At 59.8% G+C, this 57,671-nt stretch carries 53 protein-coding genes and 1 tRNA gene (1 of these 54 running past the window's edge); 26 read left to right on the top strand and 28 right to left on the bottom strand.

From position 1 onward, the window contains the following. Positions 1-255 carry the 3' portion of a DUF1638 domain-containing protein gene (locus tag DMZ65_RS08500; protein ID WP_116598486.1) on the top strand. The gene continues 396 nt to the left of window position 1, outside the view, so the window shows 255 of its 651 coding nt (coding positions 397-651); its start codon lies off the left edge, out of view; the stop codon is at positions 253-255. A 91-nt stretch (positions 256-346) separates the two neighbouring features. Here the strand turns inward: DMZ65_RS08500 and DMZ65_RS08495 are convergent, their stop codons facing one another. The 16 genes from DMZ65_RS08495 to DMZ65_RS08420 form a co-directional block, all read right to left on the bottom strand. Beyond that, positions 347-1,492 carry a lytic murein transglycosylase gene (locus DMZ65_RS08495; protein ID WP_116598591.1) on the bottom strand — a complete coding sequence of 382 codons (1,146 nt, stop codon included), beginning with the start codon at positions 1,490-1,492 and terminating at the stop codon, positions 347-349. A gap of 140 nt (positions 1,493-1,632) precedes the next feature. Then, complete coding sequence (rnd, locus tag DMZ65_RS08490) at positions 1,633-2,790, bottom strand: ribonuclease D (RefSeq protein WP_116598485.1); 1,158 nt, start codon at positions 2,788-2,790, stop codon at positions 1,633-1,635. Positions 2,791-2,875: 85 nt separating this feature from the next. Beyond that, entirely contained in the window at positions 2,876-3,466 is a 591-nt protein-coding gene (purN, locus tag DMZ65_RS08485; RefSeq protein ID WP_116598484.1) for a phosphoribosylglycinamide formyltransferase, read from the bottom strand. Beyond that, positions 3,463-4,509, bottom strand: a complete 1,047-nt coding sequence (purM, locus tag DMZ65_RS08480; RefSeq protein WP_116598483.1) for a phosphoribosylformylglycinamidine cyclo-ligase — start codon at positions 4,507-4,509, stop codon at positions 3,463-3,465. Before purM ends, purN begins: the two co-directional genes overlap by 4 nt. A gap of 145 nt (positions 4,510-4,654) precedes the next feature. Then, entirely contained in the window at positions 4,655-5,236 is a 582-nt protein-coding gene (locus tag DMZ65_RS08475; protein WP_116598482.1) for a DUF1190 domain-containing protein, read from the bottom strand. A 48-nt stretch (positions 5,237-5,284) separates the two neighbouring features. After that, entirely contained in the window at positions 5,285-6,511 is a 1,227-nt protein-coding gene (locus tag DMZ65_RS08470) for a glutathionylspermidine synthase family protein (protein ID WP_116598481.1), read from the bottom strand. 141 nt (positions 6,512-6,652) lie between these two features. After that, entirely contained in the window at positions 6,653-7,738 is a 1,086-nt protein-coding gene (locus DMZ65_RS08465) for an ABC transporter ATP-binding protein (RefSeq protein ID WP_116598480.1), read from the bottom strand. After that, complete coding sequence (locus DMZ65_RS08460) at positions 7,735-8,526, bottom strand: ABC transporter permease (protein ID WP_116598479.1); 792 nt, start codon at positions 8,524-8,526, stop codon at positions 7,735-7,737. Before DMZ65_RS08460 ends, DMZ65_RS08465 begins: the two co-directional genes overlap by 4 nt. Next, positions 8,523-9,509 carry an ABC transporter permease gene (locus tag DMZ65_RS08455; RefSeq protein ID WP_116598478.1) on the bottom strand — a complete coding sequence of 329 codons (987 nt, stop codon included), beginning with the start codon at positions 9,507-9,509 and terminating at the stop codon, positions 8,523-8,525. Before DMZ65_RS08455 ends, DMZ65_RS08460 begins: the two co-directional genes overlap by 4 nt. 93 nt (positions 9,510-9,602) lie before the next feature. Continuing rightward, positions 9,603-10,709, bottom strand: coding sequence for an ABC transporter substrate-binding protein (locus DMZ65_RS08450; RefSeq protein ID WP_116598477.1), 1,107 nt, complete (start codon positions 10,707-10,709; stop codon positions 9,603-9,605). Between the two features lie 48 nt (positions 10,710-10,757). Beyond that, a complete protein-coding gene (locus DMZ65_RS08445; protein WP_232824939.1) occupies positions 10,758-11,894 on the bottom strand; it encodes an NAD/NADP octopine/nopaline dehydrogenase family protein in 1,137 nt (378 codons plus the stop codon). 79 nt (positions 11,895-11,973) lie between these two features. Next, the gene (locus tag DMZ65_RS08440) at positions 11,974-12,561 is read right to left on the bottom strand and encodes a peroxidase-related enzyme (RefSeq protein WP_116598476.1); all 588 of its coding nucleotides are present in this window, start codon (positions 12,559-12,561) and stop codon (positions 11,974-11,976) included. Then, on the bottom strand, positions 12,558-13,040 hold the full coding sequence (locus DMZ65_RS08435; RefSeq protein ID WP_116598475.1) for a hypothetical protein: 483 nt from the start codon (positions 13,038-13,040) through the stop codon (positions 12,558-12,560). Before DMZ65_RS08435 ends, DMZ65_RS08440 begins: the two co-directional genes overlap by 4 nt. Continuing rightward, positions 13,037-14,509 (bottom strand): NAD(P)-binding domain-containing protein, encoded by a 1,473-nt coding sequence (locus DMZ65_RS08430; RefSeq protein ID WP_116598589.1) that lies wholly within the window; start codon positions 14,507-14,509, stop codon positions 13,037-13,039. Before DMZ65_RS08430 ends, DMZ65_RS08435 begins: the two co-directional genes overlap by 4 nt. Positions 14,510-14,548: 39 nt before the next feature. After that, positions 14,549-15,886, bottom strand: a complete 1,338-nt coding sequence (locus DMZ65_RS08425) for an MFS transporter (RefSeq protein WP_116598474.1) — start codon at positions 15,884-15,886, stop codon at positions 14,549-14,551. Continuing rightward, positions 15,883-17,343 (bottom strand): aminotransferase class V-fold PLP-dependent enzyme, encoded by a 1,461-nt coding sequence (locus tag DMZ65_RS08420; protein ID WP_116598473.1) that lies wholly within the window; start codon positions 17,341-17,343, stop codon positions 15,883-15,885. Before DMZ65_RS08420 ends, DMZ65_RS08425 begins: the two co-directional genes overlap by 4 nt. Positions 17,344-17,453: 110 nt before the next feature. Between DMZ65_RS08420 and DMZ65_RS08415 the strand changes: the two genes are divergently transcribed. After that, positions 17,454-17,918: an Lrp/AsnC family transcriptional regulator gene (locus tag DMZ65_RS08415; RefSeq protein WP_116598472.1), complete on the top strand. Its 465-nt coding sequence runs from the start codon at positions 17,454-17,456 to the stop codon at positions 17,916-17,918. Between the two features lie 48 nt (positions 17,919-17,966). Here DMZ65_RS08415 and DMZ65_RS08410 read toward each other — a convergent pair whose 3' ends face one another. Together DMZ65_RS08410 and DMZ65_RS08405 are read right to left on the bottom strand one after the other, a co-directional pair. After that, positions 17,967-18,959 carry a hypothetical protein gene (locus tag DMZ65_RS08410; RefSeq protein WP_116598471.1) on the bottom strand — a complete coding sequence of 331 codons (993 nt, stop codon included), beginning with the start codon at positions 18,957-18,959 and terminating at the stop codon, positions 17,967-17,969. 10 nt (positions 18,960-18,969) lie between these two features. Beyond that, positions 18,970-19,737 (bottom strand): hypothetical protein, encoded by a 768-nt coding sequence (locus DMZ65_RS08405; RefSeq protein ID WP_116598470.1) that lies wholly within the window; start codon positions 19,735-19,737, stop codon positions 18,970-18,972. A gap of 80 nt (positions 19,738-19,817) precedes the next feature. Between DMZ65_RS08405 and DMZ65_RS08400 the strand changes: the two genes are divergently transcribed. Next, complete coding sequence (locus DMZ65_RS08400; protein WP_157960585.1) at positions 19,818-20,879, top strand: hypothetical protein; 1,062 nt, start codon at positions 19,818-19,820, stop codon at positions 20,877-20,879. Here DMZ65_RS08400 and DMZ65_RS08395 read toward each other — a convergent pair whose 3' ends face one another. Further along, entirely contained in the window at positions 20,880-21,581 is a 702-nt protein-coding gene (locus DMZ65_RS08395; RefSeq protein ID WP_157960584.1) for a HEAT repeat domain-containing protein, read from the bottom strand. Positions 21,582-21,910: 329 nt separating this feature from the next. Between DMZ65_RS08395 and DMZ65_RS08390 the strand changes: the two genes are divergently transcribed. From DMZ65_RS08390 to DMZ65_RS08340, 11 genes are all read left to right on the top strand, one after another. Continuing rightward, the gene (locus tag DMZ65_RS08390) at positions 21,911-22,768 is read left to right on the top strand and encodes a hypothetical protein (protein WP_157960583.1); all 858 of its coding nucleotides are present in this window, start codon (positions 21,911-21,913) and stop codon (positions 22,766-22,768) included. Between the two features lie 47 nt (positions 22,769-22,815). Then, the gene (locus DMZ65_RS08385) at positions 22,816-24,444 is read left to right on the top strand and encodes a peptidoglycan-binding domain-containing protein (protein ID WP_116598466.1); all 1,629 of its coding nucleotides are present in this window, start codon (positions 22,816-22,818) and stop codon (positions 24,442-24,444) included. 417 nt (positions 24,445-24,861) lie between these two features. Then, on the top strand, positions 24,862-25,887 hold the full coding sequence (locus DMZ65_RS08380; RefSeq protein ID WP_198662652.1) for a LacI family DNA-binding transcriptional regulator: 1,026 nt from the start codon (positions 24,862-24,864) through the stop codon (positions 25,885-25,887). Between the two features lie 111 nt (positions 25,888-25,998). After that, the gene (locus tag DMZ65_RS08375) at positions 25,999-27,300 is read left to right on the top strand and encodes an ABC transporter substrate-binding protein (RefSeq protein ID WP_116598465.1); all 1,302 of its coding nucleotides are present in this window, start codon (positions 25,999-26,001) and stop codon (positions 27,298-27,300) included. Between the two features lie 113 nt (positions 27,301-27,413). After that, the gene (locus tag DMZ65_RS08370) at positions 27,414-28,277 is read left to right on the top strand and encodes a carbohydrate ABC transporter permease (RefSeq protein ID WP_084350237.1); all 864 of its coding nucleotides are present in this window, start codon (positions 27,414-27,416) and stop codon (positions 28,275-28,277) included. 14 nt (positions 28,278-28,291) lie between these two features. After that, on the top strand, positions 28,292-29,122 hold the full coding sequence (locus tag DMZ65_RS08365) for a carbohydrate ABC transporter permease (protein WP_084350238.1): 831 nt from the start codon (positions 28,292-28,294) through the stop codon (positions 29,120-29,122). A gap of 10 nt (positions 29,123-29,132) precedes the next feature. Further along, the gene (locus DMZ65_RS08360) at positions 29,133-30,137 is read left to right on the top strand and encodes an ABC transporter ATP-binding protein (RefSeq protein ID WP_116598464.1); all 1,005 of its coding nucleotides are present in this window, start codon (positions 29,133-29,135) and stop codon (positions 30,135-30,137) included. Further along, positions 30,134-30,907 carry an L-iditol 2-dehydrogenase gene (locus DMZ65_RS08355; protein ID WP_116598463.1) on the top strand — a complete coding sequence of 258 codons (774 nt, stop codon included), beginning with the start codon at positions 30,134-30,136 and terminating at the stop codon, positions 30,905-30,907. The genes DMZ65_RS08360 and DMZ65_RS08355 overlap by 4 nt, the downstream gene beginning before the upstream one ends. A 1-nt stretch (position 30,908) precedes the next feature. Beyond that, positions 30,909-32,375: a mannitol dehydrogenase family protein gene (locus DMZ65_RS08350; RefSeq protein ID WP_116598462.1), complete on the top strand. Its 1,467-nt coding sequence runs from the start codon at positions 30,909-30,911 to the stop codon at positions 32,373-32,375. A 154-nt stretch (positions 32,376-32,529) separates the two neighbouring features. Then, positions 32,530-34,641 (top strand): 4Fe-4S binding protein, encoded by a 2,112-nt coding sequence (locus DMZ65_RS08345; RefSeq protein ID WP_116598461.1) that lies wholly within the window; start codon positions 32,530-32,532, stop codon positions 34,639-34,641. Further along, positions 34,638-35,507, top strand: coding sequence for an FAD:protein FMN transferase (locus DMZ65_RS08340; protein WP_116598460.1), 870 nt, complete (start codon positions 34,638-34,640; stop codon positions 35,505-35,507). The genes DMZ65_RS08345 and DMZ65_RS08340 overlap by 4 nt, the downstream gene beginning before the upstream one ends. 127 nt (positions 35,508-35,634) lie before the next feature. On the opposite strand, the gene DMZ65_RS08335 is transcribed toward DMZ65_RS08340, so the two are convergent. From DMZ65_RS08335 to pedF, 6 genes are all read right to left on the bottom strand, one after another. Then, positions 35,635-36,423 carry an FAD binding domain-containing protein gene (locus DMZ65_RS08335; RefSeq protein ID WP_116598459.1) on the bottom strand — a complete coding sequence of 263 codons (789 nt, stop codon included), beginning with the start codon at positions 36,421-36,423 and terminating at the stop codon, positions 35,635-35,637. 123 nt (positions 36,424-36,546) lie between these two features. Further along, complete coding sequence (locus DMZ65_RS08330; protein ID WP_116598458.1) at positions 36,547-38,910, bottom strand: xanthine dehydrogenase family protein molybdopterin-binding subunit; 2,364 nt, start codon at positions 38,908-38,910, stop codon at positions 36,547-36,549. A gap of 87 nt (positions 38,911-38,997) precedes the next feature. Next, positions 38,998-39,483 carry a (2Fe-2S)-binding protein gene (locus tag DMZ65_RS08325; protein ID WP_116598457.1) on the bottom strand — a complete coding sequence of 162 codons (486 nt, stop codon included), beginning with the start codon at positions 39,481-39,483 and terminating at the stop codon, positions 38,998-39,000. A 45-nt stretch (positions 39,484-39,528) separates the two neighbouring features. After that, positions 39,529-40,059, bottom strand: coding sequence for an SRPBCC family protein (locus DMZ65_RS08320; protein WP_116598456.1), 531 nt, complete (start codon positions 40,057-40,059; stop codon positions 39,529-39,531). Positions 40,060-40,134: 75 nt separating this feature from the next. Further along, positions 40,135-41,061 carry a substrate-binding periplasmic protein gene (locus DMZ65_RS08315; RefSeq protein ID WP_232824938.1) on the bottom strand — a complete coding sequence of 309 codons (927 nt, stop codon included), beginning with the start codon at positions 41,059-41,061 and terminating at the stop codon, positions 40,135-40,137. Between the two features lie 104 nt (positions 41,062-41,165). Then, positions 41,166-41,864 (bottom strand): cytochrome c-550 PedF, encoded by a 699-nt coding sequence (gene pedF / locus DMZ65_RS08310; protein ID WP_116598455.1) that lies wholly within the window; start codon positions 41,862-41,864, stop codon positions 41,166-41,168. Positions 41,865-42,054: 190 nt separating this feature from the next. Between pedF and DMZ65_RS08305 the strand changes: the two genes are divergently transcribed. From DMZ65_RS08305 to DMZ65_RS08285, 5 genes are all read left to right on the top strand, one after another. Beyond that, positions 42,055-43,215 (top strand): ABC transporter substrate-binding protein, encoded by a 1,161-nt coding sequence (locus DMZ65_RS08305; protein WP_116598454.1) that lies wholly within the window; start codon positions 42,055-42,057, stop codon positions 43,213-43,215. 59 nt (positions 43,216-43,274) lie between these two features. Next, complete coding sequence (locus DMZ65_RS08300; protein WP_116598453.1) at positions 43,275-44,237, top strand: YVTN family beta-propeller repeat protein; 963 nt, start codon at positions 43,275-43,277, stop codon at positions 44,235-44,237. Between the two features lie 162 nt (positions 44,238-44,399). Beyond that, positions 44,400-45,122: an ABC transporter ATP-binding protein gene (locus tag DMZ65_RS08295; protein WP_116598452.1), complete on the top strand. Its 723-nt coding sequence runs from the start codon at positions 44,400-44,402 to the stop codon at positions 45,120-45,122. A gap of 88 nt (positions 45,123-45,210) precedes the next feature. Continuing rightward, positions 45,211-46,002: an ABC transporter permease gene (locus tag DMZ65_RS08290; protein ID WP_116598586.1), complete on the top strand. Its 792-nt coding sequence runs from the start codon at positions 45,211-45,213 to the stop codon at positions 46,000-46,002. A 75-nt stretch (positions 46,003-46,077) separates the two neighbouring features. Further along, positions 46,078-46,632, top strand: coding sequence for an SEL1-like repeat protein (locus DMZ65_RS08285; RefSeq protein ID WP_232824937.1), 555 nt, complete (start codon positions 46,078-46,080; stop codon positions 46,630-46,632). A 163-nt stretch (positions 46,633-46,795) separates the two neighbouring features. Here DMZ65_RS08285 and DMZ65_RS08280 read toward each other — a convergent pair whose 3' ends face one another. Beyond that, positions 46,796-47,473 (bottom strand): VPLPA-CTERM sorting domain-containing protein, encoded by a 678-nt coding sequence (locus DMZ65_RS08280; RefSeq protein ID WP_116598451.1) that lies wholly within the window; start codon positions 47,471-47,473, stop codon positions 46,796-46,798. A gap of 283 nt (positions 47,474-47,756) precedes the next feature. On the opposite strand from DMZ65_RS08280, the gene DMZ65_RS08275 reads away from it, so the two are divergent. The 4 genes from DMZ65_RS08275 to DMZ65_RS08260 all read left to right on the top strand — a co-directional run bounded on the left by DMZ65_RS08275 (position 47,757) and on the right by DMZ65_RS08260 (position 53,881). Next, the gene (locus tag DMZ65_RS08275; RefSeq protein ID WP_116598450.1) at positions 47,757-49,523 is read left to right on the top strand and encodes a PQQ-dependent methanol/ethanol family dehydrogenase; all 1,767 of its coding nucleotides are present in this window, start codon (positions 47,757-47,759) and stop codon (positions 49,521-49,523) included. A gap of 216 nt (positions 49,524-49,739) precedes the next feature. After that, on the top strand, positions 49,740-50,435 hold the full coding sequence (locus DMZ65_RS08270; protein ID WP_116598449.1) for a LuxR C-terminal-related transcriptional regulator: 696 nt from the start codon (positions 49,740-49,742) through the stop codon (positions 50,433-50,435). A gap of 84 nt (positions 50,436-50,519) precedes the next feature. Then, positions 50,520-51,653, top strand: coding sequence for an FIST N-terminal domain-containing protein (locus DMZ65_RS08265; protein WP_232824936.1), 1,134 nt, complete (start codon positions 50,520-50,522; stop codon positions 51,651-51,653). 5 nt (positions 51,654-51,658) lie between these two features. After that, a complete protein-coding gene (locus DMZ65_RS08260) occupies positions 51,659-53,881 on the top strand; it encodes a hybrid sensor histidine kinase/response regulator (RefSeq protein WP_116598447.1) in 2,223 nt (740 codons plus the stop codon). Between the two features lie 83 nt (positions 53,882-53,964). Here the strand turns inward: DMZ65_RS08260 and DMZ65_RS08255 are convergent, their stop codons facing one another. Next, positions 53,965-55,254 (bottom strand): ATP-binding protein, encoded by a 1,290-nt coding sequence (locus tag DMZ65_RS08255; protein WP_116598446.1) that lies wholly within the window; start codon positions 55,252-55,254, stop codon positions 53,965-53,967. 51 nt (positions 55,255-55,305) lie between these two features. On the opposite strand from DMZ65_RS08255, the gene DMZ65_RS08250 reads away from it, so the two are divergent. The 3 genes from DMZ65_RS08250 (at position 55,306) to DMZ65_RS08240 (ending at position 56,870) form a co-directional block, all read left to right on the top strand. Then, on the top strand, positions 55,306-56,220 hold the full coding sequence (locus tag DMZ65_RS08250; RefSeq protein WP_116598584.1) for an MBL fold metallo-hydrolase: 915 nt from the start codon (positions 55,306-55,308) through the stop codon (positions 56,218-56,220). Between the two features lie 80 nt (positions 56,221-56,300). After that, positions 56,301-56,375, top strand: a tRNA-Asn gene (locus DMZ65_RS08245). 78 nt (positions 56,376-56,453) lie between these two features. Next, a complete protein-coding gene (locus tag DMZ65_RS08240) occupies positions 56,454-56,870 on the top strand; it encodes a DUF6538 domain-containing protein (RefSeq protein WP_116598445.1) in 417 nt (138 codons plus the stop codon). Here DMZ65_RS08240 and DMZ65_RS08235 read toward each other — a convergent pair. Further along, positions 56,840-57,671: IS3 family transposase (locus DMZ65_RS08235; protein WP_116598444.1), on the bottom strand; the 832-nt coding region annotated here is incomplete at its 5' end. The two genes, DMZ65_RS08240 and DMZ65_RS08235, sit on opposite strands and share 31 nt — an antisense overlap.

The following is a 57,671-nucleotide window of genomic DNA, read 5'->3' as shown; positions in this document are numbered from 1 at the left end:
TTCTATCTGACCGACTTTCTAGCGCGACAGTTCGAAGCTTTTGTCTGGCGGCCGCTTGGCCTTGATCGCTATCCGCAACTGCGGGACACCTATTTCGGGCATTACGAAAAACTGGTCTATCTGGCGCAAACCGACGACCCCGCCCTGACCGAAACCGCCCGTGACTGCGCCCGGCGATTGGGTCTGGCGTTTGAGCGACGCGCCACAGGCTACGGCGACCTTGCCACGACGCTGGCCAACTGGGCAGACGGCTAGCGCGGGGCTGTTTCAGTCAATCACATGCGTAAACGCGGCTGCACGGCAAGTTTCACGCACTGACACCCCACGCCAACATCACGCCTGCCCGTTACGCGCCAAGCGCACGAAGCAATTCCGGTGAGGGATCACCCGTGGCGGACAGGCCGATACTGCTCTGATAGGCGGCGATTGCCGTGCGGCTGTTCGGTCCGATCACGCCATCCGCGCCGCCCGTGTCAAAACCGCGAGAGGTCAGACGCTGTTGCAGCCGGATACGGTCATCCTTGGTCAGGCCAAACCTGTCAGGCGGGAAACTGGCGCGAATTGGGCCACCTCCCGCGATACGATCCGCAAGATGGCCCACCCCGATCGCATAGCTGTCAGAGTTGTTGTAGCGTTTGATCACCCCGAAATTGGAGGTCACGGCAAAGCGTGGCCCACCCGGCTGCGGCTGGATGATCCGGCCCGACGGCGCGCCAGTTCCAGCCTCGCCGCCCCATTTCACACCGCGCGTCCAGCCATTTTTCGCAAGATACGCCGCTGTCGAGGCGAGCGAGTCTGTCGGATCTTCCGACCAGATGTCACGGCGCCCGTCGCCGGTGAAATCAACGGCAAAGGCCTGATAGGAGGTGGGAATGAACTGCGTATGTCCCATCGCGCCCGCCCATGAGCCTTTGAGATTGGCGGCCGCCACATCGCCGTTCTGAAGAATTCTGAGGGCCGCGATCAGCTGCTTTTCAAAGAACGCTCCGCGCCGTCCGTCAAAGGCCAGCGTTGACGTGGCCGATATGACCGGCACATCGCCACGCCGTTCGCCATAGAAGCTCTCCAGCCCCCAGATGGCGGTGACGATTTCGGCTGACACACCGTAGCGCGATTCCACGGCTGCAAGGGTTGTCCGGTGTCGGGCAAAGGCGGCGCGCCCCTTGGTCACACGCTCATCCGAGGCGGCGATGGCAAGATAATCCTCAAGCGTCCGGCTGAATTCGGTCTGGTCGCGATCCCGCGTGACGACGCCCGGCAAATACCCCGTGCCACGAAAGCCCGCATCAAGCGTGGCGCGCGTGATGCCCTGCCCTTCGGCGCGCGAACGAAAGCTGTTCACCCAAGCCTCATAGCCCGGATTGGGAACCGGCCGCAGATCGGCAGGCAAGCCCGCCGCACCGCCTGGGCCGCGCAGGCCGACGGAGTTGCCACAAGCGGAAACGCCCAATGCCCCCAAACCAAAAAGAACTGTTCGTCGAGTAGAGCGCATAATCTGACCACCATCCATTTTGCTGAATCCTAACGCAGCTCGAACCGGTCTAAAAGCCGGATCTCACCGCCGCAAAGCAACCTGCAAAACTTGAGCAAAATATCGCTAAAGGCCCGCACCAAATCTGGCTGCGTCGCGGATCAGAGCTCAATGACCCTGACGGAACTGCCTTTGGCGGCAAGTGCAATCCGGCCCTCGCAGAGTTTCAGGGCATCGTCGCCAAACACCTCTCGGCGCCACCCGTTCAGCGCCGCAACATCGCGCAGACCGGCCGCAAGACCGTCCAGATCGGCGGCAGGCGCGATCAATTTTGACGCAACGCCAGAGCTTTCGGATTTGGCCTTCAGCAGCACTCGCAGCAGATCGGCCAAAGCGGGGTTCACCTGCAACTTTTCGCGGCTGCGATCGGGTTCCGGCAGCTTTTCCTTTGGACAGTTCATCCCGTCGGCGACGGCCTTCAGGATACCCTCGGCAATCTCACCCTTGCGGGCCTCGCGCAGCAGCAGGCGCGAACGCCCTAGCTCTGCCATATTGGTGGGTTTGGTCGACGCCAGTTCCACCAGCGCATCGTCCTTGATGACCCGGTTGCGCGGCACGTCGCGCCCCTGTGCATAGGCCTCTCGGAAGGTTGCCAATTCCCGCACGATGGCCAGAAAGCGCGGTGAGTTGGAACGGGTCTTTATTCGTTTCCAGGCGTCTTCGGGCTGCGTCACATAGGTGTCGGGGCTGGTCAGCGTGCCCAGTTCCTCGGCCAGCCAATGATGGCGCTTGGTCTGCTTCAACTTGTCGGCGAGATATTCGTAGATGACGCGCAGATGTGTGACATCGGCCAGCGCATAGGTCTTTTGCGCGTCGGACAGCGGCCGGTGCGACCAATCCGTAAAACGCGAGGATTTGTCGAGCTGCTGTTTGGCGATCTTGCGCACCAGCGTCTCGTACCCGACCTGATCGCCGAAACCGCACACCATCGCCGCCACCTGCGTGTCGAAAAGCGGCTCGGGAATGACACCGGCATCGACGTAGAAGATTTCCAGATCCTGACGGGCCGCGTGGAACACCTTGACGACAGAGGTGTCGCGGAAAAGTTCGTAAAGCGGTTCGAGTGAAAGATCGCCCGCAAGCGGATCGACAAGAACCGCGTCATCATTGCCATCGCCGGGATAGGCCAACTGGATCAGACAGAGTTTCGAATAATATGTCCGTTCCCGCAGAAATTCCGTGTCAACCGTGACATAGGGCATTTGCCGGGCTTTGGCGCAAAATTCCGCAAGCGCCTGCGTCGTCGTCAGTGTCTGCATTCGTGTCTTCAGCTTCCTGCAAGGATGGCGGATTGTCCGCGCGTTTCACCGACGTTAGCGGGGATTCAGGCGGATTGCCAGCGGGTCAGCCCAGCAGGACAGGCGTTCGGTCATTCCCGGCAAAACGGCGCAGGACCGCCGGATAAAGCCGGTGCTCCATCGTAAGCACCCGCGCGGCGAGATCATCGGGTGTATCGTCCGCCTTTACCGGTACGCGCGCCTGACCAAGGATCGGCCCGTCGTCAAGCTCTGCCGTGACCTCGTGTACGGTGCAGCCATGTTCGCTATCACCCGCTTCAAGCGCGCGGGCATGGGTGTGCAACCCGCGATATTTCGGCAGAAGTGACGGGTGGATGTTGATCATCCGCCCTTTCCATCCGTTCACGAAAGGCGCGGTCAGAACACGCATGAACCCGGCAAGGCACAGGATGTCGGGGGCTGCCTCTTCCAGCCGGGCCTGAAGTGCGGCCTCAAACGCGGCGCGGTCGCCCTTGTAGGGGCGATGGTCGATGGCGGCAGTCGGCACGCCAAGGGCTGCGGCCTTCGCCAACCCTGCCGCGTCCGGATCATTGGCCAGCACCAGACAGGGGCGCGCCGGGTGGTCGTCGGTCATATCCTCGACCAGACGCAGCATGTTTGACCCGCCGCCCGAAATCAGGATGGCGACTCGCTTCACCGAAGCGAACCGCTATAGGCGACGCCCTGCCGGGCTGTGACGGTGCCCATTCGGGTGACGGTCTCACCGGCATTGCCGAGGATCGTGGTCAGCGCATCGGCACGGTCTGGCGCCACTGCGGCGATCATCCCGATACCGCAATTGAAGGTCTTGAGCAGTTCGGCCTCTGCCATCCCGCCCGTTTCGGCCATCCAGTCAAAGACCGGGGGCAGATCCCAACTGTTCAGATCAATCTGTGCCCCCAGACCTTCAGGCAAGACGCGCGGCAGGTTTTCGGTCAGCCCACCACCGGTGATATGCGCCAAAGCGTGCACGCCACCGGCGCGCACCGCCTCCAGCACCTGACGCACATAAAGCCGGGTCGGCGTCAGCAAGGCCTCGCCCAGCGTGCCGTCCTGCCAAGGGCAATCGGCATCCCAGCCAAGGCCCGAAACCTCTACCAGCTTGCGCACAAGGCTGTAGCCATTGGAATGCACGCCGTCACTGGCAAGGCCCAGCAGAATGTCGCCCTCGGCCACGCCCGACGGCAGATCCTGACCGCGTTCCATCGCGCCCACGGCAAAGCCCGCAAGGTCGAAATCGCCTGCCGGATACATGCCCGGCATCTCGGCCGTCTCGCCACCGATCAGCGCCGCGCCGGATTGCGCGCAGCCTTCGGCAATGCCTTCGATGACCTGCGCGGCAGTGTCCGTATCCAGCTTTCCCGTCGCGAAATAATCCAGAAAGAACAGCGGCTCTGCGCCCTGACAGACAAGATCGTTGACGCACATCGCAACCAGATCAATCCCCACGCCCGAGACATGACCGGTGTCGATCGCGATCCGCAGCTTGGTGCCCACGCCATCCGTCGCGGCCACCAGAACCGGATCGCTGTAGCCTGCGCCCCTGAGGTCGAACAGCGCGCCGAACCCGCCAAGCCCCGACATAACGCCGGGCCGTTTGGTCCGCGCGGCCGCCGGTTTGATCCGGTCCACCAATGCGTTGCCCGCGTCGATATCCACACCCGCATCCGCATAGGTGATGCCGTTCTTGCCGTCGCTCATCGCTGCTCTCCACGTCGCCTGCGCGCGCCTTACTGGATTGACCGGGCAATCTCAATCGCAAACCCGCATCGCGCTCCTGAACCGACGATTGCGCAAGGCTTGCCGCTACGGTCTGTCACGATGTCGGTTTTGCGGTGATCACTGCCTAACCACCAAAGCCGGTGCGCCCCGAACCGGTTCTGCCAAAACCGCCACGGGACGTCGCGGTGGCGCGCGACATCGGTGTCTTTCCGGCCGTCGTGGCGGGGCGGGTGAATTGCGCCGTGTTCAGCTTCGCCGCGCCGCGATTGGACGAAAATGTGCTGGACCGCGCTGCGTTGGTGAACTTGCCATCCTTGGTCTTGTAAAGCGGTTGTGACGCCGCCATCCCGGTGCGCCCGCCCAGCATATTGCCGATCAGATAGCCGGCAAGCAGCGGCATGAAGATGCCCCCCGATCCGCCCTGCTGGGCGCTGGCCTCGGTTCCGCAGGCACCTTCGCCGTGCTGTTCCTCGCAGACCTGCAAACTGTCATAGCGCGGCGCGGATTCGACATGCAGGGCCTTTGCTTCCGCAATGGCCGCTTCGCAATCCTGAACCGAAAACATGCCGCCACGGGTGGCCTCATCGGTGCAGCTTTGCAGATCGGGAAAGGCCGCGGCATCAACCTGCTCTTCGCGGCAGCCCGCAAGGGTGAAGGCCGCAGCGCCCAGGATGGCGATGGCGACCCGATTGGAACGTTTGGTCATGTGCGGTCCTGTGTCTTGGTCAGTTGTCGGTTCGAGAGGTAGCGCAAATCACGCAAGAATGTAATGCGGCTTGAAGCGCGACAGATCCTGCGTGATGCGGGACTTGTCTTCCCGAATGCCAATTCCCACGAAAGCATCCCCGACAACCCAGGCCCCGACCACCGGACGAAACCCGGCAAATTGCGGCAAGGGCGCATAGGCCTGAACAATGCGCGGATGCTCTGCATAGTCGGTGTTCTGCGACCGCTCGACGGTGTCGCCATCCTGCACGATCTCGACCGAAGCGCCCTCGCGCGACAGGATCGGCTTGCGGACATATCCGGCCGTCAGTTTTGCCTTGGCCCGGTCGAATGCGGCTGCAACCTCGGGCGCCACAGCGCCCTGCCCGGCCAATGCATCGCTGACATCCTGTTCAAAGAAGGCAGGCAGAAGGTTTGGATGCCCTTCAAACATCTGCCACAGCACCGGCAGAAGCCCCTTGTTGGACAGGAGTGCTTTCCAAGCGGGTTCAAGAAACAGGCAGCCCGATCCGGCAATGTGACTGGCATAGTCATCGCGCAGCAGATCTTCCCACGGATACAGCTTGAACAGCACGGCGATGCGGCGATCCTGATCGTCCAGAAACTGGCCATCATCGCTAAGCGCGATCTTGTCGAGGTCGCAATAATGCGCGCCCAGGCCCGCCTCGCGCGCGGCCCAGCCCATCGCTTCGACGGTGCCGTAATCCTCTGGGTTGCCAGCAACGGCGGTGAAATGAAGATCGCTGTCGGCCTCAAAAACTGCGCCGAACCGCGCAACAAGGGCTTCGTGGATGCCGTTGAACTGATCCGCCCCTTCGGGCAAGACACCGGCGGCAAGCTGATCTTCCAGCCATTGCCACTGAAACGCGGCGCTTTCATAAAGCGAGGTGGGCGTGTCCGCGTTATATTCCAGCAGCTTCGCCGGGCCTTTCCCGTCATAGGCGAAATCAAACCGGCCGTAGATTTCGGGATCCCCGCGCCGCCAACTGTCCGCCACAAGATCGCGATGCGCCTCGGGAATGGCCAGCCGCTCCATCAGGGTTTCGCTGTCGACGATATGATCCACCGCCTCGCGGCACATGGCATGAAGCTCTGTCGCGGGGTCTTCCAGATCGGTTTCGATCTGTTCAAGCGAGAACGCATAGGCCGAGGTTTCGTCCCAATAGGGTTCGCCATGCATATCGGCAAAGGTAAAGCCGACTTCCTTTGCATGGTTGCGCCAGTCAGGCCGCTCGGCCAAGTCAATTTTCTGCATCTGGCTTCTCCCAAGCTTACGCCTGGGGTCTAAGCGGATTCGTATCGAGCGACCAGCGCCCGTTTACTGTAAACCGGGAAACTGTCTGACGGCGGTCCGTTTTACGGGCCGCCGCTGACGAGACATTCAAGACTTCTGCGCTTAGTCGCGCAGGACCGCCATGCTGTCGCTGTCCCAGCCGATCCAGACCGGATCGGCCCCGACGGTCTGGCCGGTCTCGGCATCGACAAAGGCGCGTAATGTGGCACCTTGTGCTTCCTCGACCATCAGGTCCACCGCCATGCGGCTGCCAAGGAACGTCTTGCCGACCACCTTGCCCTGCACGGCGTTTCCGGTTTCGGGCCGGCTGGCGTGGAATCCCAGCTTTTCCAGCCGGACCGATGCCGTAATCGGTGCACCTTCGGGCGGTGCGCCAGCGGGCGCATGTCCGCGCAAGGTCTGGCCGAACCAGTCCATGACCACAGCATCGCCGTCATGCCCGCGCATTTCGCCCGACAGCAGGTTTGTCTCGCCGATGAATTCGGCCACAAAACGGCTGGCGGGGTGGAAATACAGGTCTTCGGGCGTGCCGTCCTGTTCAACGCGGCCCTTGTTCATCACCACGATACGGTCGGACATGGTCAGCGCCTCTTCCTGATCGTGGGTCACGAAGAAGAAGGTCTTGTTGGTGCGGCGCTGGATCGATTTCAGCTCTTGCTGCACCTGCCCGCGCAACTTGGCATCCAGCGCGCCCAAAGGTTCATCCAGCAACAGCAAAGCCGGATCGGGGGCCAGCGCCCGCGCCAGCGCCACGCGCTGCCGTTGGCCGCCGGACAGTTGTGCCGGATAACGATCGCCAAAAGCGTCCAGTTCGAGAAAGGCCATGATCTCGTCAGAGCGCCGCTTGATGGATGTCTTGTCCATCCCCTTCAGTTCCAGCCCGAAAGAGATGTTCTGCCCCACCGTCATATGCGGAAACAGCGCATAATCCTGAAACACCATGTTCACCTGCCGCTTTTCGGGCGGCTGCGTCGTCACGTCCTGACCGTCCAGGATAACACGGCCCGTGGTCGGACGCTCGAACCCGCCAAGGATACGCAGGGTCGTGGATTTCCCGCATCCCGACGGCCCGAGGAAGGTCACGAACTCGCCGCGCGCGATGTCCAGAGTGAGGTTGTCCAGCGCCACGGTGTCGCCGAAGTGCTTCGAGACGCCCTCGATGCGGACAAGGGGTGTTTGATCGGTCATGCTTTGGTGTCCTTGTTCATGCGGCGGGTGAAACGCTCTGCCCAGATGCCGATGGCGGCGGTCAGGACAAGCGCCACTGTGGCGATGGCGTTGATCTCGGGCGACATGCCCGATTTCAGCTTTGCGAAGATCAGGACCGGCAGGGTCGGCTCGTAGCCGCCAAGGAAGAAGGAGCGGACAAAATCGTCAAAGCTGAGCAGAAGACAGAAGATGCTGGCCCCCAGAATGGCCGGCACAAGATAGGGCAGCGTGATGCGCAGAAAGGCGATGATCGGATCAGCGCCAAGGTCGCGCGCGGCCTCCAGTTGGCTTTTCGGCAGGGTCGACAGCCGCGCCATGACAACAAGCACCACGAAAGGCACGTTATGCACGGCATGCGCCCAGACAATGGCCCCCATGCCGGGTTCTATCCCCAGATAACGGGCATAGATCCGGAACGCGATGGCAGAGATGATACCCGGCACCAGCGCCGGCAGAACGGTCATCCCGAAAATGGCCGTCCGGCCCCAGAATTTGCGCCCCTCAAGCAACACGGCGATCCATGTCCCGACAGCCACGGAAATCAGCGTAGCCAGCACGGCGATGGCAGCGGAATAGCCAAGGGTCGAGAGGATCTCGGCATCGGCGAAAATCCCGGTATACCAGTCAAGCGTCCATGACTTGATCGGGAAGCCGATGAATTTGCTGTCCTTGAAACCCATCAGGATCATCAGGATCAGCGGAACAAAGACATAGAGCACGAAGGCCCAGTAGACGCAGGACAGCAGAATACGGTTGCCGCGGTTCATTTGGTATCTCCCTTGCGCAGGGCGTTCATCAGTTTCTGGAATACGGCCGTCAGGACCAGCGCCGCAAAGAACATGATCGTGGCAAAGGCCGCGCCCGTGGGCCATTCATCGCCCGCGACGTGAAAGAACCCGGCGATGGTTTCGGCGAATGTCGTGGTCGATGGCCCGCCCAGAAGAACCGGCGTGGCGTAGAACCCCGTCGAGATCAAAAAGACCAGCGTACAGCCCGACGAAATCCCCTCGATCGTCAGCGGCAGCGTCACCCGGCGGAACCGGGTCCATGCCCCTGCCCCCAGATCGGCGGCGGCCTCGTTATAGCTGCGCGGCAGTTTCTCCAGCGCGGAGTAGAGCGGCAGCAACATGTAAAGCGCGGTCAGGTAGACGATGCCCACCCCCATGGAAAAGCTGGTATACATGAACGGGATCGGCCGGTCGATCAGGCCCAATGACTGGAGCACAAGGTTCAGCGCCCCGGTATTGCCCAGCAGGATCATGATCGCATAGGTGCGCACGATTTCGCCCACCCAGAACGGGATCAGCAGCAGCAAAAGAAACAGCATCTGGTTCTTGCGGCTGACATGCCGGGCCAGAAAGTAGGCGACCGGATAGGTCAGGATCAGCGTGCAGAAGGTAAACCCGCCCGCGAAGATCAATGTGCGGAAAAACGGTTGCCAGAAGATCTGATCGCCGAAGAAGCGGGCGTAATTGTCCAGCGTGAAATGCTGTTCTACCCCGGGGGCCACCGGATAGGCATCTGTCAGGCTGACCCTGACCATCTGCAACATCGGGCCAAGGTGCTGGGTCAGCACCCAGAGCAGCGGAAAGATTGCAAGGATCAGGAACTGCCGGCGTGGAGACGCCGTGACCAACCCCATCAGCGCGCGATAAGGGGACCAGTTGGACAGACGCCCCCAAAAGGTGCGCCCGACCCTGGTATGCGCGTCGACATCCTGGGTGGCACGCGAGGCTGCCTCATTGCTCATACGGGGGTCCTCTTTCAAGAAGATCTGGTGTGAAGGTTTGTGGCACCCTGCCCGCCAGATCGGGCGGACAAGGGCGTTTCTTTGCTGACGCGATCAAGCGGCCTTGATGGCCTCGACCGCGGGGTCCATGAGACCGTATTTCAGCTCGTTTTGCTCGGCGCGGAAGAATTGCAGGTTGGCAAGCTGCTCTTCCGGGAAGGAGGTCGATTTCTTCTCCAGATCCGTCAGATATTGCGCGGAATCCTTGTAGGTGGAAATGAAACCGGATGCTTTGGTCATCGCCGCACCGATCTCGGGCGACGACAGCATCGCATCGAGGAACGTATAGGCATTGTCGGCATTGGGCGCGTTATTGGCGACATTCAGCGTGTAGACAAACCCGTAAGAGCCTTCCTGCGGGATGCTCATCGCCAGTGGGAAGCCGTCATTGATCAGGGCCGCCGCCGGGCCGTTCCAGCTATGGCCAAGCGCGATGTCCTGATTGACGAACATCTGCTGGATCTCGGCACCGCTGTCGTAATATTTACGCACCAGGGGCTTCTTTTCGATCATGAATTGCTGGATCTCTGCCATGATCTCGGCAGCCTTTTCATGATCGTCGGCATATTCGATGAAGTTGCCGTCATAGCCCTTCATCAGCATCACGATCGACAGCATGTCCTGAATGATATAGGCGGTCTGGCCCTTGTATTTCTCCGAGAACAGCGTGTCCCAGGTCTGCGCTTCCTCGGCGGTGACCAGATCGGTGTTGTAGGACAGCACTTCCATCCCGGACAGGATCGGAACGCCCCACTTGTTGCCATTGATCGTCGACCAGTCGCTTTCGGAAAAGGTCGGGTTGATCTTGTCCCAATTGCTCAGACGATCGGTATCCATCGGTGCCAGCAAATCACTTTCGATGAATTGCAGGAACCGGTGGCCCGCGACGGTCATGATATCGACGCTCGGGTTGGGCTGTTCGGCAGCAAGCAGGTTGAACTGTTTGCCTTGGTCATCGACCAGGCGCACGTTGACCTTGATGCCGGTCTCGGCTTCGAACTGTTTCTTGAACGCTTCGGGAACGAAGTCATTATAGGTCCAGATATTGACCTCGCCGCCCTGTGCATGGGCACGGCGCAGATAGGCGGGGCTGGCAAGGGCCGCACCGGTCATTGCGGCGGTGCCGAGGAACCGGCGGCGGTTAAAAATAAGTTTAGACATATCGGGCGTCTCCTTGTTGGTCTTGGTTTTGTCCGTATCTCTTGGTGTTCAGGACACCGTTTCCGGTGTGCTCTGCAACAACCCGGTACGGGCGGCCTGTCGCAGATCGTCCAGGCTGAAGCGGTCAAGCTCCAGCGCGTTCAACAGCGTATTCTCGCGGGCGAAATCGCGGCCATACATGGCCGAGAATATCTCGATACCTGCCTCATGCAGCTTTGCGGGACAGCCTGCGAGCCGTCCCAGCACTGCCGTCAGTTGCAGCCCGTAAGGCACATCTTCGGTGACATAGCGGCTGTCGGCGGTGGCCGGACCGGTGCCGCCATTCCCTTGCGCATGCATCTGCTGGTTCATCTCGGAAATCGAGGCGATCGGCACATGAAAGCTGAGGTGGAAATGTTCAAAGATTGTCCGGACACTCAGCCCCAGCTTTTCGGCAATCGCCAGCCGCTCAAGATCCAGTTGTTCCAACAGACGGCCCACTTTGGGGGTGACGTTCTGGCCCTGGCTCCATGTCTCGCCACGCTCCATCCGGGTGATATTGCCAAGCGCGATGCCCAGATGGTTCTGCGGATTGAGGTTCGACAATGAAATCGCCAGAAGCCCGTCACGCGGCTGAAATCGGTCCCCGAACAGGTTTTGGCAAACAGCCAACGCATCATCGGCTGCGGTTTCCGGGACGGTGCACAAATCTACACGGGCGCGCAGCGTGTTGACCTTCACCGCCGCCCCTTCCTGCCGCCGCCCGGTGACAACTGTAGTGCCCCAGGCTGTGATCGGTGCGGTAACACCGCGCTTTGCCAGCAACTGCATCAGATAAACGGCCCCAAGCGAGGCATGCGACGAGATGATGACATGCTGCCCGTCGCGGATATGCGGTGCCAAAGCGTCCAGCACGGTCTTGTGGCCGTAGCCGGGCAGCGCAATCAGAAGCGTATCGTTGTCCTCGGCCAGTTGCTGTGCACTGGCGGCGACGCGCGGTGAAAACTCTGCCTCGACAGCGCCGCTGGCCTGCAAGGGCGACGCTTTCAGCGCCTCCGTTCCGGCACCGGAAGGCGACCAGAGCATCGGGTCATGCCCCTGCTCGTGCAGCAAGGCCGCGCTGCCAAAGGCGATAGAGCCTGCGCCTGCAATTCCAACTCTGGCTTTGGTCGTGGTCATCAGTCTCTCACTTTCGGTTACCGTCATGCGACTCATGCTATGCGCAGAGGGGCTGACACGTCAATATGGCGGATGCATTTCCACTAAACAGGAAAATACTGGCCGCTCACACCTTGACCTCCTGCCGCACCGGATCACCCAGCACATGCATCAGCCGGTTGGCCCAGCCGAACAGCGCCGACGAAAGGATCAGGTCGAGGATCTCTTCCTCGCTCAGCCCGGCATCGCGCAGTGCCGCCATCTCGGCGCTCCCCGCCGCGGGCGGTGCCTCTGCTGATTTGCGTGCAAAGTCAAAAATCGCGCGGTTACGGTCATTTAGATCAGCATCTTCACCTTTTGCAAAAAGCGTATCAGTGACGGCTGTGTCTTTCTCAAGCTTGGCATGGCGATCGGCATGGACGGCGGCACAATAGATGCAGCGATTGACCATCGACGCCGCCAGCGCGCCCAATTCTCGCTCTGCCCGGCTCATCCCGCCGGAGTCGTACATGATGGCGTTGAACAGTGGCGAGCGGACTTTCAGGCTTTCGACATCATGGGCCAATGTCAGCACATAATCCGACACTTTGGTGTTGGAGGGCGTGACCTGAAGCGCATCAAGCTGTGCCTGCGTGGCTTCGGCCAGCTTGACCGGCGTTACACGCGGCTGCCAATGCGGCACGGTTCGGGTGAATTTGTGGACGACGCGGCTCATGTCGGCTCTCCCTGCATCAAGCGCAATCCGGCGATCACCCGGATCTGATAGGCCAGAAACGCGACCAGCTCGCACAACCTTACGATATCGGCATCGGACACGCCCTCAGACTGAAGGCCGCTGATGTCCTCTGGTGCAATGTCGCGGGTCTGGTTGGCGACCTTGTCGACGAAGGCCACAACCGTGCCCAGCCCCTGCCCGGTGCCTGTCTCTGACAGGTCAGCCAAAACGGCATGATCCCCGGCCCCGGCCAGATAGTGCTGTGCCAAAGCCTCATCCGCAGACAGCCGCGCCACGCGTGCGGCCAATGCGGCACGGGTGGCGTGATCGAATGCACCGCAATCCTCGGGGCGCAGAACGGCGTTTTCAGCGGATTGCGTCATCTCGATGATATTGGCACGGGTGGCCGTCGCGTCGGCCACGGCGCGGCCGTTTGTCACACCGGCGATTGTCAGAACTGTCGAGTCATTATGGGTCATGCTACCTGACCTTCCCGCTTTTGCGCGCCAACCTCAAGCTCTGTCGGCTCCCATTCGTCACCTTTCAACTCTGGCGTGTCATAGTCCTGCATCGCTTGCCAATGGGTCGTCACATCCTCGGCATAGAGCGTTGCAGCCACCGCGCGGGACAACCAGGCCGCCCCTTCGCTGATGCCCGGAATATCACCGCTGATCTTGCCCAGACTGGCCGACGCGCCATAGTTGAAGCAGTAGACCTTGTTCAGCCAAGGCGCTGTGCCGGGATGCTTTTCACGGAACGTAAAATCATCGTTGAGGTAGGGAAAGCGCCCCAGATCACCAGATTCTTCGCCCTCTGGCGGGGTGTAGACGTCCTGCCACAACAATATATCGCCCGCGGTGTCGCCAAACTCTGTCCGGGCCATCGGGTCGATCACAAACCCGGTGCCAAGGATCACGAAATCCGCCTCATAGGCCGTGCCGTCAGCAAAATGCACAACCGCGAAATTGCCGCGCTGTTCGATCCGTGTCGTGGCCTTGCCGAAGTGGAAATAAGCGTTCGGATGGCGGCTGACACGTTTTGTGGAGCCGTGCGGCGGCGGCGTCTGCGTGGCAAAGCTGTACTGCATGAACCGCCAGCGCCATTCATCGGGAAGGGCTGCGTAGCCTGCGGTGAACCCGAAACTGCCGATGCCCATCATCTTGTTGATCGTCGGCATTTCCTTGCGCCGCACCAGATGACGGACCTCCGCCGCGCCATGTTCCAGCGCCTCGGCGGCATTATCGACGGCAGAGGCACCCACGCCGATCACCGCAACCCGTTTGCCCTTGAGAGCGTCAAAGTCGATCTCGTCGGCGCTATGCGCCCAAAGATGGCGCGGCAAATCCTTGATAAAGCCCGGAATATTCGGCCCGCCTGTGCCATCGCGCCCGGTTGCAAAGATCAGCTTTCGAGTCAGGATCGTTTCGGGCTTCGCACCGGATACCGACAGGCGGATCAGATCGCCTTCGGGATCGACCCTATCAACTGAAACACCGTTTTCGACAGGTATATCAAGCACCTGCCGATACCAACGAAGGTAATCCATCCACATTGGCCGCGGGATCTTGTCCAGCGCGTCCCATTCCTTGGTGCCGAATTGCGCCCGAAACCACGCCTGAAAGGTCAATGCGCCATGCCCATAGGCGGGGCCGGTCAACACTTTCGGCGAGCGCAAGGTCTCCATCCGCGCATAGTTCAGCCACGGACCTTCGCGGCCCCGCTCTGCCCGGTCAAGGACACGGATATTGTGAATACCTGCGGTCTTGAGCGCCAGCCAAGCGACCATGCCGCACATGCCGCCCCCGATAATGACCACATCCGAGACACCGTCCTGATGCGGCACCCAGTCCTTGCCTGGAACGCACAGAAATTCGAGATCTTCTCGCAGCCGTGCCTCAAGTACAGGCAAGCCCTGCGCGTCTATGGGACTTGAATCCGTTGTTTGCATGGGAATCATCCTACGGGATTTATGTGTTTCTAATCAGCATCAGTTCGCGGTCCGGGCCCAAATCGGATGAATTTCATCAATCCGGAAGGCGTGGACATGGCGATGCTGCGCGCCCTCGGCGGGCACGCTGTGCAGATGCGGGTGATCGTCGGGAAGGTCGGGATGGCTGTGCAGGCGCTCCAGCGGATCATGTGCGGGCCAGACGCGCATCGCCAGCATCGCGACCACGGCACAGGTACCCGACAGGATCAGCAGCGCCAATTCCAGCGAAACTGTTCCCGCCAGCCAACCCACCAGCGGATAGGCGACCAGCCAGCCGGCATGGCTAAGCGAGAATTGCGCGGCAAAGACCGCAGCCCTGTCGGTTTGCGACGCGGACCGGGTGATGACCAGCCCGCCGGGTGTCAGCACCAGCGAAGAGGCCGCACCAAATGCGATCCACGCGACCGCCATAACGGCGAGCGGCGGCGTTGGCAGCAGCGCGAAACCCGCCCCTGCGCAAGCAAACCCGAATGCGCCCGCAAGCATTGCGGACCGCTCGGAGATCCGCATCAGAAGGCGGGGCACGAAGACGGCACCAAGGCCGGCACCGGCCCCGTAAAAGGCCATCAGGATCGGATAGAAACGCTCGGCATCGTTCAGGCGCGCACCAGCGTAGACGACTGAATTGACCAGCACCCAGGCCATTGCCAATGACAGTGCAAAATTCAGCAGAAAAAGGCCGCGCAAACGCGGCGTGCGCCCGTAGATCCACATCCCCCGCAGCGCGCGTTTGAGGAACGGCCCCTTGCGGGCGGTCTCGCCGCGCGCCGGAAACTTTGTCATCAGCAGAGCAACGACCGACCCCAGAAAAGCCAGCGCGGCCGCGACAAACAGTGCCTCGCCGGTCACCAGATTCAGGACGGCGGCGGCAATCACCGGGCTCAGCACTGCTTCCAGCGTATAGGCGATGCGCGACCAGGCCAGCGCGCGGGTATAGGTTTCCTCTTCGGGCAAGACGTCCGGAATCACCGATTGGAACAATGGCGTGAACCCGGCGGCCAGCACGAAGAACGCAAAGGCCAGCGCGGCGACATGCCATGTTTCGGTGACAAAAACCATCGGCAACAGGATCAGCATCCGCCCCAGATCCAAGCCCACCATGGCCCGTTTACGCGAGACATTCGCCAACAGCGTTTCGGCCAGCGGTGCCAGCAGCACATAGGCCACCATCTTCAGCGCCAGCAGCAGGCCCAGCACTTTGCCGCCTGCGGCAACCCCGCCGATCCGGTACGCGGCCAGCGACAATGCAACGGTCAGCAGCCCGACGCCGACAAGCGAACAGATCTGCGCCGCGAACAGGCGGCGGAAGGCGGGACTGGAAAGCGGGCTGGTCACGATGCGAGGGTTTCTTTCACGGAGTTATCTGGTGTGAATCGGGCGGTTCTCGGGTCAGCCCGGTATTGGTCTGCATAGTCTGGCGCGTCCAGCGCAAGTTTGTCCACCGCTGAAATAATCGCATCCGCCTTGTCATCCGACAGCAGCGCCGAAAGGTTCAAACGTACCCAGCCCGGCTTTTCAAGTTCTTCCCCGCGCGCGATCGCGGCCTGCATCGTATCGGACCGGGCCTGGTCAAGGCCCAGCAACCGATGCGCATAAGGCCCGGCGCACGCACAGCCCCCCCGCGCCTGCACGCCGTAAAGATCGCTGAGCAGTCGGGTGAAAAACTGGTGATGGACGTATCCATCTGCACCGTCGCGCACCCGAAAGCTGAAAATCGGCAATGCAGTCGCGTCGGGCTGCCCCAAAATCTCGATCCGCGGGTTTTGCGACCAGCATGCCACGGCGCGCGCGCGCAATTCTGCCTGTCGTTCGTCCAGCCAGTCTTGCCCCAGCGCTTCTTTCACCATCAGCGCCAGCGCCACGCGAATATCTCCGACCACGTTGGGCGTGCCACCTTCTTCACGGTCGCTAAGCCGCGAGGAATAGGCATGCCCCCACGGCGAGACGAAACTGACCGTGCCGCCCCCCGGCAAGGTTGGACGGAACTGTCGGGCGATGGCATCTCGCAGGATCATCACGCCGGACGCTCCCGGCCCGCCGGGAAACTTGTGCGGTGAAAAGACGATGGCATCCTTGGCGGCGTCGGTTCCGGCGCACATGTCCATCTGCGTATACGGCGCAGCGCATCCGTAATCCCACAGCGCCAGCGCGCCATATGATTTCAGCAATCGCGTCACCGCATCGACATCCGTCACGATCCCGGTGACGTTGGACGCCGCCGAGAAAGAGCCGGCCAGCAGATCGGCCCCCTGCGCGGCTTCAAGCGCCGCTGTCAGTTCATCCATATCCGGGCCACCTGATGACGCCTCGGAAATCTCGATGACCTCGGCACCGCTTTCACGCCATGGCAGCAGGTTGGAGTGATGTTCGTAAGGACCAACGATCAACACGGCCCGACCGCCGCGCGCGGTGATCCCGCCAATGTCCAACAGCCCGGCAATCCGGTTGATCCCGGCGGTCGAGCCGGATCCGGTGAACACCACGCTTGTGCCTTCGCCCGCACCGGTCAGACGGGCAATTTCGGCGCGCGCGGATTCGCGCAGCCGTGTCGTGAAGGCACCGCAATAGGAGGCTTGTGTATGGCTGTTGGCGTAATAGGGCAGCACCCGGTCGCGTATGAAATCCTCGACCTGCGCCAGCGCCCGGCCCGAGGCGACATAATCGGCATAAAGCAACGGGCGGGGGCCGAACGGTCCGTCGATCGTGATGCCATCACCGATCAGCCCCGCTTGAATGCGGCGCACAAGATCCGGGCCTGCTAGCGATTTTCTGAACTCATCAAGAGGGGACATTCCGGCTCCGTCATTGGTTGGAAAGACCGATCAAATATGACACCTTACCCGCAGATTTTGTTACTGATATTCACCTTGCTAGAACAATTATTCTATCATATGAACGAAGAATGACGCAAAAACTGGATCATATTGATCGCCTCATCCTGCAAGAACTGCAACGTGATTCCGCACAGTCCCAGCGTGCGCTGAGCGACCGTATCGGATTGTCCCAAAACGCGTGCTGGCGCAGGCTCAAGACGCTGGAGGCGTCCGGCATCCTGCAAAACCGCACTGTCGTGCTGGACCGCAAACAGCTTGGCATGGGGCTGGTGGTGTTCGTCATGGTCAAGACACGCCACCATTCCGCAAGTTGGCTGAAAGAGTTTCGCCAACAGGTCACCACCATCCCCGAAGTGATCGACTTTTTTCGGATCGGGGGCGAATACGATTACCTTCTGAAAATCGTGACGCGCGACATGACCAGTTTTGACGAGGTCTACAAGCGCCTGATCGAACAGATCGAGCTTGAGACCGTCACCTCGTATTTTGCGATGGAAGCCATAGCCGAACAGCGGCCGATACCGTTAACGTGACGAAACGCACCGCTGCCAGCCTTAAAATTCGCTCGTAGTATGCTGAAATCATGGCCTCTTCCTGAGAAGTGCATTCATAACCGCGAGCGTCGCCCCGAACAGGCTAAGCAATGATGCAAAACCGATTGCCAGCGGATCGCGCGCCAGCCTCTGCGCCCAGCTTGGTTCCAGAAAGGTCGCTTTCGCTCGCGCCCGGTCCAGCCGCAAACGGCTGAAGGCTTCTTCGGTGGAGACGATCAGACGCATACCCTCGCCTTTCGCGTCGAGCGTCAGGAATGCATATGCGGAAAGCGGCGCGTCGGGGTTCATGCGTTCGACCGACACCACGTCCCCCAGAGAAAGCGCACCGCTATCCACCAGACGCGCGTCATTGCGCAACCAGAACTTTTCACGCGTCTCGAATTTGCCAGCCCGCAAAAGTTTGACCGTGCCGTTGTCAGCTTTCTGCCCGACCACCAACTGCCCCGTCAAACCAAGTCCGCCAAACTCGCTGAACGTGCTTGCAGGGATCCTGAGCAGCGTTTCGCTGACAATCTCGACATCGCCGATCATAACCGGGGTCAGATCTTCATCATCCTCATCGAACCGCACCACGACATCGACAGCGCGATTTTCACCGGAACGCAGTTCCAGATTCAGCCCCGGCGGCCAGTCCAGTTCGACAAAATCCCGCTGGAGTTCGAGATAGGCCAGCCCGTTGCAGCTCGCAATCGAAGCGTCGACGACGTCGCCCAATTCCTGTTCGGACGTGATCGCGTGCCGTGGCAGGCAGATCCGCAGGCTGGGTAATTCCCAAACGATTTGCGTATCTGAATCGGTTTCGATGCGAAGGTAGTCTGTTGTCAGGTCCAGAAAAAATGATTTGGGGCGCGGCCAGACATAATAGGCAATGACCAGCGCGAGCATGCCGACCAACAACCACGGCAGCACCCCCGCACCTTGGGTCCGCAGCAGCGACAGGCCTCTGGTCACACGCAACAGACCAAGGAACGGGCTGGCCGGGATTTTTGTGTCTCTGTCAACCGGGCGGGTTTCGTCCATGTTGGGCACGTCAGGGGATTTCTGGCGTATAAAGGTGGATGTTTGCCATCCTTGGCGGCGACGCCTTGCCATAGCGAAGGCGGGTGATCCCGACCGTCAGCACCCCGGCCTGATCGGCGGGCACCTGAACACGGCACTGGTAATTGAAACCGACGCCGGCCTCGGATGTCGGATCACACCGGATGGGCATGTCGTCCCCCGCCGCGCCGTCGAGCGGCGACAGCACTGCCTGCGGGATCAAACTGTCCGCGCGCCCTGCATTCAGGTTCAGGATCAGCGTCATGCGACCGTCGGCATCAGTTTGGGGCGTTTCAGCCGCATTCCACAACACGGGCAGAAAATCGTCCGTCACCAACCGGCAATCGCCTCTGTGCAGCGCAATCCCGTTGTTGCTTTCATCGCTGGCGCTGACAAATGCCTTGTACTCGGTTTCGTATTCAAGATCGACCAGTCCGCCGTCCCACGTCATTGGAACATGATACTCGAACAGTGCCGAATACCGGCCCTGCTTGTCTGTCGCCCGTGCGCAAAGCGTCTGCCCCTGCCAGTCCGCGCCACCGGGGATATAGCTGTAAAGTCTTGGTCCTTCGACATTCCGCGGCGCTGCGGTATGCGCGCCGACCAGCCAGTTGCCAGAGATCAGCGCGTCGCTGCGCAATTCCTCATGCACCCGCTCGCCGCGCAGCCGGAGGGCTGGGTCGGCCCACGCCTGAACGGCCGGAACCATGATGGCCGCAACCGTCACGATTGAGATCAAACTGCTTTGGATCGATGACATTCTTGGCACGCCCCCCGGATCGTGTAGTCTTTCCCCAAAGCAATAGTGACGGGGATGAGATGTTTCTGGCAAGCTCTTTGATGCGTAAATTGATGATCTTTTCGACGACGCTGATGGTTGCGGCCCCTGCATTGGCCACACAACTGGCTTTGGTGGACCGCGATGTCGGTCACGCCATGCTGTTTCAGCACCGGGGCAACTGCTTTGCGGTCCTGCCATCACATGTCGCTGTAAATGACCGCTTCTCACTGGAATTGCCGCTGCAAAGGGTTGTCGGGTCCGGCACGGCGTTTCTGCGCGACACGGCCAATGACATTGCCATCGCTTATGTCGAGGGCGGCGTCACCGCCTATTGTCACGACCAATGGGACAGTTTTGACCGCGACCTGCGCAGCCTGCTGGAAACCCGCACACGGGGAGAGATTGTGCGGCTTAGCCCCGAAGGTATTCAGGACCGGGCCGATGCACAGATTTTTGCGGTGACGCCCGAAATGGTCATTGTCCGCACGACAGACAACCTGGCGGATGGACAGATCTATCAAGGCAATAGCGGCTCGGTGCTGGAGGTTGACGGACGTGTCGTGGGCATCGCCCAGGCGGCAATCAGCGGGCGCGAGGCGCGGTTTTTCCGCATGGACGAAATCTTGCGCCGGGTTGGCCCGCAGCTTGGCGGCGGCTTGGCCGCCCGGCATCCCGACGACCTACCGCCGCCGGATGGGACCGATGGCGCACAAGGGTTCCGCGTCACCGGATGGACCGGCGCGGCGGGCGGCACCGGCGCTGCGAGCCTTGAGCCGGGGCTTTTGTCGCAGGCTTTTGTGTCACCGTGGAGCGACGAGCCGGTGCAGATCGAAATCACGCTGGACCCTGCATCTCCGGTCCCGTTAGCGGCGATAAACCTGCGAAGCGATCCTGGCGCGGCACCCGATCAAAGTCCGCCCAAAACCGTTTTGTTCGAGGTTGATGCAGGCGCGCCGGGCCGACCGTTCTGGCGTAGTCTGGGACAGCGGGACATGCCGCCCAACGGCGTCTTCGCCTATCAGACCGGCGGCATCTTCGCCCGCCGTGTACGCGTAACCATCCAGTCGATGTGGTTCGCCGACCGGCAAGCACTGCGGATCGACGGGTTGACGGTGGAATGACTATTCCTTGAGGTCGATGGCCGCGTTCGCTTTTCCGCCCTCGGCAAAGATGACACCGCGCAGCACACCGTCAGGCCCCAACGCCAAGGACGCCTGGGATCCTTGTCCACGGTTCGACTTGAACTGCACACTGGTGCCGGACACGGTCAACTCGCAAATCGCATAGCGCTCTTTGCCGGACATCCAGCAGTTTTCGGCCTTTGCCCCGATATTGAAGATATGATTGCCTTTCTTGCCGTCATGCGTGCCCCCGGCATCCGACACCCATTTAAGAACCTTGGCAGAGGACTCGTCCGTCGCCGTAACCTCGATCCGCAGATTTCCACCGGCCTCGAAAATCGCGAGGATGGCAGAGTTGCGCAGTACCGGGTTGGTCGAGAAAAGCGCGTGCTCCTTGGCGATCCGCACCAGCGCCGGATCGCCGGATTTCAACAGCAGGCGCACAGCTTCGTACTGGATGCGAGCGTCTGGATTTTGCAGCACTTCCTGATACTTGGCGATGCGCTGCGCACCTGCGGTAACACTTGCCTGAAACTCTTCAAAGCTTTGCGTCGCATTTTGCGATGTCTGAGCGGCGGCACCGTTTCCCAGCCCAACTGCCAGCGCGATAATCCCGCAGGTGCCAGCATGCCGAACGGTCGAAGACAGACGCAAACCAAGGCACTTTACCATCCCGACCATCCTTTCGATTCTACTATCCATGAAGGAATTTGGTGCTAGAGTTGGGATAATAAATCAAGACTTCTCGATTCATGACAAGGTTTTCGATGGCATTGGATTACAAAATTTGGGGTGATTTTTACACCGTACTCAAGCGAAGCTGCTGCGTTCTGGCATGGGGGGTCGCATCTGTCCTGCCCTCGCAAGGTGCCGCGAATGACGAGTCGACCGAACGCGCCTTTGTCGATTTTTTGACCCGTGCAGATTACGAGAATGCAAATTTCTATCTGCAAAACGGTCTGGTCACTCCAGAGCGGCTGGATACGGGTGCAATCTTCTACAACATCACCCATGCCGCCTATTGGCAGCAGTTGACCTCCAAAACGCAGGCCATCACCACATTGCACGGCTATCTGCAAGCGCTCAAACCGTTTGATATGAACCAGGAGGTGACGTGCGGACAATACGGCAACGATACCCAGGCCTGCGTGTTGCTGCACGACCTTGTCACCGGCGCACCGGCGAATGTGATTGCGGTTTTTGCCGATCTCGGGCTTGACCTTAACAAACTATACCCTGGCAGACCGCCTGCCACATATGACGTCATCGACCGATTGGGCGCGCAATATTCCATTTCCGACATCCAGACACTCAGCCAGAAAGGCATGATTTTTGGCGATGAGTTGTATGATCCGGCCACCCTTGCCGCACACCGCGAACGCAACACCACGATGCGCATTCAGCCGGTTCGCAATGGTGCCGCCAGACGTCCGCCACAAATGCCGCATAATTACCTGTCCATTCCGCAATTCAATTTCATGGATGCATTGGCGGTTGCTTTGGGCAACCCCTGGAGCGGCGCACAGGTTGAATCCAGCGCGCGCGATGATGCGTTGTGCCGCTATATCACTTTTCTAGCGCCGCAAATGACGCCCTCTTTCGACTATTTGCGCTTTGTCCTGGGCAACAAGAACGAATTCCGCGCCGCGCAAATTGGCGAACGAAAACGCAGTGGAAACCGGACATATGAGCCATTTCCTGCATCTTGTGTTGCTCTGATTGAAGGAATGGCGCAAAATCATGGTAACTTGACTGATGTAATTGCGCTTTTTGGCGCACGCGGCGATGTCGAGATGGCACGATGGCTGTTATCCCTTCAAGCGCAAGCGCCGCAGACGATGCCGGCCCAGGAACCTGCTCAAACCCAGGAACCACAAAACACTGAATAGAAAGAATTGTTCTGCCAGACAATTCCGTTGCAGAAAGGATAGATCCAATGCATTTTTCATCACGCAAACCCATCGCTTCCGCTGCCGTTCTTGCACTTGTTTCCGCAGGTCTTGTGACCGCGCCGGAACGGGCTTCGGCCGGAAATGATTTTCTGAAAGGCGTTATCGTCGGTGGCGTGGGCGCGGCAATCATCAACCATGCCAACAAAAATCAGCGGAAATCCGCCCCCAGAACGGTCTATAAGAAAAAGACCGTGACCAAAAGAAGCTCTGGCCCCCGCTCTACCATCGCAACCTTTGCGACCACCCGGACCGAAGTGCGCGATTATCAAACCCGGCTCAACGCGCTGGGGTACAACGCGGGCACGCCGGATGGCTTGTATGGAAAAATGACACGGAATGCGGTTTCCAGCTTTCAGGCCAGTCTGGGGGCACCGATGACCGGCAAGCTGACCTCGTCCGAAGCCGGTATTCTGATTCAACGGTCCAGCCAACCTTTGATCGCGACGACCGGACCAAGCGCGGGCTACGCGATGGCCGCCCAGCAACCGCAAGCTTATCCGCAACCGCAGACCGCTTTCCAGCAATCCCAACCGCAAACGGGCTATCCCGCGCCCGCAGCAGTGCCGTTTGGCCAACAGACCGCAGGCGCGTCCCCGGCCTTCCCGACGATGCCCGCCGGCACCGCGCCACAGGCAGCCAGTCAATCGGCAGCCGCGCCGCAAAACGCTTTCCCGACACTGGGAACCGGCACGCAGCAGCCCGCTGTCGCTGCACCTGGCTTTCCACAAGCTCCGCAGCCTCAGGGGCAGATGGCTGCTGCCACACCTCAAGGTGGTGCCTTCCCGACAATGCCCTCGGCCGTCGCGCCGCAATCCGAAACCAAACAGGCTGTTGCACCCCAATCGGCGTTCCCGTCAATCTCTACGGCTTCAGCAACCACGCCTCAGCCAGAAGGGTCTGTCGCGCCAACGTTCGGGGCCGCTCAGTCAAGCTTCCCATCACTGCAAACTGCGGCGGTCGCCGTTGCAGCCGGGGCCACATCCGCCGCACAGGCCGTTGGGTTCAAACCTACGGTTCAGATGCCCAAAGTTGCCGCCGCACCAGCCGCGGCCCCTGAAGAAGCAGAGCGGTTTTCCATCCTTGACGTCAGCACCGGCAGCAGCCTGAGCGAAGCGAAACAACAGTTGGCCTTCGAGGGCCTTACGAATTGCGAAGAGGTCAGCGGCGTCACGCATTGCTCAGCGGGAAGCGACGCCATGCAGGATCTGGTCGCCGTCAAATCCGAAGAAATGCCTGACGGGGAAATCAAGGTCGGCGCGATGAGCCGTCATCTGACTTTCACCCAACCGATGCCACAGGAAAGCCTGCGCGAGATGATGGCCGATCGCTACGCAGCCCTTCTGGATGCCCCCAACCAGATGATCGGTTCGTCGGATTGCATGTCTCTTGCGAACCTGACCTCGGGCGGCAAGGCTGAACTGACGGCGCGCATCATGTCCGGCGACAACGCATCTCTGGCCAGCCTCGCCAAAAGCTGCGGACATTTCTCGCGCATCGTGTTCGGATCTGCGGATGACAATGACCTGGTTAACGAGGTCAGCATATTCCTGTTTGATGGCAGTATTTTCGCCGATGGCGTTGAGGCGGCCAAGCCCGCGAAAATCAAGTTCTGACATCCGACATAATGCCTGCCAAGCCCCGCCGTTGATTTGAAAACGCGCAAGGCTTGGCAGGTTTTCAGACCTCGACCTGCTGGACCAAGCCTGCCCGTTTGTGACAAAATCGGCAGGCTTGTGTTGTTTTTCGGGGATTATACGCTGAGCACCCTCACCAAAGACGCTGCCAATTCCGAATAATCGTACAAATTCTGGACGCTGAGCGCACTGCACTCTGGCAGCATGTCGATGCTTCGCGCGCGACCGTTTCGGTCGCCGCTCGTTTATATCTCGCAATCTTTCTTGACTGATGACACGCTACGGACCTAGTGTCATATATTGACGGGCGTCAAGTTTGTTGTTTGCCGTTAAATTTTACGAAATTCCACGATACAAGTGATGGCTAGGACGCAGAATGACATGAGGGCAAACCCAGTGACCGGATCTAAGATCAAGAATATGGACGAACTCGCGAAGGTCAGCAACATTTCGCGCCCGACCCTGTCGAAATATTTCAACGATCCGGAAAGCGTTCGAAAGACCACCAGACAAAAGATTGAAACAGCGCTGAAAAAGTACGATTACAAGCCAAACATTTTCGCGATCAATCAGAACCGCAAACTGACCAAGACCATCGGCATTCTGGTCCCCTACCTGGCGGATCCGTTTTTTGCCGAAGTCGCGCGACGACTGGAACGGCATTGCATCGACGCGGGCTATTGGCCCACGGTGTTCAGCGCCCATGGTGACCGAGAGGCTGAAAACAACGCTCTTGCAACGATGCAATCCCTGCGTCCGGCCGGTGCTTTGCTTGCGCCTCTTGGCCGAAGATCAGATTTCGAAGCCGTCAAACGGTTCGCTGACGAAGTGCCGACAGTTGTTTTCGACAGCAACGTCGCCGTTGGCGAAGCCTTTGTAGGCAATGATAATTTCAAAAGCATCGGCTTGATCGTCGACTACCTGTGCCGCACCGGAGAGCCGCCCTGTTTCTTCGAGATGCCACCGCTGAACCCGAACGCCAACAAGCGACGCGAAGCCTATGTCCAGTCGATGGAGCGGCTCGGACTGACGCCTCAGGTCATCAAGGTCGAGGGTAAGAACTGGGATTTCGAAAGGATCGGCTTCGAAGGCGGCATGCGCCTGATCGAAGAGCGTTCTTTGCCGTCCAACACCGTCTTGTGCAGTAATGACCGCCTTGCAATCGGATTGATGGCTGCCGCCTATCAAAAGGGATTGCGGGTCGGGCATGGCCCTGAATGCGCACTTCGGATTGCCGGGCATGACGACCATCCCTGGTCTCGGTACACTTGCCCTCCGCTGACAACCGTCTCGCAGGATTACTCTGCAATCGCCGATCAAAGCGTCAAGATTCTTTTTGATTTGATTCAAGAGGGCAAGCAAACGCATTCAAGATTTGAGAATCTACTTGACGGGAATCTTGTCTTGCGGACCTCCGCATAAAGGGAGTATCCGGGCCAAAAACTTTACGGGAGTAAAGTTTTTTATTGACTCGAGGCTTGACGCCCGGTTAATTCGTGCCACTGCACCAAACAGATCCAGGGAGGATCCGGAATGAAATTGAAGAACGCATTATTTGCTGCGTCTGCGCTGGTATCGGCCGCAACGACCACTGCCTTCGCTGAAGAGCTGACCATCGCAACGGTCAACAATGGTGACATGATCCGCATGCAGGGTCTGACGGATGACTTCACCGAAAAGACCGGACACACGGTCGAGTGGGTCACGCTGGAAGAAAACGTCCTGCGTCAGCGCGTCACCACCGATATTTCCACCAAGGGTGGCGCTTTCGATGTGATGACGATCGGCATGTATGAAACACCGATCTGGGCCAGAAACGGCTGGCTCGTTGCCATGGACGACATGTCCGAAGAATGGGACGCCGACGATATTCTGCCTGCCATGCGCGGCGGTCTCAGCGTTGACGGCACATTGTATGCCGCGCCGTTCTACGGCGAAAGCTCGATGATCATGTACCGCACCGACCTTATGGAAAAGGCCGGGCTGGAAATGCCCGATGCCCCGACATGGGAATTTGTGGCGGATGCCGCGCGCAAGATGACCGACAAGGAAAACGAGATCTATGGCATCTGCCTGCGCGGCAAGGCCGGCTGGGGTGAGAACATGGCGTTCCTCACGGCAACATCGAACGCTTTTGGTGCCCGTTGGTTTGACGAAAACTGGACAGCCCAGTTCGATCAGCCTGCCTGGAACGAAACCCTGACCTTCTACGTCAACCTGATGAATGACGCGGGCCCTCCGGGTGCCTCGACAAACGGTTTCAACGAAAACCTGTCACTGTTCCAACAGGGCAAATGCGGCATGTGGATCGACGCGACGGTTGCGGCCTCTTTCGTGACCAACCCCGAGGATTCGACCGTTGCTGACAAGGTTGGCTTTGCTCTGGCACCGAACACGGGCCTGGGCAAGAACTCCAACTGGCTTTGGGCCTGGGCGCTTGGCATCCCTGCCGGCACCCAGAAAGAAGCCGCCGCGAAAGAGTTCGTGGAGTGGGCAACCTCGAAAGACTATATCGAGCTTGTCGCGGCAAACGAAGGCTGGGCCAACGTCCCTCCGGGTGCGCGGACGTCGCTTTATGAGAACGAGAACTACAAGGACGTTCCATTCGCGGCCATGACGCTTGAAAGCATCCAGTCGGCCGATCCTCAGAACCCGACAGTAGATCCGGTTCCCTATATCGGCGTTCAGTTTGCGGCCATCCCGGAATTCGCGGGCATCGCAACCGAAGTCGGCCAGGAATTCTCGGCCGCTCTGGCAGGACAGCAAAGCGTCGATGAAGCGCTTGAAAAGGCGCAGGCCCTGACGACAGACGCAATGGAAGCCGCCGGCTACTAAGCGTCATCGTTCCGGAGGGCGGCTCGTTCGGCGGCCCTCCGACACCAGTGATCAGCTTTCATTTTTGACCAATCATCTGTGGCGGTTCTTCCGTCAACGGGGGAGGTGTGTCCATGGCGACCCAACAATCACGATCCGCTGCACGGTTCATGTTGGCACCTGCCGTCATCCTGCTTTTGGGCTGGATGCTGGTGCCTTTGATCATGACCCTATGGTTTTCGTTCCGGAACTACCTGCCGCTGCGCGGTGGGGATCTGGGATGGGCCGGGTTTGACAACTATGTCCGTTTCATCAATTCGAGCTCGTTCTGGCCAAGTGTCCAGACAACGCTGATCATCGTCGGCGGTGTGCTTTTCATCACCATCGTGTTGGGCGTCATTCTGGCGCTTTTGCTTGATCAACCGATGTGGGGACAGGGCGTCGTCCGCATCCTCGTCATCGCACCCTTCTTTGTCATGCCGACGGTTTCCGCGCTTGTCTGGAAAAACATGTTCATGGACCCTGTGAACGGGCTTTTTGCACATATCTGGAAGTTCTTCGGCGCAGCTCCGGTTGAATGGCTCAGTCAGGCCTCGATGCAATCGCTGATCCTGATCGTCAGCTGGCAGTGGTTGCCCTTCGCGACGCTGATCCTGCTGACGGCGGTTCAGTCGCTGGACAGCGAACAGCTGGAGGCCGCCGAGATGGATGGCGCGCCCTTCCACAGCCGCTTTATCTACATGATCCTGCCGCATCTGGCGCGGGCCATCACAATCGTGGTTCTGATCCAGACGATCTTTCTGCTGTCGATTTTTGCTGAGATCTTCGTGACCACCGGCGGTGCCTTCGGCACCCGGACCCTGTCTTACCTGATCTTCCAGCGTGTTCTGGAAAGCCAGAATATCGGCCTGGGATCTGCGGGCGGTGTCTATGCCATCATCCTTGCCAATATCGTTGCCATCTTCCTGATGCGCATCGTTGGCAAAAACCTGGACTAGGGAGGAGCAAGATTATGGCACGAGCCGTTACAAACAATCGCAAAGCGCTGAATACCGCTATTGCGTGGTCTATCGGGATCCTGATCTTCTTTCCGATCCTCTGGACCATCCTGACCAGCTTCAAGACCGAAGCGCAGGCCATCAGCGATCCGCCTGTGTTCCTGTTCTTTGACTGGACGCTGGAAAACTATACCGTCGTGCAAGAGCGTTCCAACTACATGCGCTTCTTGTGGAACTCTGTCGTGATTGCAGGCGGATCGACCATCCTTGGTCTGATCATCGCGGTTCCCGCCGCCTGGTCCATGGCCTTCGTTCCGTCCAAACGCACCAAGGACATCCTGCTCTGGATGCTCTCGACCAAGATGTTGCCGGCGGTGGGCGTTCTCTACCCGATCTACCTGATCTTCATCAAACTGGGCATCCTTGATACCCGCACCGGCCTTGTCATCGTGATGATGTTGATCAACCTGCCGATCATCGTGTGGATGCTTTACACCTATTTCCGTGAAATTCCGGTCGAGATTCTGGAAGCCTCGCGGATGGACGGTGCCACGCTGAAGGAAGAGATCATCCACATCCTGACGCCGATGGCCGTGCCGGGGATTGCATCGACGATGCTGCTGAACTTCATCCTTGCCTGGAACGAAGCGTTCTGGACGCTCAACCTGACGGCGGCGAAAGCCGCCCCGTTGACCGCCTTCATCGCCAGCTATTCCAGCCCCGAGGGTCTGTTTTACGCAAAACTGAGCGCCGCCTCCACGATGGCCATCGCTCCGATCCTGATCCTTGGCTGGTTCAGCCAGAAACAACTTGTCCGGGGCTTGACCTTCGGCGCTGTGAAGTGAGGAGAGATTAATGGGACGCATTCAGCTTAAACAGGTCAAGAAATCCTTTGGTGACGTGACCGTCATTCCGCCGCTGGACCTTGAAATCAACGATGGGGAGTTCGTGGTATTCGTCGGACCTTCGGGCTGCGGCAAGTCCACGCTGCTCCGCCTGATCGCGGGGCTGGAGGACACGACCTCTGGCACGATCGAGATCGACGGCAAGGATGCCACCGGCCTGCCCCCCGCCAAGCGCGGACTGGCCATGGTCTTCCAAAGCTACGCGCTTTATCCGCATATGTCGGTTCGCAAGAACATCGCCTTCCCGATGAAAATGGCCGGGATGTCGAAAGAAGAGCAGGACAAGCGTATCGCGGCTGCGGCCAAGGCGCTGAACCTGACGGACTACCTTGACCGGCGGCCCGGCCAACTGTCCGGTGGACAGCGCCAGCGTGTCGCCATCGGCCGCGCCATCGTGCGTGAACCCGCAGCGTTCCTGTTCGACGAACCGCTGTCCAACCTCGACGCGGCCCTGCGCGTCGGAATGCGGCTGGAAATCAGCGAGCTTCACAAGCGCCTTGATACCACGATGATCTATGTGACCCACGACCAAGTCGAGGCGATGACCATGGCTGACAAGATCGTTGTGCTTCAGGCCGGTGTGATCGAACAGGTGGGCTCTCCGCTGGAACTGTATCGCAACCCGCGCAACAAGTTCGTCGCGGGCTTTATCGGCAGCCCCAAGATGAACCTTATCGAAGGCCCCGAAGCCGCCAAGCACAGCGCCACAACCATCGGCGTGCGCCCGGAGCATTTCGAAGTGTCCACGCAAAGCGGTGAGTGGAAAGGCACTGTGGGCGTGTCCGAACATCTGGGCAGCGACACGTTCTTCCACGTCAATATCGACGGATTTGCAGAGCCTTTGACAGTGCGCGCCGGTGGCGAGGTCGATCTGCATTACGGCGACACGATCTACCTGACACCGCAGGCCGACCAAATCCACACCTTCGATGCAAAAGGGTTGCGGGTCCAATGAAACGACTAGATGGGAAATCCGCCCTCATCACCGGCTCTGCCCGCGGTATCGGGCTGGGCTTTGCCGAGGCATATGTCCGCGAGGGCGCAACCGTCGCCATCGCGGACATCAATCTGGACGCGGCCACCAAAGCCGCGGACCAGATTGGCGAGGCAGCCTATGCCGTGCAACTGGATGTGACCAGCCAGGACAGTATCGACGCCGCGATCGAAACCGTCGTCGCAAAGGCGGGCAAGCTGGACATTGCGATCAACAACGCCGCCCTTTTCGACGCGGCAGAGACCATGGACATCACCCGTGCCAGCTATGACAAGCTCTATGCGGTGAATGTCGCGGGCACGTTGTTCACCATGCAGGCCGCCGCCCGCCAGATGATCAAGCAGGGTCACGGCGGCAAGATCATCAACATGGCCAGTCAGGCCGGACGCCGGGGCGAACCCCTGGTGCTGGTCTACTGCTCGACCAAGGCGGCGGTGATCTCGATGACGCAATCTGCCGGGCTGAACCTGATCAAGCACGGCATCAACGTGAATGCCATAGCGCCCGGCGTCGTTGATGGCGACCATTGGGAACATGTCGATTCCATGTTCGCAACGCTCGAAGGCAAGAAGCCCGGCCAGAAGAAGGCCGAAGTCGCCGCCAGCGTTCCTGCGGGCCGTTTCGCGGTGCCTGCCGATCTCACCGGGATGGCGGTATTTCTCGCCTCCGCCGACTCCGACTACATCGTGTCGCAGACGTATAACGTCGACGGCGGACAATGGATGAGCTGACATGAAACTGTCCAACGAGACCCTCAAGGATCTGCCGGAAAGCGTCTTGCGTCCGACCTATGATCGCAGCGCACTGACGCCGGGCATCGTGCATATCGGACTTGGCAACTTTCATCGTGGCCATCAGGCTTGGTATCTGCACCGCCTGATGCAACAGGGCCTGGCGCAGGACTGGGCGATCATTGGCGCAGGCGTGCGCGCCGGAGACGAGGCGCAACGCAAGCGGCTGGCCGCGCAGGATTACATGTCCACGCTGATAGAGCTTGACCCGAAGGGACGCTCTGCCGAGGTCGTGGGGTCGATGATCGATTTCGCGCCCGTCGAAGAGGGTAACGGCCCTCTGATCAAGCGGATGACCGATCCCGCCATCCGCATCGTGGCCCTGACCGTGACCGAGGGTGGTTACTATATCGACGCGGCAACCAAAGGGTTTGACGCCAATCACCCCGACATCAAACACGATGCCGCCAACCCCGACACCCCCCGCACCGCGTTCGGCGCGATGATCGCCGCGCTGAAACTGCGCCGCGACAATGGCACCGGGCCGTTCACCGGCCAAAGCTGCGACAATCTGCAAGGCAACGGCGCGATCCTGCGTCAGACCGTTGTTTCGCTGGCGCGCCTGTCAGATGCGGATCTCGCCGACTGGATTGATGCAAACTGCACCTTCCCCGACTCCATGGTCGATTGCATCGTCCCCGCCACCGGCCCTAGCGAATTGGCGCTGGTCAAGGAGTTCGGTATCGACGACGACGCCCCCGTCACGCATGAGAACTTTCGCCAATGGGTCATCGAAGACGCGTTCTGCGCCGGCCGTCCCGACTGGGACAAGGCCGGTGCCACCTTTACCGATGACGTGCATCCCTATGAGGCGATGAAGATCCGCGTCCTCAACGGCGGTCATCAGGTGATCTCCAACCCCGGCGAGATCCTGTCGGTCCAGTTCATCTCGGGCTGCATGGCACATCCTCTGATCGGCGCATTTTTCCGCAAGGTTGCGGGCGAAGAGATCGTGCCGCAGGTTCAGCCCGTTCCCGGCATGACCCCCACCGCCTACGTTGATCTGATCAACAGCCGCTTTTCCAACCCCGAGATTGTCGATACCGTCCGCCGCGTCGCCTTTGACGGCTCTTCCCGGCATACCGGTTTCATTGTCCCAACGCTGCGCGATGCCCTGGCCGCAGACACACCGATCGAGGGGCTGGCCCTGACAGAGGCACATTGGGCGCGGATGTGTTCCGGCACGCGCGAGGATGGCAGCACGATTGCACCCAACGATCCGCTCTGGGACAAGCTGAACGCGGCTGCACTGGCTGCACGGGACAATCCCCAGGCCTGGCTGGACCAGCGCGACCTGTACGGCGACCTTGGTGAAAACGCACGTTTTGCCGGTAGCTTCGCACGCTGGCTGCGGATGCTGCATGACGAAGGAACAGAGGCAACTTTGCGCGTCTATCTGCACGGCTGATATGGTTTCGGGCGTCAGCCTCGTGCCGGTGCCACGACCATATTCGAAGTGCAAACCATAGATGACGTGCAAGGACATCCTCCGGCCAAACGGCCCCGCCCTCTAGACCTTGGTCGAATTGGGTGCCCTGCCCGTAGCCTTTAGGTTTCGGACCATGGGAGTGATCCGCACGTTCTTGGCAATATGTCTTTGGGTCAGTCTGGCCCTGCCTTCGGCCGCAGATCCCCTGCCCCGCGAAACGATTGCTGAAATGATCGTGCCGCCCATGTCGCTTGGCGAGCAACTGAACGACAAGGGTGTCTGGCAATTGCTGAACTCTGGCGGTGCGGATGCGGGTTATGTGTTCGAGACACAGCCCATGGCCCCCTTGCCCGGCTTTTCCGGCGCACCGATCAACATGCTGGTGGTGCTGGACCTTGACGGGCGTTTTGTCGATGTGCGGCTGATCTCGCATAACGAACCGATCTTTGTCAGCGGTCTGGGCGAGGCCCCGTTCCACCAGTTCTTCGAACAATATCGCGGCCATTCCATATCCGAAGCCCTGGTCGTCGGCACCCCTTACGGCGCGGGCGGAGGTGGCGGCCAGTTGGTTTATCTCGACGGTGTGACCAAGGCCACCGCATCGGTCCGCATTGCCCATGAAAGCCTGCTGGCCGCCACGCTTCAGGTCGCACGCGAAAAGATGCAAGGCATCAGTTCCGGCCCGCCCGCCTTTCCCGATCCCGACTATTCCGAGGATCTGAACTGGCAGGATCTTGTCGAACAAGGGCTGGTGCAAAATTTTCGCGTCACCAACGCCGAAGTCGACGCCGAATTTGCAGGCACGCTATGGGAAGATGACGACCCAGAGGCGCAGGACGCCCCGGATGACGCTTATCTGGACCTGTGGATTGCGGATCTGGGACCACCCTCCATTGCCCGCGCCTTGCTGACCGAGGACAGCTTTCGGGACTTGCAGGATTTCATGGCGATCTCGCCCGATGACGAACCTGTCCTCCTGATCGAAACTGCGCGCCACGGGCTTGTCTCTGACGACTTCGTGCGCAACACCGCGCCGGACTGGATCGGTGCCGAACAGGGCGGCTTTCCTGTGGCGATGCGCGACGCCGATCTTTTGGTCAGCCTGTCGGATCAGGTGCCGGACGCGCTTCAGGACGGTGTCGCGATGATCTTGCGGACGGACCGAAGACTTGGGTTCGATCCGACGCAAGACTGGGTGCTGAAGGTACAGGCAGTACGCGAACATGGTTTTTTTCAGCCCGAGATAGGATCGGTGTCGCTGGCCACGACCCATGTCACCGACGCGCGATTTTACGATCGCCCCGGTGCCGTCACACGTTTGGCCCCCTGGCGCGAGGCGATCCACAACCGCCAATCCGATCTGATCCTTCTGTCCGCCTTTCTTGCCGCGCTTCTTGCCGTCCTGGCCTTCCGCCAAAGCGCGTTCGCAGCGCTGCGCCACTATACCCCGATCCGGTTGAGCATTCTTGCCATTGTACTTGGCTTCATTGGCTGGTGGGGACAGGGGCAATTGTCAATCGTCACGCCGCTCGGAACGCTTCGCAGCGCGATTGACGGCGGCAGCCTTGGTTTCCTTCTTTACGATCCATTCTCGTTGGTGATCTGGGCCGCCGCCATTCTGGGCTTTTTCCTGTGGGGGCGCGGGCTGTTTTGCGGCTGGCTCTGTCCATTCGGTGCGTTGCAGGAATTTGCGCATCACATCGGCCGTTTGTTGCGCCTGCCGCAATATGATGTGCCGGACTGGCTGGACCGCCCCCTCAAGGGCCTGAAATACCTTGTCCTTCTGGCGCTGATCGGCGTGACGCTGTTCCTGCCCGCCGCACTTGACAAGGCGGCTGAGGTTGAACCTTTCAAGACGGCGATCACCACGTTCTTTATCCGCGAATGGTACTATGCGGGCTATGCGCTGTTCTGGCTGTTCCTCGGCATGATCGTCTTCAAAGGGTTTTGTCGCTATGTCTGCCCGCTGGGCGCGCTCATGGCCCTCGGCGGGGCGTTGCGCATGCGCCGCTGGATCCCGCGCCGCGTTGAATGCGGATCTCCCTGCCAGTTGTGCCGCGTCAAATGCGCCTACGGTGCCATCTCGAAACAAGGAGAGATCGCTTATTCAGAATGTTTCCAATGCCTTGATTGCGTCACGATCCATGACGACCCGGCACAATGCGTGCCCCTGATCCTCAAGGGCCGCTCAGCCACCCGCAAACCACGCGCGACAGGCCATCCCAACGAGGTGCCCGCCCAATGAAACGCCGCCGATTCCTCACCCTCTCGGCGGCCTTCGCCTGCGCGCCCGGCCTCGCCCAAGCCTCCACCTGGAGGGGCCATGCGCTGGGGGCTGAGGTCTCGGTCACCTTGCACGGCCCCTCGGCCCTGACCGGCCCTGCCTTGGCAGAGATCCCCGTCTCACTTGAAAAGATCGAGGCGCTGTTCAGCCTCTACCGCCCCAGCTCGGCGCTGAGCCTCCTGAACGCGCGCGGCTGGCTCCACATGAAACCCGCATTCCAGGAACTGGTCAGATATTGCGACGATGCGCACCGCCTCTCGAACACGCTGTTCGATCCGACAATACAGCCACTCTGGCAGGCCGACGCCCAGGGCCTCGACCTTGGTCCGGCCCGCGCGCTTGTCGGCTGGGACCGCGTGACAATGACCGGCAACCGTCTGCGCCTCGCCCCTGGTCAGATGCTGACCTTCAACGGCATTGCCCAAGGCTTCGCAACCGACATGATCCGCGCGGGTCTTGCAAAACGCGGAGCCAACCAGGCACTGATCAATATCGGTGAATTTGCCGCGCTCGGCGGCCCTTGGCGTCTGGCAGTCTCTGACCCTGCGCATGGTCCCGTCGTCACGCGCACGCTCGACGGGACGGCCATCGCCACATCCAGCCCTGGTGCCATGCAGTTGGCCTCCGGCAGCCACATCCTGTCGCCGGACGGTCGCCCTGCCCTTTGGTCCACAATCAGCATCGAGGATCATAGCGCAACGCGGGCCGATGCGCTATCCACGGCGGCGGTGTTCATGTCGCGCGGCCAGCTTGACACACTCAAACGCGCTGCAAAGCTGATCCGCATCACCTCCGTCGACCACGCTGGCGATATCGTCACCTTCTGATACGCAGAACCGGGTCGAATGGAAAACCCGCCCCCAGCTTCTTCTCGGCAAAAATACTCAAATTCCGACGCCAACACAAAAACCCCCGGCTGGAAAACCGGGGGTCTCGTCAACGCAATCTCGGCTTTCAGCCCGCAGCGGCAACCGCGCGCTTGGTCAGCACACCAATCAGATGCGCCCGGTATTCCGCGCTGCCATGCATATCCGCGATCATGTCGTCAGACGACGCCGACAACCCGTCCAGCGCATCCACCGAGAAATTTGACGATAGCGCAGTCTCCGCCTCGCTCCAGCGGAACACACCGTCATTCGACGCGCCTGTCACCGCAACCCGAACACCATCGGCGTATTTGGCAAGGAACACACCCACCAACGAGAACCGCGAGGCGGGTTGCTCGAATTTCTGGTAATTCGCCTTCTCTGGCACCGGAAAGCGGATTTCGGTGATGATCTCGGCGTCGTCCAGCGCGGTGGTAAACATGCCCTGGAAAAAGTCATCCGCGGCAATCTCGCGGCTGTTTGTGACGATGGTCGCACCGGACGCAAGCGCCGCTGCCGGGTAGCAGGCTGACGGGTCGTTATTGGCCAGCGATCCGCCAATCGTGCCACGGTTGCGCACCGCCGGATCGCCGATATTGCCTGCCAAGGCAGCCAGCGCCGGATAGGCCGAGCCCTCCCCCGCGATGGTGCTGTGCGAGGTGCCGCCACCGATGCACAAGACACCGCTGTCATCGGTACGAATGCCTTTGATTTCATCGATCCCGGTCAGACTGACCAGTTTGGACGGGCTGGCAAGCCGCTGTTTCAGCGTCGGGATCAGTGTCTGCCCGCCCCCCAGCGCCTGCGCGTCTTCTTCACCAAGTGCGGCGACCGCATCGGCCACAGTTTTCGGTGTTACAACGTCGAAATTGTACATTCTCTCTTCCTCTCCCGAAACATGTCCCGGCGCGCCGGTCCTCTGCTTCTTTGGTTCACATATCGCTCTGGGATGCCGCCGCTAGGCGACGGGGGCAGCGCCCCCGCTTTCCATCCCTTTGCGTCAGCCGTTCATCGCCGCCCAGACCCGCGAAGGCGATGCCGGCATGTCGATATGGGTCACATCATGCCCGCCCGATTGCATCGCGTCCACCACGGCGTTGATCACCGCAGGCGGCGACCCGATGGCCCCTGCCTCGCCACAGCCCTTCACGCCCAGCGGATTGTGGGTGCAGGGAGTCACGCAGGAGTGATCGACGCTGTAGAACGGCACGTCATCAGCGCGCGGCATCGCGTAATCCATATAGGACGCGCTGAGCAGCTGGCCGTTTTCATCATAGACGCAACCTTCCATAAGCGCCTGACCGACGCCTTGGGCGATCCCGCCATGAACCTGACCGGACACGATCATCGGATTGATGACATTGCCGAAGTCATCCGCAGCCGAGAAACGCTCAATGGTGACACGACCGGTTTCCGGGTCCAGCTCGACCTCGCAGGCATAGGCACCCGAGGGGTAGGTGAAGTTCGACGGATCGTAGAACGCCGTCTCTTCCAGACCCGGTTCGATGTCTTCCAGCGGGTAGTTGTGCGGCACATAGGCGGCCAGCGTGACATCCCCCCACGCCACGGATTTGTCGGTGCCCGCAACGGTGAATTGCCCGTCTTTCAGCTCAATATCCGCCTCGGACGCTTCCATCAGATGCGAGGCGATCTTCTTGGCCTTGTTGATGACTTTCTCGGTCGCGCGGACCATGGCCGACCCGCCAACCGCGAGCGAGCGCGATCCATAGGTGCCCATGCCCATCGGCGTGCGCGCCGTGTCGCCATGCACAATGTCGATCTGATCCTCGGGAATGCCCAGCATTTCGGCCACCACCTGCGGAAAGGCCGTTTCATGCCCCTGCCCGTGGCTGTGGCTGCCGGTCATCACGCTGATAGATCCGGTGGCGTTGACCCGGACGGTCGCGCTTTCGTACAGGCCTGCGCGCGCGCCCAACTGTCCGACAAGGTTCGACGGCGCAATGCCGCACGCCTCGATATAGCAGTTCACGCCCAGACCGCGCAGTCGGCCCTTGGCTTCGCTTTCCTTGCGCCGTGCGGCAAAGCCCGCAATGTCTGCAATCTCTTCGAGCTTGTCCATCGTGGCGGGATAGTCGCCAGTGTCGTATTCCACCGCGACTGGCGTTTGATAGGGGAATTCGGTGATGAAGTTCTGGCGTCGCAATGCAATCGGATCGACACCCAATTCACGCGCCGCCTTATCCACGACCCGCTCCAGCTGATAAGTCGCCTCGGGGCGGCCAGCGCCGCGATAGGCATCCACCGGAACGGTATTGGTGAACACGGCCCTGACGTTCACATAGATCAGCGGCGTCTTGTAGTTGCCCGCCATCAGTGTGCCGTGCAACCAAGTCGGAACCGAGGGCGCGAAGGTGGACAGATACGCACCCATATTTGCGAGCGTATCGGTGCGCAGGGCAACGAAGTTGTTGTCCTTGTCCAGTGCCAGTTCGATCTTGGTGACGTGGTCGCGGCCATGCGCATCGGACATGAACGCCTCGGACCGGGTCGAGGTCCACTTGACCGGCCGCGCCAGTTGACGGGCGGCAAAGGTGCAGAATGCCTCTTCCGCGTAGTGGAAGATCTTGGTGCCGAAACCGCCGCCCACATCGGGGGCCACGACACGCAACTTGTGTTCAGGAATACCAAGGACGAACGCGCCCATCAGCAGCCGGATCACATGCGGGTTCTGGCTGGTGGTGTAAAGCGTGCTTTCGTCATTGGCGCGATTGTATTCGCCCAACGCCACGCGCGGTTCCATCGGGTTGGCGACAAGCCGGTTGTTGACCAGCTCCAGCGTGGTGACATGGGCGGCTTCCTTGATCGCCTTGTCCACGGCCTCGCGGTTTTCCTCGACGAAGCCCCAGTCATAGCAAAGGTTGCCGGGCAGATCGTCATGCACCTTGGGCGCGCCGTCTTTCAGCGCGTCCTTCATGTTCACGACGGCGGGCAGTTCTTCGATGTCGAGTTCAATGGCTTCTGCCGCGTCGCGGGCCTCTGCCAGACTGTCCGCAACGATCGCTGCAATCGGGTCACCGACATGGCGGACCTTGCCCTGTGCCAGAACCGGGTGCGGCGGTTCATGCATGACTTCACCAAAGCGGTCCGTCACCTGCCAGCCGCAGGGAATGCTGCCGATCCCTTCGAAATCCGCACCGGTAAAGATGCGCACCACGCCCGGCATTTCCGAAGCAGCAGCCGTATCTATATTGGTGATCCGGCCATGCGCCACGTCAGAGCGCAGGAAATGCACATAGGCCTGACCGCGCGCATTGATATCGTCCGTATAATTTCCGGTGCCTGTCAGAAAGCGCACGTCTTCGCGACGCTTGCTGCTGGCTCCGATGCCATGATCTTTCGGCATGTTCTTTATCCTCCCTGGGGATGGCCGGGTTAAACCCTGCCTGCAATGTGGCGCGGGTGGCGGGACCGTGGCCCGCCGCCGCAATGATCACTCGGCGGCGATAGCACCCACATCCTGTCCGGATGCGGCCATGATCGCCTTGACGATGTTGTGGTAGCCCGTGCAGCGGCAGATATTGCCCTTGAGATATTCGCGGATCTCGGCCTCGCTGGGCTTGGGGTTGTCTTTCAGCAAAGCCGTGGCCGACATCACCATGCCCGGCGTGCAGAAACCGCATTGAAGCCCGTGATAATCCTGAAACGCCTGTTGCACAGCCGTAAGCGATCCGTCCTTGCCAGTGATGCCTTCGATCGTGGTGACCTCTGCGCCCTCGGCCTCGGCGGCGAACATCGTGCAGGACTTGACCGCCTGCCCGTTGACATGCACCAGACATGCGCCGCACTGGCTGGTGTCGCAGCCGATATGCGTGCCCGTCAGTTCCAGCTTTCCGCGAATAAACTCAACCAGCAGCGTGCGGCCCTCGACTTCGCCGGAAACGGACTTGCCGTTCACCGTCATCTGTACCTTCGCCATCAAATTCCTCCCGTCATATTGTACAATTGAGATGCGTGGTACGGTTCAGGAAACGAACCGTTTGAACCACCCTTTCTTTTCTCCGGCCGCGGCAGATTCGCCGCTGTCCTCGGCATCATCTTCACCAGCCTTGTCCGCCCCTTCAACAACTTCCTGAAAACGGGTGAAAAACTGATCGGCCATCTTCTTGGCAAACCCGTCGATGATCCGGCTGCCCAACTGCGCCAGCTTGCCGCCGACCTTCGCCTCGACATCATAGCTGAGCGTGGTGCCCACATCCGATGGCGTCAGCGTCACATTGGCCCCGCCCTTGGCAAAGCCCGCAGCACCGCCCTTGCCTTCGCCGCTCAGCGTCAGGCTGGTGGGTTCGTTCATCTCTGACATCGTCACCTGGCCCTTGAACGTCGCCTTGACCGGACCGACCTTCTGAACCACGACCGCCTCGAACCCCTCTTCGGGGCTGCCGGTCATTTCCTGACAGCCGGGAACGCATTCTTTCAGCACCTCTGCATCCAGAAGAGCGGCCCAGACAACCTCTGGCGGGGCGGCAATATCTCGTGAATCGCTGAGTTTCATAATCAGGGTTTCCTCTTGCTGCGCCCAGCCTAGGCCAAGGACCGAAGCGGGGCATATTAGACCATTGGTGTAGAGCTATCTTTCAGGCGGCTGAAAGCTAAGCCCATAGGAGGCGTAGATGTCCGCGATCCGGCCGTCTTCCAGCGCATAGCGGATGGCATCGTCGGCGGCGTAACCAAGCGGACGATAGGCGAAATGCAGCCCGATCCCAAGCGTCCACTGCGACACGGCGAACCCGGCCAGCGGGGGTTGGTGAATGGCAACCGCGTCCGTACGCCCGAATTCCAATTGCCCCAGCGGTCCCATTGCCGCCATGACTTCGCCTTCGGCCAATGCCTGCATCGCGGCGGCCATGGACGGATACCGCCGCACGCCCTGTGCCAGTTGCCCGCCCGCAAAGCCGGACAGGTAGAAATCCGCAATCGAGTCATTTTCAACCGCGACCGTGTCGACCCGAAAATAGGCAGGCAGCGGTCCACCATCGGGGTATTTCGCCTTGTCATAGGCGATGGCGATGCTTTCACCCGCATATTGCCCGATGAAGGTCACCTGCTCTACCCGGCACTTGAACGCACTATCATATGGCACGCGCATCATGACGTTGGAAATCCGGCCACTGACGATGCCGCCCTTCCAGATATTGTTGCGCAGATCGGCCTGAAGGTTTTCGCCCGCCGCGACGAAATTGAACCGCGCCTCGATGCCAAGATCATCTGCAATCAGCCGGGCGATATCCACATCGACGCCGCGCGGCTTGCCGCCTTCTTCCCAGCTATAGGGCGGGTTGTCCTCGTAGACCGCGAACAGCATGTGCCCCTGCTCGATCAGCTGGTCCATATCGCGGCCGACAATGTCGCGAGAGGTGTTTTGCGGCTTGGGCTGCGGGATGTAATCCGCACAGGGATCAGCGGCACTGGCCGCGCCCGCAACCAGACAAAGCGCCGCAACTGTCACGAGCGTCTTTGCCCCCGATCTTACCTTTGCAACCAAGCCGTCACGCAATTTGGAAATCCTCCATCCGATGCAACCATGCCACGCGGCATGATCCAATGCAAAGGCAATGCGGGTGCCGCGAACCGTCGGGCACCCGGCTGGCTTTCAGCACGTCAATGCGCGGCCGAAAGACCGATCGTCAAGGTCTCTGCCGCCTTGGTATAGGAGGCTTCGGTGCCGTCGATCAGCTTGGCCGCACGAAACGCCACACTGTCAGCAACCGGCGCGCCGGACATGGTTTCAATCCCCGAAGCGATTTCCTGCAATTGCGCGATTGCCGTATCCGGATCGGCATCCGACGGATCGCTGGCCCAGCCGGTCAATTGGTCCCGGATCGCCTTGAGATCGTCCGAAGCCGCATCCATGGCGGCATCGTCGGGCCGCGTTTCGATATAAGTGCGGATCGCCCAAGCCGCTTCCTGGCCCAGCAATTCGCCAAAGGCCGGCATCTTCGTGATCCCGTTCTGGGTATAGCCTTCGCGGAACCGCTCGACATACCATTCGTCGCCATATTCCTCGGCCTCAAGAAAGCGCAGATCCGGCGCAAGCCCGCCCGAGATCACCTCCAGCCCGTGACACCGCGCGCAGTTCTGGTTGTAACCGGACGATCCGATCTCGATCGCCTTGGTCCAGACCTCGTCGCCAACGGCTTCGGCGCGGTAGGGATTTTCGGTCAGCCAGTCCCCCTCAACCGCCGGCAGACCGGTCGTGTCCACGGCCTGAGGGGCCACATCACCATGCGCAAGCGCGTGACCACCAAGGCCAAGCGCCGCAAGCGCGGCAAGAATGGGTGTTGATTTGAAGCGTGTCATTCGTTCTCTCCTCCCCCGCGATTGCGGGCCTGTTCGCGTCTGTCTGCACCGGTTCTAAGCGCAGGCTCCGGCGCGGCGATATTGGACTTTCGTCGCCAAACCGCCCGAAATCAGACCAAGGTCGCATGGCGCTGTGCCGCTGCAACCACCTACCGTCAGATCACGACACACCAGGAGGAGGATCTGTGACATGCGTCTTCGCGCAGCCATCGCGGCATTGATGCTGTCCGCATTGCCGGCATGGGCAGAACTGACGATTCCCGTACATTACCTGCGCCAGATCGTACCGCAGCCACCTACCCTGTCCAATCTCGACCCGCGCCCGGAACGCTTGGGCATTGATGGTGCATCGCTTGCCCTGGCCGACAATCAGACCACCGGGCAGTTTCTGGGCCAGACCTATACGCTGGAAATCACAGAAGTGCCGGAAGGCGGTGACTTTGCCGCCGCCATGCGCACCGCACTTGCCGCCACCCCTTTTGTGATCCTCGACGCGCCCGCCGACACGTTGCTGACCGTCGCAGACATGTCAGAGGCCGGCGAGGCGCTGCTCTTCAACGCCTCGGCACCCGGCCGCAGGCTGCGCAGTCAGGATTGCCGCCCCAACCTGTTTCATACCATCCCGTCGCTTGACATGCGCACCGATGCGCTGATGCAGTTTCTGCTGTCGCGACGCTGGACCGGGTTGGCGCTGATCCACGGCACCCATGCCGAGGATCTGGCATTTGCCGATGCGCTGACCAATTCTGCCGGCAAGTTCGGCCTGAAAATCGGTGCCACGAAAGAATGGGCCTTTGATGCCGATATGCGCCGCAACGCTGCGCAGGAAATGCCGCTATTCACCCAAGACCTGGGCCGCCACGACGTCTTGCTGCTTGCCGACGAGATCGGCGATTTCGCCCTCTACATCCCCTACAACACATGGGAGCCGCGCCCGGTTGCAGGTTCTGAAGGGCTGCGTCCGGTGGCGTGGGACCGGGTGGTGGAACAATGGGGGGCCGCGCAGTTGCAATCGCGTTTCGAGGATCTGGCCGCGCGTCCGATGCGCCCGCTCGACTATGCTGCCTGGGCCGCGTTCCGCGCGATAGGCGAGGCCGTGACCCGCACGGGCACCGATGACCCTGCAGCCTTGCGCGCCTATATGCTGTCGGATGCGTTCGAACTGGCCGGGTTCAAGGGACGCCCGCTGACCTTCCGCAGCTGGAACGGCCAGTTGCGCCAGCCCATTCCGCTGGTCCATGCCCATGCGCAAGCCGCCCTCGCCCCGCTGGACGGTTTCCTGCACCCGCGCACCGAACTTGACACGCTGGGCCTTGATGCCCCCGAAAGCGGCTGCGCGCGCTTTCGGTAATCGCAGCGCCGCGCTTTGATGCGGCGTTCCAATTCACCCGTTACACGAAAGCCAATCTGATGATCCGCACCACCCTTGCCCTTCTGGTCCTGTCCGCCCCCGCCGCTCTTGCAGACGAGATGTGGGTGACCAATGAACGCGATGACACGATCAGCGTCATCGACACGCAAACGCTTGAAGTGACCCGCACCATCCCCACAGGCGCGCGACCCCGCGGGATCATTTTCAGCCATGATCACAAGGTCGTCTATATCTGCGCCAGCGACAGCGACACGGTGCAGGTCATGGACCCCGACACCGGCGAAGTGCTGCACGAGCTTCCGTCCGGCGAAGATCCCGAACAGTTTGCGCTGCATCCCGACAACCGACATCTTTACATTGCCAACGAAGACGACGCGATCTCGACCGTTGTGGATGTGGAAACCCGAACCGTCGTCGCGCAGATCAGCGTCGGGATCGAACCCGAGGGCATGGCCGTCTCCCCCGATGGCAAGATCGCCATCACCACTTCGGAAACCACCAATATGGCGCATTGGATCGACACGGAAACGCAGAAAATCTTTGCCAACACTCTGGTCGATTCCCGCCCGCGCCATGCCGAGTTCACCTCTGATGGCGCAGAGCTTTGGGTCAGTTCCGAGATCGGCGGCACTGTCACGGTATTTGACGGCACCACCCAAGCGGAAAAGGCGAAGATCACCTTCGATCTGCCCAACATCCACCCGGACCGCATCCAGCCCGTCGGGTTTGAATTCACCCCCGATGACGCCATCGCCTTTGTGGCGCTCGGCCCGGCAAATCACGTCGCGGTGGTCAATATGGCCAGCTATGAGGTCGAAGAGTATATCCTTGTCGGCCGCCGTGTCTGGCATATGGCGTTCAACCGCGATCATTCGCAGTTGTTCACCACCAACGGTATCTCCGGGGATGTCACCGTGATCGATGTTGCCAGCCGCAAGCCGGTAAAATCCATCAAGGTCGGTCGCTTTCCTTGGGGGGCCGCATTCCGCCCGACAAACTGAGCACCGCCAGTTTTTATTCAACAAGAATGACAATGCCGTGCCTGCGCATGAAGAAAACGCAGGCGCCAAGACAGAAGTCGGGTTTGTCGCGTTCACACTTGGGCGTTATGACTTGAAGGCAAGGGGCATTGCCCGAACCTATTGAACCACTGTGGACACAGCATGACGCCCGGCCTTTCCGTCCAGAACCTCAGCTACAATTACGGTGCACGCAAAGCGTTGGACGATGTCACTTTCATCGTCGAACCGGGCGCATTCTGTGCGCTTCTGGGGCCAAACGGTGCAGGAAAATCCACACTTTTCGCATTGTTGACGCGGCTTTTCACAACAGCGTCCGGGCAGATCGCAATAGCTGGTCACGACATGACGAAGGTGCCGCGCCGTGCCTTGGCGCGGATGGGTGTCGTGTTTCAGGCCCAAACGCTGGATCTGGATCTGACGATCCGACAAAACCTTACCTATTTTGCCGCCCTGCACGGGCTTTCGGGCCGCGAGGCGTCCAACCGCATAGACGCAAGCCTGGACCGGCTGGCAATCCGTGACCGTGCGTCGGAAAAGGCTCGCAGTCTCAACGGCGGGCATCGCCGGCGCACGGAAATTGCCCGTGCATTGATTCATCAGCCCGATGTGTTGTTGCTGGACGAGGCCACGGTTGGCCTGGACGCCGCCACCCGCGAGGCAATCACGACCCATGTCCACGATCTGGCCGCGACGGACGGGATCACCGTGCTATGGGCCACCCATCTGACCGACGAGGTGCGCGATACGGACCGGTTGGTAATCCTTCATCAGGGCCGCATCATGCAGGACGGTCATGCCGGGACATTGCGTGCAGACGCCTCTTTGCAGCAGCATTTCCTTACATTGACGGCGGAGCCGGCATGACTGCACACGCTTCAACCATTGCGTTAACTTTACGTCATAAGGCACTCTTAAAGATCAATATTCCTGAATATCCAAGATGCGATCCATGATGCGACCCTATATAACATCGCTCCGCGCCATCGTCGGTCGCGAAGCATTGCGCTTTCTGCATCAGCGCGAACGCTTTGTCGCAGCACTCGTGCGGCCGCTGGTATGGCTGGTGGTCTTCGCTGCTGGTTTTCGCGCGGCATTGGGGTTGTCAATCATCCCGCCATACCAAACCTACATCACATATGAGACCTATATTGTGCCCGGCCTCTGCGGAATGATTCTTCTTTTCAATGGCATGCAGGGATCTCTTAGCCTTGTTTATGACCGTGAAATGGGATCAATGCGCCTCCTCTTGACAGCCCCCTTGCCGCGTGGCTGGCTGCTGTTTGCCAAGCTTGTCGGATCCACCGCGATTTCGATCTTGCAAGCGCTGGTGTTTCTGGCCATCGCCGCCGCTTTTGGCGTCACGACGGCTCCGCTGGGATATCTGACGGTCATTCCCGCGCTGGCCATCGCCGGGCTTATGCTGGGCGCTCTGGGGCTCGCCCTATCGAGTTTCATCAAACAGCTCGAAAACTTTGCCGGTGTGATGAACTTCGTGATCTTCCCGATGTTCTTCCTCAGCTCCGCGCTCTATCCTCTTTGGAAGATGGCGGAATCTTCGGAATTTCTCCACGACATCTGCGCGGTGAACCCGTTTACCCACGCGGTAGAGTTGATCCGTTTTGCGCTGTATGGCCAGTTGAACCTGCCAGCCCTTGGTTGGACGATCTTCGCCACCTGCGCCTTCATGGCGTTCGCATTGTGGGGGTATGATCCCGCGCGCGGACTGACACGTCGCAAAAACTGACCCTATCTACGACCATAGCCCATGTGTTTTGCCGCGTCAGGGATGGTACTTTGGTATCAGAGGAAAGGGGTTCCCATGTTTCGAAAGACTCTTTGCATCGCAGTTTTTGTCACCCTTCCGGCCTTTGCCGATACCCAGACGCGCACGGTTGAGGATGAGCATGGCACGCTTAATCCGCTGGACACGGGATTTGGTAAAGTTATGTCGAACATCGACAAGGGCCAGACCGATATGATGACCTGCGCCACCGGATATTACATCACCAAATCCGGCCGTCACGCCCCCGCTCGAAAGTTGTTCGAAGCCTGCGCTGCCGCCGGTTACACGGGCGCGATGACATGGATGAGTCAGCTTGAAAACAACGGCTTGGGAGGCGATTACAACCCGGATGCCGCTGCCGATTGGGACAGGCGCGCGGCGATGGCAGGCGATCCGGTGGGCAAATTCAACTACGGTCTTGACCTGATACGCGGCCACGGTGTCGCAAGGGATAAGGCGGAGGGGCGCCGCCTGGTCGACGAAGCGGCGCAAGAAGGGCTTGCCATCGCAAAACGGCTGCAAATAGCCGACTACGACCTTGATGAGGTGACGCCGGACGCCGACAACTGGCGCTACGCCCCGGCTTTCTGAATGCAGACGTACGGGCTATCGAGAAAAGCCAGCCTGTCTCGCTTGTCATGGTGGGCCTCCCGGCCTGCGCCAACACGATTTATGTCCATACGAGACAGGTGCAGAATCGAAAAGTCCGGCCATTATCTGGCCGGACCTTCAAAACGCAATCAGGTTGTGCTGCTTAAGCTTTGGCTTGTGCAGCCTTTTTCCGACGCCGCATAAGACCAAGGGCACCGAAACCAATTGGAAGCAACAAGCCCGCAGCAGGAACAGGCACCGGCGATGGTGCCGCAGTTACGACGCGGATCCAGTCCCCCGGCTGAGACACGTTCATGCCAAGCCAAATCGTATTCCCAGAATATGTGAACCAGTCGTTGTTTTTGTTGCGCCAGTCATTTTCTTCCATCCCGCGCGCTTCAAACGACCCAGGATAGAGAGTGCTGGATGATGCAAGCTGGCTGTTCGAGGCCGCCTCTCGCAGACCGTTAAGATCTGCCATCACGCCCAGAATTGTACCGTCAAAGGTAAAGCTGACTGGACCCGGATCGTTATAAAGCGACCCTGTCAGCCCATAATGTCGTTGCGACACACCATTTTTCACATTGAGAAAAATCATGTGGCTATCGACTTTTGTGCCCGCCGCAATTTTCCGACCGCCATTCACGCCGATGTCGCTGGTAAGCTTTACGTCCTGCGCCTCATCAAACGCCTGAACGCGCCAGTTATACACATACCCGTTCTCGACGGACACTGGTGGTGGAACGATCTCGCCGCGAACAGCGCTAACCGTCGCCGCAGTAGCCGGAGCTGCCAATGTTGATGCAAAAATTGCGACAGCAATCCATTTTGAAAAAATCATTTTAACTTCCTACAACCCTTTAACAACAAGATACCTAGTAGATGTAGCACATCTCTACTGATTTGACAAATTTTCCTTAACCTGTGCTGAAGTTTGGTTAACGCGTCACGCAGCGACGCTCTAATGTACAACATTGTTGTCGTTGTCAATGCCCTGTTGGTCGTACGACCTTAGCCGAGTACCGTGCGCATCCCGCTTGGCTATAAACTACACTTGGAGAGAGAGAGCGTCGGCGGACGATCAGCCGTGCGCATGAATAAAACTGTTCCCAGGGAGAACACACATGAACAGATTTATCGCCACAGTCGCTGCGGGCCTCATGGTCACGGGTGCCGCTCAGGCCGATGTGACAGAAGAAGATCTGGCCAACGACCAAGCGGATGTCAGCCAGATCGTGACCAATGGCATGGGCCGGCATCTTCAGCGCTATTCGCCGCTGGACACGCTGAACAAGGAAAACGTGACAAACCTTGTTCCGGCATGGGCCTTCAGCCTTGGTGGCGAAAAGCAGCGCGGTCAGGAAGCGCAGCCACTGATTCACGACGGCATCATGTATATCACCGGGTCTTATTCGCGGCTTTATGCCATCGACGTAAAGACCGGTCAGGAAATCTGGCAGTATGACGCGCGCCTGCCCGAGGGCATTCTGCCATGCTGTGACGTGGTCAACCGGGGTGCAGCACTTTACGGCGACAAGGTGTATTTCGGAACGCTTGACGCGCGGATGGTCGCGCTGGACGCCAAGACCGGCGATGTGGTCTGGCGCAAGAAAATCGCCGATTACAAAGCCGGATACAGTTATACTGCGGCCCCGCTGATCGTGAACGGGATGGTTATCACCGGCAACTCTGGCGGTGAGTTCGGCATCGTTGGCGAAGTGCAGGCCCGCGACGCCGAGACCGGCGAAATGGTCTGGACCCGTCCGGTGATCGAGGGCCATATGGGCACGCTGAACGGCGAAGACAGCACCATGACCGGCGAGTTGAATGCGACATGGCCGGGCGATATGTGGAAAACCGGCGGTGGCGCGACATGGCTGGGCGGCTCCTATGACGCCGACACGGATACGCTGGTCTTCGGAACGGGCAACCCTGCCCCCTGGAACAGCCACCTGCGCAATGCGGGCGCGCCGACCGAAGGCAATGCAGGCGACAACCTCTATGCCGCCTCACGTCTTGGAATTGATCCGGCAACCGGTGAAATCAAGTGGCACTATCAGTCGACACCGCGCGAAGGCTGGGATTATGACGGTGTTAACGAGGTCGTCTCCTATACCGATCGTGAAGGCAATGCGCGCTATGCCACGGCGGATCGTAACGGCTTCTTCTATGTGCTCGACCGGGCCGATGGCGGGTTCATCTCTGCCGCCCCTTTCGTAAAGGACATCACTTGGGCCAGCGGCATCGACGACACCGGCCGCCCGATCTTCAACGAGGATAACCGCCCCGGTGATCCCTCCGCTGCGGCGGATGGCAAGAAAGGCGAAGTGGTCTTCTCTGCCCCCGGCTTCCTGGGTGGCAAGAACTGGATGCCCATGGCGTTTTCACAGCGCACCGGGAATTTCTACGTTCCCTCCAATGAATGGGGCATGGACATCTGGAACGAACCGATCACCTACAAGAAGGGTGCCGCCTATCTTGGGTCGGGCTTCACCATCAAGCCGATGTATGAAGACCATATCGGCAGCCTCAAGGCGATTGATCCCGACACCGGCGAATGGAAGTGGGAATACAAGAACGAAGCACCGCTTTGGAGCGGCGTTATGACCACCGCAGGCGGTCTGGTGTTTTTTGGCACGCCCGAGGGCAAGTTCCTGGCGCTGGATGACGAGACCGGCGAAGAATTGTGGTCCTTCCAGACCGGGTCGGGAATTGTCGGTCAGCCTGTCACCTGGGAACAGGACGGCGAGCAGTTTGTCTCGGTCATGTCCGGCTGGGGCGGCGCTGTTCCGCTGTGGGGTGGCGAAGTGGCCAAGAAGGTCAACTATCTCAACCAGGGCGGCATGTTGTGGACATTCCGCCTGCCCAAGCAGCTGGCCCAAGCGAATTGATCTCCACCCCCTCTAACCGGAGATCCGTGGAAACGCGTCCCGCATTGCGGGGCGCGTTTTTTCGCGCATCTTGGTCCGGGATGGGAGGCGCAACAGACAAACATGCGCAAAGAAGCAGGCACAGACAGGGCTCGCCGCGCATCGCCTAAGACCTTTGGACAAGAGACCCTTTGTGCCATTATCCATAGGGTAAATGCAAAGAAGGACGCGTCCGCCATGCAACACCCCGCCGCCCGGCCCATCGAGACTTTGCCGCTTACCGCGATGGTGGTGGACGATCATCCGCTGTTCTGCGACGCACTTAGCCTTACTTTGCGCTCGTTGGCAGAGTTTGACGACATCGCCACCGCAGGCACTTTGCAAGAGGCGCTGGACCGGATCTCGGCAGAGGGCGCGCCGGGTTTTATCCTGCTGGACCTCAACCTACCAGATGTGAATGGGCTGGACGGATTGGTGCGCCTGCGCGGCGCGGCCCCCGTCTCGGCGATCATCGTGGCGTCCTCAATGGCCGACAATCGCATGATTTCCTACGCGCTGAAGGCCGGCGCCAACGGGTTCGTGCCCAAACATTCGCAACGCTCGGTGTTTCGCCGTGCCTTTGATGCGGTCCGCGATGGCCTGCCATTCGTGCCTGACGACTATATCGCCCCGGAAGGAGCAGGTGGTGATAATGGACAAGGCAACGCCCTGGACCGGCTGGCGACATTAACCAATCAACAGGCGCGCATCCTTGGCCTGATCTGCGAAGGCAAACTGAACAAACAAATCGCCTATGACCTGACCATCGCAGAGACCACCGTGAAGGCGCATGTGACGGCAATCATGCGCAAACTGGGGGTCCACAGCCGCACCCAAGCGGTGCTGATCGCGCAAGAGGCGCGCTTTGCGAAGGTCTTGCCAAGCGAGGACTGAACACCCTATCGTTTCCACACGCCAGACCGGCACGGAAACCAATGATTGACGGGCAGATTCACTGCCCGCGCGGGAGGAGTAACCTTGCACGCAGCCTTGCGCTCTGCACAGGTCGATTGGCGCGACCCTGATGCGCTTGAAAGCCTCCATGCACAGTTGGGGGCGGGCGAATTTGCATTTGTCGGCCTGTTTGTGACGCCCGAAGCCGACTTTGCCGCGGTTGTCGCGGCCGCACAGGACAAATTCACTGATACATGTGTCTGCGCCTGCACCACCGCCGGAGAACTTGGCAGTGCTGGCTATGAGGACGGTCAGATCGTTGCCGTCGGCCTTCCTGCCGCGCATTTCGCGACGGCCAGCTATGTGATCGACGATCTGCACGCGCTGGAGCCACAGGCGCAGATCGACCGGCTGATCCAGACCCGCATGGCCCTGTCGCGCGCCTGGCCGCGCATGAGCCAGGAATTCGCGTTTGTGATGATTGACGGGCTGTCCCTGGCCGAAGAACACCTGACCTCTGTCCTGTCGACCGGGCTGGGACCGGTGCCTTTGTTTGGTGGCTCTGCGGGGGACGGCACGCGCTTTTCCAAGGCGTGGCTTGCCTGTGACGGGGTCGTGTCGCGCAACAGTGCGGTAATCACGCTTGTCCGGACGACCTGCCCGGTGCGGGTATTCTCTTTGGACCATCTCATGCCCACGGACCGGCGCATGGTTGTCACCGGTGCCGATCCCGCCCGCCGCATCGTGCATGAGATCAACGCCGAACCGGCCGCGCAGGAATATGCCCGGCTTCTGGGCAAGGATCCTCAGCAGCTTGATCCTTTCACCTTTGCCGCGCATCCGGTTGTGGTGCGGTTGGGCGAGTCGCATCATGTCCGCGCAATCCAGCGCGTTGATGAGGATGGCAATCTGGTGTTTTTCTCTGCCATCAACGAAGGTATGGTCCTGACACTGGCGGACCATCAGGACATGGCAGAGCATCTGGAACGCGGGCTTGCAGAACTGGCCGTGGACGGCGCGCCGGATCAAATCCTTGGCTGCGACTGCATATTACGAAGAATAGAGGCTGGCCAAACCCAGAAAAGCCGCGAGATCAGCCGCATCTTGTCTGAAAATCGCGTTGTTGGTTTTGGCACTTACGGCGAACAGATCGGCGGTTTGCACGTCAATCAGACCTTCACCGGCGTCGCGATCTATCCACCTGCCACGGAAAGCTGAGCGTCATGTCCCTGACAAACCCCGAAGACAGCCTGGAGCGGCAGAACGAGAAGCTTCGCAAGATCTCGGAATCGCTGATGCGTCGGGTCGAATACGGGGCCGCGCATTCAAGCGCCGCCTATGCGCAATTCGAGCGCGCGGCGCTTCTGGAAAAGCAGGTCCGCGAGCGGACGACACAGCTGGAAAAGACGCTGGATCTACTTCACGATTCAAACGCCCGGCTGGCGCAGGCCAACCTTGAAACAGAGGCTGCGCGGTCCAACCTCGCCAACGCCATCGAGACGGTGCATGAAGGGTTCGCCCTGTTTGATCCCGACGACATCATGGTGATGTGCAACTCTCGGTTTTGCCGTGACTTCCTTGATATGCTGGACATGCTGCATCCCGGCCTGCCCTTTGCCGAATATGTCGACAGGATCAGCCGCTCGCCACATCTGGCATTGCCCGAAGGCGAATCCTCGGCCCGCTGGGCCGCGCGTCGCATACGTCGCCATCAGGACCGGCATGTGATGTTCAACGCACAGCTGACAGGCGATCGCTGGCTTCAGGTCAGCGAACATCGCACCACGAATGGTGGGACGGTCATTCTGCAAACGGACGTGACCGACATTCTTCGGTTGGAACGTCAGGCACGCGACCGGCTGAAGGACAAGCAGGCGCAGATGATTCACGCGACGCTGGACCATCTCAACCAAGGGGTCTGCATCTTCGATGAAGAGGCACAGCTTGTCGGGTGGAATTTCAAGATCGGCGCGCTCCTGTCACTGCCTGCACGCCGCCTGCATCTGGGCGCGTCCTTTCCTGTCTTGCTGGGCCATATCGACGGAGAGCTTGCTTTTTCCAAAGGCATTGACCGCGACGGATTTCGTGATTGGGCGCTGTCAAAGGCCCACCGCCCGCCGATCTCGTTCGAAGTGACCCATTCCGAAGGCATGGTTCTGCATATTTTTGGCCGCGAGATGCCCGACCGCGGCTTTGTCATCAGCTGCACCGATATCACCGCCGAACGCGAAGCGGCGCACCGGCTGACCGAGATGAACGAGGATCTTGAACAACGGGTGATGGAACGCACGCTGGAGCTTGAGGATGCGCTGAACGCGGCTGAACGGGCCAATGCGTCGAAGTCGCGCTTTGTCGCCGCTGCCAGCCATGACCTGTTGCAACCGCTATCCGCCGCCAAGCTGTTCATCTCGTCGCTTGCAGACAAATCCGCAGGTGACAGCGACCGTGCAATTCTGGAAAAGGCTGAAAGCGCGCTGTCAGGTGCCGAAAAGATCATCGACGCCTTGCTTGATATTTCCAAACTTGAATCGGGGCAGATATCATTCGATGTACGGCCCATGGCGCTGAGTGAGATTTTTCGGCCTCTGCGCGATGAGATGGGCATACTCGCTGCGCGCAAAGGTCTGGACCTGCGCATTGTCGATAGCAGTCTGGTGGTCGAAAGCGACCCGTCCTATCTACGGCGGATCCTGCAAAATCTTCTGGGAAATGCCGTCCGCTACACGTCGACAGGGCGGATCGTGATGGGCGTGCGTCGCCGCGAAGGTGGTGCCCGGATCGAGGTTTGGGATACCGGCGCGGGCATTGCAAAACATGATCAGGATTCCATCTTCGAAGAATTCCGGCGGCTCGACACCACGGCCAGCACCAATGAGGGGCTGGGGCTGGGGCTTGCGATCGTCGAGCGCGCCTGCGTCAAGCTGGGCCATCCGCTGGGCCTGTGGTCGGAACCGGGGCGCGGCAGTTGCTTCATGGTGACTGTGCCGGTGGCATCCCTGCCCCATCACGTCACCAGCACCGCCCGCCCCACTCCGCGGCCGCTGCGATTGGCACAATCCGGCCTGATTGTTCTGTTGGTCGAAAATGACCCGGCATTGCGCCGCGCCATCACAATTCTGATCGAAAGCTGGGGCGTCAGCGTGATCGAAGCGACGGATGCGGCCAGCGCGCTGGATCTGCTGGACGATCTGGAAATCACGCCCGACGCCCTCTTGCTGGACTACCAGCTTGGGCGCGGCATGAACGGGGTCGAACTTTACGACGCGATCACCGCCCGGTTCGGGCCGCTGCCCGGTTCAATCATTTCAGCAAACCGCACTGAACCGCTGGATCAGTTCTGCACGGCACGCGGGTTGGAGTTTCTGCCCAAACCGCTCGACCGGCACAGGCTGAGTGCTGTTCTGGACGCCGCAGCCACCAGCCGGGCACAAACGACAGAAGCCTGACGCCCCTTGTTTGCGGCGTTGATCTGCATAGAGTTTTCGCCATGTGCCGACCAGGCGGGTAAAGCGGCGGCCCTGCCCGAATTTCAACGGGCGATGACGATATCTGCGCGCAGGCCGCCCAGTTTGGCACTTTCGCCCAGTCTCAAGATGCCGCCATGCGAGCGCGCGACATCCGCTGCAATCGCAAGTCCCAGCCCCACACCGGAACCGCGATCCTGATTGCGCGCTGGATCCAGCCGCACAAACGGTTTGATCGCATGCTCACGCCGGTCCGCAGGAATACCCGGCCCATCATCCTCGACCCGAAACCGCAGGGATTTCCCGGTCAGCGTGACAGACACCTCAGCCCGGTTGCCATAGCGCACGGCGTTGTTGATCAGGTTCTCCATCGCCCGTTTGATCGCCATCGGCCGCAGCGCGACCTCTCCCGCCCCCTCAACCTCTGACAGGGTCACGTTCTTGCCACCGCGACGCGCGTCCTCGACCAGTTGCCCGACCAGCGCCACCGGGTCGACAGGTACCGCGCTGGTCTTGCCGACATCGTCGCGCGCGAAATCAAGAAAGGCATCAACCAGCCGCTCCATATCCTGCACATCCCGCTCCAGCGGTCGGGCATCCTTCTCGTCGAGCATGGACAGCCCCAGCTTCATCCGGGTAAGCGGTGTGCGCAGATCGTGGCTGACCCCGGACAGCATCATGGTCCGCTGTTCGATCTGCCGTTCGATCCGTGCGCGCATGTCCAGAAACGCATGGCCCGCTGCGCGCACCTCAATGGCACCCGCCGGTTGATAGGGCATCGCCCTACCCCGCCCGAACGCCTGACTGACCTCTGCCAGTCGGGTGATCGGGCGCAATTGGTTGCGCAGGTAAAGATAGGCGATCACCGTCATCAACACACCGAAGATTACCATGTTGACCAATAGCTGATGCGGGTTCTCCGCAGAGGCGCGCAACCGGCTGAAGTCAATCGCTACGGGCCCCTCCGGACCGTCCGCATAGACAGTGACCAGCCGATCGGTAGGCAAATCGACCGCCCGAATGCGCGGCACCTTTTCCGTCAAAGTCCGGATCACGACGATGCCGGAAAAATCATACCACCTGCGCTGATTGGCCGGGGGCATCTCTGTTGACGCCACTTGCCTCACATCGAATGACAGCGCCTGAGACAGAGGTCTTTCACCGCCTGCATCGAGAATCAGGTTCAGCTCGCGCGCAACGGCCGTGCTCATCTGAATAGTGACGCCCTCAAAATGCCGCTGGATGAACACGATGGACACGACAAGTTGCAGCGTGACCACCGGCAACACCAGGATCAATAAGGCACGGCCATACAGCCCGCGCGGCATATAGTGTTTGAGCCAGCGGAACGACATGGCTAAACCTACCCCGGACCCGATCCGCATACCATGCCGAAAGAGATGACCATGCCGGACCCCGATCCCAGTTTTCGCCCGAGGCCCGGTCTCGCCGAAACGTTGCAGCCCGGCCTGCGCCGTATCGTTGCAAACAACCCCTCGCCGATGACCTTTCGCGGAACCAACACCTATCTGCTTGGCACGGAGGATCTGGCGGTGATTGATCCCGGCCCCAATGACCCAGCCCACCTGCGGACGATTCTGGGATCCGTTGGTCCGGATCAGCGCATCAGTCACATCTTCGTCACCCATGCACATCTGGATCACTCCCCTTTGGCACGCCCTCTTGCCGCAGCCACGCGCGCCCCGGTGCTCGCCTTCGGGGACGCGCGATCAGGGCGCAGCGCGGTGATGCAACAGTTGGTCGCGCAAGGGTTCACCGGCGGTGGAGAAGGTGTGGATGCAGGGTTCGTTCCGGATATTTGCCTGCCCGACGGTGCGCAGGTCTCAGGCAATGGATGGTGCATTACGGCGCTGCACACGCCCGGCCATTTCGGCAATCATCTGTGCTATGCTTCAGAGGATTTTCTGTTTTCCGGCGATTTGGTGATGGGCTGGGCATCGTCTGTCGTGTCCCCACCCGACGGAGATCTCACGGATTTCATGGCGTCCTGTCGACACCTCGCACAAATGCCCTGGAATCGGTTTTACCCCGGTCACGGTGCCGCGATAGAACAGCCTCATACCCGCCTGGAGTGGCTGCTGAAGCATCGCAAAGATCGCGAAACGGCCATTCTGGACGCTCTCAAGATGGGTCCAGACACCGCACACGGCCTTACCTCCCGCATCTACACCGATATTCCCACCAAGCTCATCCCCGCTGCCGAACGCAATGTTTTGGCGCATCTTATTGATCTCAAGTCAAAATCTCTCGTTCACCATATGCAAGAACTTCGCAGCGACAGCACGTTTCTGCTTGTTTGAAACTTTTCTGACATTTTCTGCAATCGCAGCAACAATCCCTCTGGACGCCCTCTGCCCAGGTTGCTATATCCGCCCCGTGTTCCGGCGTAGCTCAGCGGTAGAGCAGTTGACTGTTAATCAATTGGTCGTAGGTTCGATCCCTACCGCCGGAGCCAATTCACCCTTAGGATAGTCATATTTCATTGACTTTTTGGGTATTTGGCGATCAGTGTGGTACACAAATTCGGTACACAATGGGCAGCAAATACCTAAAATGCAGTGCAACAGGCTGGTACTCTTATCGGCGCAGAATCCCTGCAAGGGTCCAAAAGATTATCGGCAAGACGGTGTTCAAAGAATCCTTTGGCACCAAGGATGAAACCGTCGCCCTCTGGAAGCTTGGTAGCTTTAACCAAGACGTAGAGAAGCAGCTTGCCCTAGCTGATAAGCAAGTAGCCTCCGGCAGAGACCTCACCCCCGCAGGCGTTCGAGAAGTGGCCTCAAAGTTTCTCCAGCGTATCGGCCTCCACCCAGACCAATTACCCAACCTCAAAGCCAATGCTACCCGTGAGGAACGCTCAAATTTCACTGACCAACGGATAGAATGGAAGGGTCGGTATGATAGATTTTTATTAGATTTCTATGACAGCCAAGAGCTAGGCACTGAATAGCCCCTAGTATTGTAGACGCCTTCTTGGTTGGTATTGCGCTGCCTGTTTTCGAAATCGACAGGCGACAGCATCCCGTTTCTGGCATGTTTGCGTTTCGGGTTATAGAACATTTCGATGTAATCGAAGATGTCTTGTCTGGCTTGCTCGCGGGTCTTGTATGCTCGACGACGAATGCGTTCGCGTTTGAGCAAGTTGAAGAAGCTTTCTGCGACCGCGTTGTCATGACAATTCCCACGCCTACTCATCGAGTGTTCGATGTTATGCGCCCGCAAAAACCCGGCCCAGTCTCGGCTGGTGTATTGTGACCCTTGATCGGTGTGGATCAGGACGGCGCATTTGGGCTTTTGTCGCCAAACAGCCATGAGCAAGGCCTGAAGCACAAGGTCGGTTGGTTGACGTGATTGTGTCGCCCAGCCAATGACACGGCGCGAGTAGAGATCGATGACCACAGCCAGATATAAAAAGCCCTCATAGGTTTTGATGTAGGTAATATCTGACACCCAGGCCGTATCCGGTTCAGCAACATCAAATTGCCGATCCAAGGTATTGTCGACAACGACGGAAGGTTTGCCCCCATACTTGCCAGGTTTGCGTTTGTAACCGATCTCAGCGCGGATCCCGGCCAAACGGGCCAACCTAGCGATACGGTTTGGGCAGCTGGTCTCACCTGGTTCGACCAAATCGTCATGCAACTTACGATACCCATAGACCTTGCCACTGTCCTTCCAGGCATTCTTGAGCAACTTGGTCTGGCGGGCATCCTCACGCGCACGGTGACTTAACGGATTCTTAATCCATGCG

The organism is Primorskyibacter marinus (genome assembly GCF_003313245.1).
In the GTDB taxonomy this organism is placed as follows: domain Bacteria; phylum Pseudomonadota; class Alphaproteobacteria; order Rhodobacterales; family Rhodobacteraceae; genus Primorskyibacter; species Primorskyibacter marinus.
The sequence above is the reverse complement of the archived record's forward strand: the minus strand, read 5'-3'. Positions and strand labels throughout refer to the sequence as shown.

Coding starts and splice junctions, on each gene's coding strand:
- DMZ65_RS08360 (WP_116598464.1), top strand. CDS start 29,133: ATGGGACGCATTCAGCTTAAACAGGTCAAGAAATCCTTTGGTGACGTG.
- DMZ65_RS08240 (WP_116598445.1), top strand. CDS start 56,454: ATGGGCAGCAAATACCTAAAATGCAGTGCAACAGGCTGGTACTCTTAT.
- DMZ65_RS08250 (WP_116598584.1), top strand. CDS start 55,306: ATGCCGGACCCCGATCCCAGTTTTCGCCCGAGGCCCGGTCTCGCCGAA.
- DMZ65_RS08460 (WP_116598479.1), bottom strand. CDS start 8,526: ATGAACCGCGGCAACCGTATTCTGCTGTCCTGCGTCTACTGGGCCTTC.
- DMZ65_RS08355 (WP_116598463.1), top strand. CDS start 30,134: ATGAAACGACTAGATGGGAAATCCGCCCTCATCACCGGCTCTGCCCGC.
- DMZ65_RS08275 (WP_116598450.1), top strand. CDS start 47,757: ATGAACAGATTTATCGCCACAGTCGCTGCGGGCCTCATGGTCACGGGT.
- DMZ65_RS08455 (WP_116598478.1), bottom strand. CDS start 9,509: ATGAGCAATGAGGCAGCCTCGCGTGCCACCCAGGATGTCGACGCGCAT.
- DMZ65_RS08405 (WP_116598470.1), bottom strand. CDS start 19,737: ATGTCATCGATCCAAAGCAGTTTGATCTCAATCGTGACGGTTGCGGCC.
- DMZ65_RS08440 (WP_116598476.1), bottom strand. CDS start 12,561: ATGAGCCGCGTCGTCCACAAATTCACCCGAACCGTGCCGCATTGGCAG.
- DMZ65_RS08395 (WP_157960584.1), bottom strand. CDS start 21,581: ATGGATAGTAGAATCGAAAGGATGGTCGGGATGGTAAAGTGCCTTGGT.
- DMZ65_RS08445 (WP_232824939.1), bottom strand. CDS start 11,894: ATGACGGTAACCGAAAGTGAGAGACTGATGACCACGACCAAAGCCAGA.
- DMZ65_RS08400 (WP_157960585.1), top strand. CDS start 19,818: ATGCGTAAATTGATGATCTTTTCGACGACGCTGATGGTTGCGGCCCCT.
- DMZ65_RS08260 (WP_116598447.1), top strand. CDS start 51,659: ATGTCCCTGACAAACCCCGAAGACAGCCTGGAGCGGCAGAACGAGAAG.
- DMZ65_RS08280 (WP_116598451.1), bottom strand. CDS start 47,473: ATGATTTTTTCAAAATGGATTGCTGTCGCAATTTTTGCATCAACATTG.
- DMZ65_RS08475 (WP_116598482.1), bottom strand. CDS start 5,236: ATGACCAAACGTTCCAATCGGGTCGCCATCGCCATCCTGGGCGCTGCG.
- DMZ65_RS08375 (WP_116598465.1), top strand. CDS start 25,999: ATGAAATTGAAGAACGCATTATTTGCTGCGTCTGCGCTGGTATCGGCC.
- DMZ65_RS08325 (WP_116598457.1), bottom strand. CDS start 39,483: ATGGCGAAGGTACAGATGACGGTGAACGGCAAGTCCGTTTCCGGCGAA.
- DMZ65_RS08295 (WP_116598452.1), top strand. CDS start 44,400: ATGACGCCCGGCCTTTCCGTCCAGAACCTCAGCTACAATTACGGTGCA.
- DMZ65_RS08465 (WP_116598480.1), bottom strand. CDS start 7,738: ATGACCGATCAAACACCCCTTGTCCGCATCGAGGGCGTCTCGAAGCAC.
- DMZ65_RS08320 (WP_116598456.1), bottom strand. CDS start 40,059: ATGAAACTCAGCGATTCACGAGATATTGCCGCCCCGCCAGAGGTTGTC.
- DMZ65_RS08365 (WP_084350238.1), top strand. CDS start 28,292: ATGGCACGAGCCGTTACAAACAATCGCAAAGCGCTGAATACCGCTATT.
- DMZ65_RS08420 (WP_116598473.1), bottom strand. CDS start 17,343: ATGTCCCCTCTTGATGAGTTCAGAAAATCGCTAGCAGGCCCGGATCTT.
- DMZ65_RS08470 (WP_116598481.1), bottom strand. CDS start 6,511: ATGCAGAAAATTGACTTGGCCGAGCGGCCTGACTGGCGCAACCATGCA.
- DMZ65_RS08285 (WP_232824937.1), top strand. CDS start 46,078: ATGTTTCGAAAGACTCTTTGCATCGCAGTTTTTGTCACCCTTCCGGCC.
- DMZ65_RS08300 (WP_116598453.1), top strand. CDS start 43,275: ATGATCCGCACCACCCTTGCCCTTCTGGTCCTGTCCGCCCCCGCCGCT.
- DMZ65_RS08435 (WP_116598475.1), bottom strand. CDS start 13,040: ATGACCCATAATGACTCGACAGTTCTGACAATCGCCGGTGTGACAAAC.
- DMZ65_RS08350 (WP_116598462.1), top strand. CDS start 30,909: ATGAAACTGTCCAACGAGACCCTCAAGGATCTGCCGGAAAGCGTCTTG.
- DMZ65_RS08340 (WP_116598460.1), top strand. CDS start 34,638: ATGAAACGCCGCCGATTCCTCACCCTCTCGGCGGCCTTCGCCTGCGCG.
- DMZ65_RS08330 (WP_116598458.1), bottom strand. CDS start 38,910: ATGCCGAAAGATCATGGCATCGGAGCCAGCAGCAAGCGTCGCGAAGAC.
- DMZ65_RS08290 (WP_116598586.1), top strand. CDS start 45,211: ATGCGACCCTATATAACATCGCTCCGCGCCATCGTCGGTCGCGAAGCA.
- DMZ65_RS08255 (WP_116598446.1), bottom strand. CDS start 55,254: ATGTCGTTCCGCTGGCTCAAACACTATATGCCGCGCGGGCTGTATGGC.
- DMZ65_RS08410 (WP_116598471.1), bottom strand. CDS start 18,959: ATGGACGAAACCCGCCCGGTTGACAGAGACACAAAAATCCCGGCCAGC.
- purM (WP_116598483.1), bottom strand. CDS start 4,509: ATGAGCGACGGCAAGAACGGCATCACCTATGCGGATGCGGGTGTGGAT.
- DMZ65_RS08495 (WP_116598591.1), bottom strand. CDS start 1,492: ATGCGCTCTACTCGACGAACAGTTCTTTTTGGTTTGGGGGCATTGGGC.
- DMZ65_RS08305 (WP_116598454.1), top strand. CDS start 42,055: ATGCGTCTTCGCGCAGCCATCGCGGCATTGATGCTGTCCGCATTGCCG.
- pedF (WP_116598455.1), bottom strand. CDS start 41,864: ATGACACGCTTCAAATCAACACCCATTCTTGCCGCGCTTGCGGCGCTT.
- DMZ65_RS08415 (WP_116598472.1), top strand. CDS start 17,454: ATGACGCAAAAACTGGATCATATTGATCGCCTCATCCTGCAAGAACTG.
- rnd (WP_116598485.1), bottom strand. CDS start 2,790: ATGCAGACACTGACGACGACGCAGGCGCTTGCGGAATTTTGCGCCAAA.
- DMZ65_RS08345 (WP_116598461.1), top strand. CDS start 32,530: ATGGGAGTGATCCGCACGTTCTTGGCAATATGTCTTTGGGTCAGTCTG.
- DMZ65_RS08450 (WP_116598477.1), bottom strand. CDS start 10,709: ATGTCTAAACTTATTTTTAACCGCCGCCGGTTCCTCGGCACCGCCGCA.
- DMZ65_RS08385 (WP_116598466.1), top strand. CDS start 22,816: ATGCATTTTTCATCACGCAAACCCATCGCTTCCGCTGCCGTTCTTGCA.
- DMZ65_RS08335 (WP_116598459.1), bottom strand. CDS start 36,423: ATGTACAATTTCGACGTTGTAACACCGAAAACTGTGGCCGATGCGGTC.
- DMZ65_RS08370 (WP_084350237.1), top strand. CDS start 27,414: ATGGCGACCCAACAATCACGATCCGCTGCACGGTTCATGTTGGCACCT.
- DMZ65_RS08430 (WP_116598589.1), bottom strand. CDS start 14,509: ATGCAAACAACGGATTCAAGTCCCATAGACGCGCAGGGCTTGCCTGTA.
- DMZ65_RS08270 (WP_116598449.1), top strand. CDS start 49,740: ATGCAACACCCCGCCGCCCGGCCCATCGAGACTTTGCCGCTTACCGCG.